The organism is Streptomyces sp. NPDC053560 (assembly GCF_044544605.1).
Classification (GTDB): Bacteria; Actinomycetota; Actinomycetes; order Streptomycetales; family Streptomycetaceae; genus Streptomyces.
In genome coordinates, this window is sequence record NZ_JBITXI010000015.1 from 1 (window position 1) to 53,578 (window position 53,578).

At 69.5% G+C, this 53,578-nt stretch carries 62 protein-coding genes and 3 pseudogenes (1 of these 65 cut by a window edge); 30 read left to right on the plus strand and 35 right to left on the minus strand.

From position 1 onward, the window contains the following. Positions 1-551: 551 nt before the first annotated feature. Positions 552-2,933 (plus strand): Helicase associated domain protein, encoded by a 2,382-nt coding sequence (locus ACIGQF_RS31215; protein ID WP_399717194.1) that lies wholly within the window; start codon positions 552-554, stop codon positions 2,931-2,933. A 593-nt stretch (positions 2,934-3,526) separates the two neighbouring features. Next, entirely contained in the window at positions 3,527-5,092 is a 1,566-nt protein-coding gene (locus ACIGQF_RS31220) for an RNA-guided endonuclease InsQ/TnpB family protein (RefSeq protein WP_399717197.1), read from the plus strand. Here ACIGQF_RS31220 and ACIGQF_RS31225 read toward each other — a convergent pair. Continuing rightward, a complete protein-coding gene (locus ACIGQF_RS31225; RefSeq protein WP_399717199.1) occupies positions 4,999-6,027 on the minus strand; it encodes a Shedu anti-phage system protein SduA domain-containing protein in 1,029 nt (342 codons plus the stop codon). The two genes, ACIGQF_RS31220 and ACIGQF_RS31225, sit on opposite strands and share 94 nt — an antisense overlap. A gap of 238 nt (positions 6,028-6,265) precedes the next feature. Here ACIGQF_RS31225 and ACIGQF_RS31230 point away from each other — a divergent pair, with 238 nt between their 5' ends. Then, a complete protein-coding gene (locus tag ACIGQF_RS31230; protein ID WP_399717202.1) occupies positions 6,266-6,964 on the plus strand; it encodes a hypothetical protein in 699 nt (232 codons plus the stop codon). Positions 6,965-7,195: 231 nt separating this feature from the next. Here ACIGQF_RS31230 and ACIGQF_RS31235 read toward each other — a convergent pair whose 3' ends face one another. From ACIGQF_RS31235 to ACIGQF_RS31280, 10 genes are all read right to left on the minus strand, one after another. Continuing rightward, on the minus strand, positions 7,196-7,426 hold the full coding sequence (locus ACIGQF_RS31235) for a hypothetical protein (protein WP_399717205.1): 231 nt from the start codon (positions 7,424-7,426) through the stop codon (positions 7,196-7,198). 101 nt (positions 7,427-7,527) lie between these two features. Further along, complete coding sequence (locus ACIGQF_RS31240) at positions 7,528-7,776, minus strand: hypothetical protein (protein ID WP_399717207.1); 249 nt, start codon at positions 7,774-7,776, stop codon at positions 7,528-7,530. A 250-nt stretch (positions 7,777-8,026) separates the two neighbouring features. Next, positions 8,027-8,680: a DUF4232 domain-containing protein gene (locus tag ACIGQF_RS31245; RefSeq protein ID WP_399717210.1), complete on the minus strand. Its 654-nt coding sequence runs from the start codon at positions 8,678-8,680 to the stop codon at positions 8,027-8,029. Between the two features lie 172 nt (positions 8,681-8,852). Further along, positions 8,853-9,791 (minus strand): ATP-dependent DNA ligase, encoded by a 939-nt coding sequence (locus ACIGQF_RS31250; protein WP_399717212.1) that lies wholly within the window; start codon positions 9,789-9,791, stop codon positions 8,853-8,855. A gap of 6 nt (positions 9,792-9,797) precedes the next feature. After that, the gene (locus tag ACIGQF_RS31255) at positions 9,798-10,673 is read right to left on the minus strand and encodes a LysR substrate-binding domain-containing protein (RefSeq protein ID WP_399717215.1); all 876 of its coding nucleotides are present in this window, start codon (positions 10,671-10,673) and stop codon (positions 9,798-9,800) included. A gap of 4 nt (positions 10,674-10,677) precedes the next feature. After that, the gene (locus ACIGQF_RS31260) at positions 10,678-10,878 is read right to left on the minus strand and encodes a hypothetical protein (protein ID WP_399717217.1); all 201 of its coding nucleotides are present in this window, start codon (positions 10,876-10,878) and stop codon (positions 10,678-10,680) included. Between the two features lie 97 nt (positions 10,879-10,975). Beyond that, positions 10,976-11,725 (minus strand): SDR family oxidoreductase, encoded by a 750-nt coding sequence (locus tag ACIGQF_RS31265; protein WP_399717220.1) that lies wholly within the window; start codon positions 11,723-11,725, stop codon positions 10,976-10,978. A gap of 399 nt (positions 11,726-12,124) precedes the next feature. Next, positions 12,125-12,811 (minus strand): hypothetical protein, encoded by a 687-nt coding sequence (locus tag ACIGQF_RS31270; RefSeq protein WP_399717223.1) that lies wholly within the window; start codon positions 12,809-12,811, stop codon positions 12,125-12,127. Positions 12,812-12,943: 132 nt separating this feature from the next. Beyond that, positions 12,944-13,534 carry a DUF6233 domain-containing protein gene (locus ACIGQF_RS31275; protein ID WP_399717226.1) on the minus strand — a complete coding sequence of 197 codons (591 nt, stop codon included), beginning with the start codon at positions 13,532-13,534 and terminating at the stop codon, positions 12,944-12,946. Positions 13,535-13,538: 4 nt separating this feature from the next. Beyond that, positions 13,539-13,889 (minus strand): hypothetical protein, encoded by a 351-nt coding sequence (locus ACIGQF_RS31280; RefSeq protein WP_399717229.1) that lies wholly within the window; start codon positions 13,887-13,889, stop codon positions 13,539-13,541. Positions 13,890-14,457: 568 nt separating this feature from the next. Here ACIGQF_RS31280 and ACIGQF_RS31285 point away from each other — a divergent pair. The 3 genes from ACIGQF_RS31285 to ACIGQF_RS31295 all read left to right on the plus strand — a co-directional run bounded on the left by ACIGQF_RS31285 (position 14,458) and on the right by ACIGQF_RS31295 (position 16,849). Beyond that, entirely contained in the window at positions 14,458-14,793 is a 336-nt protein-coding gene (locus ACIGQF_RS31285) for a hypothetical protein (protein ID WP_399717232.1), read from the plus strand. 465 nt (positions 14,794-15,258) lie between these two features. Next, positions 15,259-15,513, plus strand: a complete 255-nt coding sequence (locus ACIGQF_RS31290; protein ID WP_399717235.1) for a hypothetical protein — start codon at positions 15,259-15,261, stop codon at positions 15,511-15,513. Between the two features lie 475 nt (positions 15,514-15,988). Further along, complete coding sequence (locus ACIGQF_RS31295; RefSeq protein ID WP_399717237.1) at positions 15,989-16,849, plus strand: hypothetical protein; 861 nt, start codon at positions 15,989-15,991, stop codon at positions 16,847-16,849. Positions 16,850-16,920: 71 nt separating this feature from the next. Here the strand turns inward: ACIGQF_RS31295 and ACIGQF_RS31300 are convergent, their stop codons facing one another. Next, the gene (locus ACIGQF_RS31300; RefSeq protein ID WP_399717238.1) at positions 16,921-17,124 is read right to left on the minus strand and encodes a hypothetical protein; all 204 of its coding nucleotides are present in this window, start codon (positions 17,122-17,124) and stop codon (positions 16,921-16,923) included. A gap of 627 nt (positions 17,125-17,751) precedes the next feature. Between ACIGQF_RS31300 and ACIGQF_RS31305 the strand changes: the two genes are divergently transcribed. From ACIGQF_RS31305 to ACIGQF_RS31320, 4 genes are all read left to right on the plus strand, one after another. Continuing rightward, positions 17,752-18,015 carry a hypothetical protein gene (locus ACIGQF_RS31305; protein WP_399717241.1) on the plus strand — a complete coding sequence of 88 codons (264 nt, stop codon included), beginning with the start codon at positions 17,752-17,754 and terminating at the stop codon, positions 18,013-18,015. A 50-nt stretch (positions 18,016-18,065) separates the two neighbouring features. Beyond that, positions 18,066-18,695, plus strand: coding sequence for a conjugal transfer protein (locus ACIGQF_RS31310; protein ID WP_399717244.1), 630 nt, complete (start codon positions 18,066-18,068; stop codon positions 18,693-18,695). Between the two features lie 77 nt (positions 18,696-18,772). Further along, positions 18,773-19,018, plus strand: coding sequence for a hypothetical protein (locus ACIGQF_RS31315; protein WP_399717246.1), 246 nt, complete (start codon positions 18,773-18,775; stop codon positions 19,016-19,018). Continuing rightward, positions 19,015-19,326, plus strand: a complete 312-nt coding sequence (locus tag ACIGQF_RS31320) for a hypothetical protein (RefSeq protein ID WP_399717249.1) — start codon at positions 19,015-19,017, stop codon at positions 19,324-19,326. Before ACIGQF_RS31315 ends, ACIGQF_RS31320 begins: the two co-directional genes overlap by 4 nt. Positions 19,327-19,363: 37 nt before the next feature. On the opposite strand, the gene ACIGQF_RS31325 is transcribed toward ACIGQF_RS31320, so the two are convergent. Next, positions 19,364-19,570 (minus strand): hypothetical protein, encoded by a 207-nt coding sequence (locus ACIGQF_RS31325; RefSeq protein WP_399717251.1) that lies wholly within the window; start codon positions 19,568-19,570, stop codon positions 19,364-19,366. A gap of 88 nt (positions 19,571-19,658) precedes the next feature. After that, complete coding sequence (locus tag ACIGQF_RS31330) at positions 19,659-20,390, minus strand: hypothetical protein (RefSeq protein WP_399717253.1); 732 nt, start codon at positions 20,388-20,390, stop codon at positions 19,659-19,661. Between the two features lie 114 nt (positions 20,391-20,504). Between ACIGQF_RS31330 and ACIGQF_RS31335 the strand changes: the two genes are divergently transcribed. Both ACIGQF_RS31335 and ACIGQF_RS31340 read left to right on the plus strand, forming a co-directional pair. Then, on the plus strand, positions 20,505-20,930 hold the full coding sequence (locus ACIGQF_RS31335; RefSeq protein WP_399717255.1) for a hypothetical protein: 426 nt from the start codon (positions 20,505-20,507) through the stop codon (positions 20,928-20,930). 57 nt (positions 20,931-20,987) lie between these two features. Beyond that, a complete protein-coding gene (locus tag ACIGQF_RS31340; protein ID WP_399717257.1) occupies positions 20,988-21,638 on the plus strand; it encodes a hypothetical protein in 651 nt (216 codons plus the stop codon). A 12-nt stretch (positions 21,639-21,650) separates the two neighbouring features. Here ACIGQF_RS31340 and ACIGQF_RS31345 read toward each other — a convergent pair whose 3' ends face one another. The 3 genes from ACIGQF_RS31345 to ACIGQF_RS31355 form a co-directional block, all read right to left on the minus strand. Then, positions 21,651-22,127, minus strand: a complete 477-nt coding sequence (locus ACIGQF_RS31345; protein ID WP_399717261.1) for a hypothetical protein — start codon at positions 22,125-22,127, stop codon at positions 21,651-21,653. Between the two features lie 129 nt (positions 22,128-22,256). After that, positions 22,257-22,805, minus strand: coding sequence for an N-acetyltransferase (locus ACIGQF_RS31350; protein ID WP_399717264.1), 549 nt, complete (start codon positions 22,803-22,805; stop codon positions 22,257-22,259). A 7-nt stretch (positions 22,806-22,812) separates the two neighbouring features. Next, positions 22,813-23,169: a hypothetical protein gene (locus ACIGQF_RS31355; RefSeq protein WP_399717266.1), complete on the minus strand. Its 357-nt coding sequence runs from the start codon at positions 23,167-23,169 to the stop codon at positions 22,813-22,815. Between the two features lie 1,102 nt (positions 23,170-24,271). On the opposite strand from ACIGQF_RS31355, the gene ACIGQF_RS31360 reads away from it, so the two are divergent. Then, a complete protein-coding gene (locus ACIGQF_RS31360; protein ID WP_399717267.1) occupies positions 24,272-24,634 on the plus strand; it encodes a DUF6415 family natural product biosynthesis protein in 363 nt (120 codons plus the stop codon). A gap of 87 nt (positions 24,635-24,721) precedes the next feature. Beyond that, the gene (locus tag ACIGQF_RS31365; protein ID WP_399717269.1) at positions 24,722-25,180 is read left to right on the plus strand and encodes an ATP-binding protein; all 459 of its coding nucleotides are present in this window, start codon (positions 24,722-24,724) and stop codon (positions 25,178-25,180) included. A gap of 172 nt (positions 25,181-25,352) precedes the next feature. Here the strand turns inward: ACIGQF_RS31365 and ACIGQF_RS31370 are convergent, their stop codons facing one another. Then, positions 25,353-25,646, minus strand: a complete 294-nt coding sequence (locus tag ACIGQF_RS31370) for a hypothetical protein (RefSeq protein ID WP_399717272.1) — start codon at positions 25,644-25,646, stop codon at positions 25,353-25,355. Here ACIGQF_RS31370 and ACIGQF_RS31375 point away from each other — a divergent pair. The 3 genes from ACIGQF_RS31375 (at position 25,605) to ACIGQF_RS31385 (ending at position 27,632) form a co-directional block, all read left to right on the plus strand. Next, a complete protein-coding gene (locus ACIGQF_RS31375; protein WP_399717275.1) occupies positions 25,605-26,276 on the plus strand; it encodes a hypothetical protein in 672 nt (223 codons plus the stop codon). The two genes, ACIGQF_RS31370 and ACIGQF_RS31375, sit on opposite strands and share 42 nt — an antisense overlap. Beyond that, positions 26,276-27,226, plus strand: a complete 951-nt coding sequence (locus ACIGQF_RS31380; protein WP_399717278.1) for an NlpC/P60 family protein — start codon at positions 26,276-26,278, stop codon at positions 27,224-27,226. The genes ACIGQF_RS31375 and ACIGQF_RS31380 overlap by 1 nt, the downstream gene beginning before the upstream one ends. A gap of 145 nt (positions 27,227-27,371) precedes the next feature. Next, positions 27,372-27,632: a hypothetical protein gene (locus tag ACIGQF_RS31385; RefSeq protein WP_399717280.1), complete on the plus strand. Its 261-nt coding sequence runs from the start codon at positions 27,372-27,374 to the stop codon at positions 27,630-27,632. 220 nt (positions 27,633-27,852) lie between these two features. Here ACIGQF_RS31385 and ACIGQF_RS31390 read toward each other — a convergent pair whose 3' ends face one another. Continuing rightward, positions 27,853-28,287, minus strand: a complete 435-nt coding sequence (locus ACIGQF_RS31390) for a MarR family winged helix-turn-helix transcriptional regulator (RefSeq protein WP_399717284.1) — start codon at positions 28,285-28,287, stop codon at positions 27,853-27,855. A 120-nt stretch (positions 28,288-28,407) separates the two neighbouring features. On the opposite strand from ACIGQF_RS31390, the gene ACIGQF_RS31395 reads away from it, so the two are divergent. Next, positions 28,408-28,929 (plus strand): phenolic acid decarboxylase, encoded by a 522-nt coding sequence (locus tag ACIGQF_RS31395; protein WP_399717286.1) that lies wholly within the window; start codon positions 28,408-28,410, stop codon positions 28,927-28,929. Positions 28,930-29,027: 98 nt separating this feature from the next. Here the strand turns inward: ACIGQF_RS31395 and ACIGQF_RS31400 are convergent, their stop codons facing one another. The 4 genes from ACIGQF_RS31400 to ACIGQF_RS31415 form a co-directional block, all read right to left on the minus strand. After that, a complete protein-coding gene (locus ACIGQF_RS31400) occupies positions 29,028-29,348 on the minus strand; it encodes a hypothetical protein (RefSeq protein ID WP_399717290.1) in 321 nt (106 codons plus the stop codon). 204 nt (positions 29,349-29,552) lie between these two features. Continuing rightward, the gene (locus ACIGQF_RS31405) at positions 29,553-29,681 is read right to left on the minus strand and encodes a hypothetical protein (protein ID WP_399717293.1); all 129 of its coding nucleotides are present in this window, start codon (positions 29,679-29,681) and stop codon (positions 29,553-29,555) included. Positions 29,682-29,759: 78 nt separating this feature from the next. After that, positions 29,760-30,140: a DUF6415 family natural product biosynthesis protein gene (locus tag ACIGQF_RS31410; protein WP_399717296.1), complete on the minus strand. Its 381-nt coding sequence runs from the start codon at positions 30,138-30,140 to the stop codon at positions 29,760-29,762. Beyond that, positions 30,137-30,511: a hypothetical protein gene (locus ACIGQF_RS31415; protein ID WP_399717298.1), complete on the minus strand. Its 375-nt coding sequence runs from the start codon at positions 30,509-30,511 to the stop codon at positions 30,137-30,139. The genes ACIGQF_RS31410 and ACIGQF_RS31415 overlap by 4 nt, the downstream gene beginning before the upstream one ends. A 222-nt stretch (positions 30,512-30,733) precedes the next feature. Here ACIGQF_RS31415 and ACIGQF_RS31420 point away from each other — a divergent pair. Further along, positions 30,734-31,920 (plus strand): annotated as a pseudogene (locus tag ACIGQF_RS31420) (transcriptional regulator). Here the strand turns inward: ACIGQF_RS31420 and ACIGQF_RS31425 are convergent. Further along, positions 31,901-32,563, minus strand: coding sequence for an HAD family hydrolase (locus ACIGQF_RS31425; RefSeq protein ID WP_399717301.1), 663 nt, complete (start codon positions 32,561-32,563; stop codon positions 31,901-31,903). The pseudogene ACIGQF_RS31420 and the gene ACIGQF_RS31425 sit on opposite strands and share 20 nt — an antisense overlap. Before the next feature lie 246 nt (positions 32,564-32,809). Here ACIGQF_RS31425 and ACIGQF_RS31430 point away from each other — a divergent pair, with 246 nt between their 5' ends. The 4 genes from ACIGQF_RS31430 to ACIGQF_RS31445 all read left to right on the plus strand — a co-directional run bounded on the left by ACIGQF_RS31430 (position 32,810) and on the right by ACIGQF_RS31445 (position 35,312). Beyond that, complete coding sequence (locus ACIGQF_RS31430) at positions 32,810-33,172, plus strand: hypothetical protein (protein ID WP_399717304.1); 363 nt, start codon at positions 32,810-32,812, stop codon at positions 33,170-33,172. Continuing rightward, positions 33,141-33,968, plus strand: a complete 828-nt coding sequence (locus tag ACIGQF_RS31435) for a hypothetical protein (RefSeq protein ID WP_399717307.1) — start codon at positions 33,141-33,143, stop codon at positions 33,966-33,968. Before ACIGQF_RS31430 ends, ACIGQF_RS31435 begins: the two co-directional genes overlap by 32 nt. A gap of 214 nt (positions 33,969-34,182) precedes the next feature. Further along, positions 34,183-34,821: a hypothetical protein gene (locus tag ACIGQF_RS31440; RefSeq protein ID WP_399717310.1), complete on the plus strand. Its 639-nt coding sequence runs from the start codon at positions 34,183-34,185 to the stop codon at positions 34,819-34,821. 5 nt (positions 34,822-34,826) lie between these two features. Next, positions 34,827-35,312, plus strand: coding sequence for a hypothetical protein (locus ACIGQF_RS31445; protein ID WP_399717313.1), 486 nt, complete (start codon positions 34,827-34,829; stop codon positions 35,310-35,312). Between the two features lie 81 nt (positions 35,313-35,393). On the opposite strand, the gene ACIGQF_RS31450 is transcribed toward ACIGQF_RS31445, so the two are convergent. The 4 genes and pseudogenes from ACIGQF_RS31450 to ACIGQF_RS31465 form a co-directional block, all read right to left on the minus strand. Next, positions 35,394-35,861 carry a RidA family protein gene (locus ACIGQF_RS31450; RefSeq protein ID WP_399717315.1) on the minus strand — a complete coding sequence of 156 codons (468 nt, stop codon included), beginning with the start codon at positions 35,859-35,861 and terminating at the stop codon, positions 35,394-35,396. 145 nt (positions 35,862-36,006) lie between these two features. Further along, positions 36,007-37,692: an FAD-dependent oxidoreductase gene (locus ACIGQF_RS31455; protein ID WP_399717318.1), complete on the minus strand. Its 1,686-nt coding sequence runs from the start codon at positions 37,690-37,692 to the stop codon at positions 36,007-36,009. Next, complete coding sequence (locus ACIGQF_RS31460) at positions 37,689-39,257, minus strand: FAD-dependent monooxygenase (RefSeq protein WP_399717321.1); 1,569 nt, start codon at positions 39,255-39,257, stop codon at positions 37,689-37,691. The genes ACIGQF_RS31455 and ACIGQF_RS31460 overlap by 4 nt, the downstream gene beginning before the upstream one ends. A gap of 98 nt (positions 39,258-39,355) precedes the next feature. After that, positions 39,356-40,285, minus strand: a pseudogene (locus tag ACIGQF_RS31465) (NAD(P)-dependent oxidoreductase); the annotation flags it as partial. Positions 40,286-40,335: 50 nt separating this feature from the next. Between ACIGQF_RS31465 and ACIGQF_RS31470 the strand changes: the two are divergent. Next, entirely contained in the window at positions 40,336-40,668 is a 333-nt protein-coding gene (locus ACIGQF_RS31470) for an ArsR/SmtB family transcription factor (RefSeq protein WP_399717324.1), read from the plus strand. Positions 40,669-40,682: 14 nt separating this feature from the next. On the opposite strand, the gene ACIGQF_RS31475 is transcribed toward ACIGQF_RS31470, so the two are convergent. Beyond that, on the minus strand, positions 40,683-41,888 hold the full coding sequence (locus tag ACIGQF_RS31475) for a Cmx/CmrA family chloramphenicol efflux MFS transporter (protein WP_399717326.1): 1,206 nt from the start codon (positions 41,886-41,888) through the stop codon (positions 40,683-40,685). A 95-nt stretch (positions 41,889-41,983) separates the two neighbouring features. Further along, the gene (locus ACIGQF_RS31480) at positions 41,984-42,562 is read right to left on the minus strand and encodes a TetR/AcrR family transcriptional regulator (protein ID WP_399717329.1); all 579 of its coding nucleotides are present in this window, start codon (positions 42,560-42,562) and stop codon (positions 41,984-41,986) included. Between the two features lie 276 nt (positions 42,563-42,838). On the opposite strand from ACIGQF_RS31480, the gene ACIGQF_RS31485 reads away from it, so the two are divergent. Together ACIGQF_RS31485 and ACIGQF_RS31490 are read left to right on the plus strand one after the other, a co-directional pair. After that, complete coding sequence (locus ACIGQF_RS31485) at positions 42,839-44,959, plus strand: amino acid adenylation domain-containing protein (RefSeq protein ID WP_399717332.1); 2,121 nt, start codon at positions 42,839-42,841, stop codon at positions 44,957-44,959. Continuing rightward, entirely contained in the window at positions 44,859-45,932 is a 1,074-nt protein-coding gene (locus tag ACIGQF_RS31490; protein ID WP_399717335.1) for a phosphopantetheine-binding protein, read from the plus strand. The genes ACIGQF_RS31485 and ACIGQF_RS31490 overlap by 101 nt, the downstream gene beginning before the upstream one ends. A gap of 75 nt (positions 45,933-46,007) precedes the next feature. On the opposite strand, the gene ACIGQF_RS31495 is transcribed toward ACIGQF_RS31490, so the two are convergent. Together ACIGQF_RS31495 and ACIGQF_RS31500 are read right to left on the minus strand one after the other, a co-directional pair. Next, positions 46,008-46,190: a hypothetical protein gene (locus ACIGQF_RS31495; RefSeq protein WP_399717337.1), complete on the minus strand. Its 183-nt coding sequence runs from the start codon at positions 46,188-46,190 to the stop codon at positions 46,008-46,010. Positions 46,191-46,324: 134 nt separating this feature from the next. Continuing rightward, entirely contained in the window at positions 46,325-47,254 is a 930-nt protein-coding gene (locus ACIGQF_RS31500) for a LysR family transcriptional regulator (protein WP_399717340.1), read from the minus strand. A 112-nt stretch (positions 47,255-47,366) separates the two neighbouring features. Between ACIGQF_RS31500 and ACIGQF_RS31505 the strand changes: the two genes are divergently transcribed. Continuing rightward, positions 47,367-47,894, plus strand: a complete 528-nt coding sequence (locus ACIGQF_RS31505) for a sugar O-acetyltransferase (RefSeq protein WP_399717683.1) — start codon at positions 47,367-47,369, stop codon at positions 47,892-47,894. Between the two features lie 52 nt (positions 47,895-47,946). Continuing rightward, positions 47,947-48,854 (plus strand): annotated as a pseudogene (locus ACIGQF_RS31510) (IS5 family transposase). A 240-nt stretch (positions 48,855-49,094) separates the two neighbouring features. Here the strand turns inward: ACIGQF_RS31510 and ACIGQF_RS31515 are convergent. Continuing rightward, entirely contained in the window at positions 49,095-49,661 is a 567-nt protein-coding gene (locus ACIGQF_RS31515) for a TetR/AcrR family transcriptional regulator (RefSeq protein ID WP_052868646.1), read from the minus strand. A gap of 144 nt (positions 49,662-49,805) precedes the next feature. On the opposite strand from ACIGQF_RS31515, the gene ACIGQF_RS31520 reads away from it, so the two are divergent. Both ACIGQF_RS31520 and ACIGQF_RS31525 read left to right on the plus strand, forming a co-directional pair. Then, on the plus strand, positions 49,806-50,753 hold the full coding sequence (locus tag ACIGQF_RS31520) for a TIGR03564 family F420-dependent LLM class oxidoreductase (protein ID WP_399717343.1): 948 nt from the start codon (positions 49,806-49,808) through the stop codon (positions 50,751-50,753). Between the two features lie 268 nt (positions 50,754-51,021). Beyond that, positions 51,022-51,612, plus strand: coding sequence for a hypothetical protein (locus tag ACIGQF_RS31525; RefSeq protein WP_399717345.1), 591 nt, complete (start codon positions 51,022-51,024; stop codon positions 51,610-51,612). Positions 51,613-52,054: 442 nt separating this feature from the next. Here ACIGQF_RS31525 and ACIGQF_RS31530 read toward each other — a convergent pair whose 3' ends face one another. Both ACIGQF_RS31530 and ACIGQF_RS31535 read right to left on the minus strand, forming a co-directional pair. After that, positions 52,055-53,434 carry a cytochrome P450 gene (locus ACIGQF_RS31530; RefSeq protein WP_399717348.1) on the minus strand — a complete coding sequence of 460 codons (1,380 nt, stop codon included), beginning with the start codon at positions 53,432-53,434 and terminating at the stop codon, positions 52,055-52,057. Between the two features lie 106 nt (positions 53,435-53,540). Next, positions 53,541-53,578, minus strand: the end of a protein-coding gene (locus tag ACIGQF_RS31535; RefSeq protein WP_399717350.1) for a hypothetical protein. It continues 958 nt past the right edge of the window; only the last 38 of its 996 coding nucleotides appear in the window; the start codon falls outside the window, past its right edge — the gene reads right to left on this strand; it ends in the stop codon at positions 53,541-53,543.

The window sequence follows — 53,578 nt, forward strand, 5'->3', positions numbered from 1 at the left end:
CCCGCGGAGCGGGTACCCCAGCGCTGGCGCGCTGGGCAGCGAAACGACTCCGCTGACGCTCCGTCAAATTCCCGCGCAAGCGCGGGAATTGAATTCCGCAAGCGGAATTCTAAAGCGGTACCATTCCCGCTTCGCGGGAATGGGGAAGTCCCCGCAAGCGGGGACTTCAAGGCTGGCTACGAGGGAGGGTGCATCACATCTGTACCCGTGTAAAACCTGGAACCCCGGGCCACTCCCCCACCGGGCACTCGGAGCCCGGACCGATGCCGGCACCTTCGAAGAGAACGGGCTCCGCTGCGCTCCGCCCGAACTACCACCTCGTCGAACCCAAGCCCAGCGACGTTCCACAGAGTACACCCAACTCCCCGCCATCACGCCCAAACTGGCTACCCATCACATCCGCGACGCCAACATGTCCAACACGAATGCATCACTCTGATGCATTGTGTAGAGTCTGGGACTGCACCTCACCACCTACCCGGGCCCGCATCGCGCCCGGACATTCCAAGTTCCACTACGTGCCGTATTCCGCGAGAAGGAGAGCACGGGAAATGCCTTTCAAGCTGCGTGACCATCAAATCGAGGCCGTTGACGCCATCGTGCGCGGCCTCGACATCCCGCCCGGAGGCATTCCGGCGAACGGTCTGCGTGGTCAGGTCCACGCCGCCTGCGGGACCGGGAAGACCATCATGGCCGCCGCAGCTGCGCGCCGGCTCGTGCCGCACGGGCGCGTGCTGGTCCTGGTCCCGACGCTGGACCTGCTCACGCAGACGGTGAAGGCGTGGCATGCCGCCGGGCACACCGGGCCGGCCGTGGCCGTGTGTTCCCTTGAGGACGATCCGGAGCTGTGGAATCTGCGGGTGCGGTGCACCACGAACCCGATCCAGCTGGCGCTGTGGCACGGGACGGGGCCGGTGACCATCTACGCCACCTACGCGTCGTTGGGCGTGCTGGCGGAGGCCTTCGAAGGCGTCTACGGGCAGCAGCTGGCACCGCTGGACCTGGCGGTGCTCGACGAGGCGCACCGCACTAGTGGATCTTTGGGGAAGGCGTGGGTGGACATCCACGACCAGGCCATCATTCCGGCGGCGCGCCGGTTGTACATGACGGCGACGCCGCGGATCTGGCAGGAGCGGCCGGCCTCGTGGGAGGGGCGGGAGGGGCTGCGGGACCGGTTGCCGGCGGAGCTGGCGGCTTCGATGGACGATGAGCGGCTGTTCGGGCCGGTGCTGTATAAGCTCTCCCTCGCCTCGGCGGTGTCCCGCGGGCTGCTGGCGCGGTACCAGATCATCGTGGTGGAGCTGCGGGATGAGGAGGTCACCCCCGAGCGGCTGTACGGCCCGCAGCGGCGCGAGGAGGAGGTGCGCGGGCAGCGGCTCGGCGCCTTGCACGCGGCGCTGCTGCGCACCATGGCCGAGCATGATCTGCAGACCACCATCACGTTCCACCACCGCACGATGGAGGCGCAGGCGTTTGCGGAGGGGCTTTCGCGGGTGGCGGCGAAGCTGCACGCCGATCAGCCCGAGAAGTATCCGGCGCAGGTGTGGGCGGACTGGCTGTGCGGGGAGCACGCTCCCGAGCGCCGGCAGGAGGTGCTGGCAGGCTTTGCGACGACGGCCCGACGCGCGGTCCTTTCGAATTGTCGCGTTTTGGGGGAAGGCGTCGACATCAGAAGCGTGGACAGTGTTGCCCTGCTCGACCCCAAGGGCGCGCCGCACGACATCGTGCAGGCGATCGGGCGGGCGCTGCGGCAGAAGCCCGGCGAGGGGAAGCTCGCCTCGCTGATCGTGCCCGTCTTCCTCAAGCCCGGTGAGCGGCCGGAGGAGATGTTCACCTCCAGCTCGTATCGCCCGCTCGTAAAGATCTTGACCGGTCTTCGGGCGCATGATGAAGAAGCTGTGGAATTGCTGGCCGTTCCGCAGGAGCCGCAGAAGAATGTCGTGGAACCGTCGCAGAATATCGGAACCGAGCCCGAGGAGGGCCAGGAAGAATCGCGACTGCTGCTGCGGTTCGCCGCTCCCCGGGACCCGGTGATGGTCGCCGAGTGGGTCAGCTTCAATGTGATCGACACCGAGCGGCAGGACTGGGCTCGTGGGTACGCCGCGCTGCGGCGGTTCGTGGAGCGGGAGGGGCACGCCCGGGTGCCGTACGACCACCGCGAGGGTGCCTATCCGCTGGGGCAGTGGGTCGCTGAGCAGCGGCGCGCCTACGGGGCCGGGACCATGTCGGGCGCGCGGGCGGAGCGGCTGGAGAAGCTCGGCATGGTCTGGGACGCCACCGACGCCGCCTTCGAGGAGAACCTCGCCGCGGCACGGGTGTACTTCGAGCAGCACCGCACCCTCGCCGCACCGCGGCCAGCCACCGCGCTGGACCGGCCGGTGGGGCAATGGCTGTCCAACCTGCGCCGCCCGGGGGCGCTGGACGGGCATCCGGAGCGGGCCGCGGCCTTGGCCGCGATCGATCCGGACTGGAACCCGGCCTGGCCCATCGACTGGCAACGCCACTACGCCGCCGTGCGGGAGTGCCTGACCGGCGGAGCCGCGGTCGCCGACCTGCTGCCCGGCGTCACCGTCAACGGCGCCGACATCGGACGCTGGCTGGCCCGACAACGCGAACACACCACCTGGACCAAGCTCTCGGCCGGACAGCGCGAACGCCTGGAACAGCTCGGCATCGAGCCCCTCCCCGCGCCCAAGGCGGCCTCGAAGGGTCGTAAGGGCGGCTCTGGGGCGTTCGAGCGAGGCGTGGCGGCCCTGGCTCAGTACAAGGCCCGCACCGGCTCTGTGACCGTTCCCAGGGGCCAGGTAGAGACGCTGGAAGACGGTACAGAGGTGAAGCTCGGCATCTGGCTGTCCAACACCAAGAGCCGGCGCGCCAAACTCACCGGCGACAAGCTCGCCCGACTCGCCGACCTCGGACTCCACTGGGCATGAAGCGCGCCGCAGGAAGAGCAGCAGCGGCATCATGCCGTCATCCGGCCGTGCGCCGCAGGGACCGTCCCCGCGCATACGGGCTGCGGATCGTCATGCTGACTGCTGACGCTGAGACACCGCTCGGGGCCGTCCCCGCGCGTACGGGCTGCGGGGCTTCCACCCCGGCCCGGGAGATCTTCGCCAGGGACCGTCCCGCGCGTACGGGCTGCGGGCTCGTTGACCTGCAACGGAGTTCTCAACGCATCGCGTTTTCCCACACTTCCATCGATCCCGGCATAGAGCCCATACAGCACATAGCGTGTACAGCACGCGTGGTGGGGACGGGTGGCTCGGTTGCCCGGCCACGCTGCCCGGCCCCATGAGGCCGGAGCTTCTCGCTTCCTCCCCACCTCGGTGGGGTGTTGCCTGCCCTTGCCATAAAGGCTGGTGCAGTCCACGAGCGTTCTACTCCCCCGTCCGGGGGCCGAGCCCGCCCCCTTTCCAGGGGAGCGGCCTGCACCCAACATACGCACGAAGCGGCAGTAGGCGTGGAGTGACACGTTTTGTCACCTTTATGGCGGTTCGTTGTCGGTGGCGGGTGCAAGGCTCCGCGCATGACCGACACCGAGACCACCACCGTCGTGGTGCGCGAGCTCCTGGATCCCACCCCCGACCAGCTCGTCGTCCTGCAGCGCTATGCCACCGCTTCCCGCTGCTGCTTCAACTTCGCCTTCGGCCTCAAGCACGCCGCCCAGCAGCGCTGGGCCCGCGGCCGCGACCGCCTGATCGCTCAGGGCATGGAGCCTGCCGGGGCGGCCAAGGCGGCGCCGAAGGCGGCCATGCCCAGCCAGTTCGACCTCCAGCGGATCTTCCTCGCGGTCCGCGACCGGCCGCTGATCGGCCCCCGCCTGGAAGGTCAGGGCCCGCAGTACCGGTATACGTGGTGGAAGGGCGTCAACGCCACCGTGTGCCAGCAGGCCTTCCGCGACGCCGACACTGCCTGGGCGAACTGGCTCTCCGCCCGGCGCCGCGGCACCACGGTCGGCTACCCGCGGCCCAAACGGGCGGGACGGTGCCGGGATTCCTTCCGGATGACCAGTGTGCGGCTGGTGTCGTCGGATCTGCGGCATGTGCGGATCGGCGGGGAGAAGGACCCGCAGGGGCAGCGGGCGTTCACGGTGCGACTGCACCGGCCCGCCTACCGGCTGGCCCGGCTGCTGGCCCGCGGCGGTCAGGCGAAGATGGTGACGATCGCGCGGGACGGGCACCGGTGGTTTGCCGCCTTCAGCGTCCGCATCCCCGCACCCGCGTCGGCGCGGCCCAGCCGGCGGCAGGTCCAGAACGGGACTGTGGGGGTGGACCTGGGCGTGGAGGTGTTCGCGGCGACCTCCAGCCCGCTGGTCCTCGGGGAGGACAAGACCCAGTTGATCGCCAACCCGCGACACCTGGACAACGCGCGGCGGGCCCTGACCAAGTGGCAGCGGCGCATGGCCCGACGCCACGTCAAAGGCCGGCCCGCACACGCGCAGTCCCAGGGCTGGCAGGAGGCGCGCGAGAAAGTCGCCCGGCTGCACGGACTGGTCGCAGCCCACCGGGCCTCCACCCAGCACCTGCTGACCAAACGCCTGGTCACCCAGTACGCCCACATCGCCATTGAGGACCTGCACGTGAAGAACATGACCAAGTCCGCCCGCGGCACCACGGAGACACCAGGGAAGAACGTCGCGGCCAAGGCCGGGCTGAACCGCGCGATGCTCGATGTCGGGTTCGGGGAAATCCGCCGGCAGATCGAGTACAAAGCCCGCCTGTACGGAGCCCGCGTCACCGCTGTCGATCCCGCCTACACCTCCCAGACCTGCCACCAATGCGGCCAAGTCGACCGCAAAAGCCGCCGCACCCGCTCCCTCTTCCACTGCACCGATGCGGGCACGCCACCCACGCCGACATCGGCGCCGCCTTCAACATCAAAAACCGCGCCACGAACACACCCTGCTGAAGGCTCCTGCCGTTGGCCGCCCGGTATCAGTGGGCCTGTTCGTCGACTCAACACAGTCGGCGAGCAGGCCCAATCGATCGCTCGTCGGCATCACGCCGACAGGCCCTCTGTTGTCTCCTGTGCTGCCTCGTCGGAGGAGATCTGGTCCAGTAGAGCCGTGCACTGGGCCAGAAGCTGGTCATAGGTCATGACCGTGATGCCGTGCATCCGACTGTTGAGACCATGCAGCGCGTGCAGCTTGGACTTTTCCCACTCATGTGAGCGGCCAATGACTACCACCGCTCGCGGGTGGTAGGCCGTAATTTCGGGACGATCGGGCAAGCCGTGCTGCGCTGCTCGGTGCAGGGTGTCGAGGTATCTGTGGCACTGGCCGATGGCCTGCGCCGTATGAGTGGACCAGTACCAGTTCTTGTGTGTGTCGTCGTAGAGGATGACGGCCTTGTCGGGGCGTTTGAGTTCGTAGATGTCTCGCAGGCCGCTCGCTGTCGACTCCATGAGCAAGTCGACATGATCGCCTATGCCGATGAATCTTTGGTCATCGCGAGCTACGTAGGCATTGCCAAAGGCCCAGGAGTGGCGCTCGCACCAGCTCTGGTAGATGTCCTCCCTGGCTCGGCCTTCCCTGAGGTTTTCCTGCAGCTCCGTTACTGCCGAACGGAGCTCGCCGATTCTCACGGTCGCGGAGAATGCGTTGGCGAGGGTCACGGGGTCGACGTGCCGAGCGACTCTGCTGGCGAATCTGCGGCTGTCGAGAGCTCCGCCGATGGCGCGTACGGCGTCGTCGGACGCGCTCGTCTGGGTGTCGAGCTGGTCAGCTCGGAAAACGAGGTACTGGCCGTCGTCTTCCTGCTCGGAGACAGCGAGTGCTTGGGCTATGTGCCGCTTGAACACCTTCAGGTCATTGGCGTTCAGCGTCATCTCACACGGTTCCCCGTCGACCTTGTCCGTCCGGATGAGCTTCATGGACAGTTCGGCCGCTGAGTTCTTGTGAGGGATGAAGTAGGGGATTGCTTCGATCCGCACGCGAGTGGTGTCTCTGATGATCATCCGCTCGCCGTACGAGACGGCGCCTGAAGACGCAGGGCGGCGATCGAAGAAGACTGGTTCGTCCTGATCCATGAGCGCACGTTGAGGCAACCTGCGACGGTATGTAGGCAAGTTGTCGAAATGGGAACTTTAGTTTGGTCGACCCGCTGCGGGCTCCTTCGTGCAGTTCATCCTCGCCCGTCGGGAGTACGGCCTCAGCGTGCGCTGGACGGGTGAACGCCTGGTCGGCTGCGACCCGGGCGGTCTCGCTGTCGGTTGAGGGTTCCGCGGACCGTCCGGCCCGTGCACGGGCCGACTCTGCGGGGTGCTCATGGGGCGTCACAAGCCGAACAAGCCGCGTCAACCGCACAGCGGGAGGGAGCAGTCGAGCCGCGAGTGGTTCGGCACCGCCTTCCACTCCGTCCACGGCATGTATCACCTGGACGTGCGGCAGTCCGGCAACGGCATCCTGCTCACCGCCTCCCCCGCCGAGGCCGACGATGCTCCGGCCGCGTGGCCGCTGCGTCTGCGCAACGACGACGGCGGCCAGGGACTGCGCGACCTGGGCACGGCCCTCGCCACCGGCCAGGCCCACGGCATCAGCATGGAAGAGGAGCCCGGGTACAAGACCGCGCTGATGTTCATCCCCAACCACCCGGAGGAAGGCATCGGCATGCTCGCCCGGGTCCGCACCATCGACGGCCAGGACGACGTCATCTTCGAACGGCGCGTGGAGCGGCCGATGGGCCTGTGGGCCGAGGCCGGAGAGAGCCTCTGCCGCATCGCCTTGTTGCTCGGCCCGGACGCGCCGCCGGCAGAGGAGACCGAGGACTGTCTGCTATGGCCTGGCTGCTACCGGCCCGTCGACGACAGCTCCTCCCCACACAACCTCATCGGCCCCAACCTCATTCTCGGGCTGTGCCGGCTGTGCGCGGAAGGCACCACGCTTCGCTCGCTACGCCAGGCCGACGTCCCCATCAGCGCGCAGCAACGTGCCGTCCTGGAGACCGTGGCCGCCGCCATGGGGTAGCTGGGGGTGCCGGCCGCTCTCGGAAGCGGTGTGTCAGGCGCGCCCAGGGCGCCCGCCAGGGCGCGCGGGCGACGGCTCCCCTGCCCTGGCCGGGGCGGGGAGCCGTCGCCCGTCGGTTTCGGCGCCGGTTTCGGGTGAGGGCCCGTGGCCTGCCCTGTCAGGTGCGCACTCAGCAAAGGGACGGGAAGGGGGAACGGTGGCCTCACCACGGGGCGCCGGAGGTGGTGATGGTCAGGCGTAGTGCCAGTAGATCGTGATGGTGGGGGTGGAGCCAGCGGGCAGGTCCTGCTGCTCGCAGAAGTCGATGACGACGTTGTCGCCCTGACCCAACGAGGCCTTGTTGCAGTCCGTCGCGATCTTGCCGGGCACCTCCGTCTGGTGCTGCGTGGCCGCCTGGGAGACGCCGATGGCGGCCCCTCCGGTACCCGTGCAGCGGGTGGAGGAGCCGCCTTCGTCCGTCACGTCGACGGAACTCGGTGCGGGTGCGGCGTCCGGTTCTCCGACGGGCGCGGTCAAGGAGACCGGGCCTGGGTGGAGAGGGCCGGAGGTGACCCGCCTCGGGCTCAGGCCTGGTAGAAGACCAGCATGCTGGTGTTGCCCGGGTCTTGGGGCATGCGCTCGCAGTGGGTGACCTTGACGTGGTGGCCCGCGGCCTCGTCCGCAGCTTTCTGGGTCTCCTTGGTGATGCAGTCCGTCGAGGCGTTGCCCTGCGTCTCAAACGAGTGTTCGGCGGCCTGGGCGGCTCCGATGCCGAAGCCGGAGAAGGCCAGGACACTGGCGCCGAGAACGGCTGCCCGCTTGAACTTGCGCATACTTTTCTCCCTTTGCTGTACGTACACGGTGGGCACGCCAGGAGGCGTACCGCACCGTTCCCATGGGGCGGCGTGACCGGTCCGGTGTGGCTGCGCTGCGCGCTTCGGACACCGCACCGGCCGGAACGCCGAAGGTCGGCGGAGCGCCGACCGGCCCCGGGCGGCCGAACCCTTCGACCGCGTGGGCTCAACTCCCGCCCGGCACTTCCCGGGCAGGCTTCAGTGGTCAGATCAGTGGCCGGCGGGACGTTCAGAAGTCGTACGGCTTGGCGGTGCTCCAGTTCAGCACGTCGGCCTCGTTCCAACTGAACTGCTGCTTGGCGCCCTTGAGGGCGACCGAGAAGGAGGGGCCCACCTGGCCGTCCGCGCCGCGCAGCGCGAGGGAGAAGGACTGCTCCGTGTGGTGCCCCGAGCCGTAGTCGAAGAGGTTGACCGCGCTGTAGAGCTTGCCCCCGGGCTGGAGGGTGAGGTGCTTACCTCCGCTGCCCGGCTTGTCCTTCTTCGAATGCGGCAGCGCGGCCACGTCGACGTCGCCGCCGAGCTTCACCGACGGGTAAGAGGTCACCCAGCACGGCTTGGCGCCCTCGTTGGAGGCGGTGACCAGAAGGTGGTCGCCCTGCTGCCCGGCGAACCGGTGCACCGCGGTCAGCCGCAACTCATCCCCACGGCACTGCTGCGCGCCGGCCTCCTGGGTACCGCCCGGGGCGGCCTCCGAGCGCACGTCCTCCGTCCCGGCCTTGCTCTCCCCGCCCGTGGCGGACTGGCTCTGCGCGGTATCGGCGGTGCTGTCGCCGCCGGCCGCCTTCGAGCTGCCGTTGTCGGCGCCGCCGCAGGCCGTCAGACCCAGCGCCAGCGCAGCGGTGACACCGGCCAGAGTGACGGCACGAATCCGGGAAGTACGCATGATCGGGGTCCCCTGCTTTCCGTGCGGGAGCCTTCTGCGTCGTTCCCGCGGTGTGACCACCACCCTTCCCCCAGCCACTGACGTCCCGGAAACGCCTCACTCACGCCTCACAAACACACCACGCGCCAACCGGTGAGGCCCCGCCGCGGACAATCTGCAGCACTTCACCGCTTCAGCCGGTTGCCGGTTCATTGCCCTGCCCGAACCGCGGGACGTCGACCGGGAGGAGATCGCTGCGAGGGCGGAGCATGCGCAGGAGGTTCCGCCATCGGCCGGCCCCGTCCAGCGCGACATCGGCGCTGATCTCGGCAACCAGCTCGGGGACGACGAGGGTGACGTCGAGAGTGCCGTTCGTACCCCAGCCCGTGCTGAACCTACGGCCGGCCCAGGGGTGCCCGGGTCCGGCCGGGGTCAGCTGTGCGGCGATATCGCGGGCGAGGGCGGCATCGAGCTGGGTGGTGCGGCCGACGTAGCGCAGGCGGCTGGCCGCATCGAGGCGGCCGAGCAGCAGCGTGCCGGGACGGTGCAGGGAGCCGGTGACGGCGCCGACGATGGCCTCGGTGGACTCCCGAACGCGGTACTTCCGCCACCCGCCCGCACGCTTGCCCGGGATATACGGCTGCTGCTGCCGCTTGAAGACGCAGCCCTCGATGCCGGCAGCCGACCAGGACAGCCACTCCCGCGCGGTCGCTTCGTCGGTGGTCATGGGGCACAGCGTCCACGGCGCGCCGAGCCGGTGGTCAGCGAAGAGGGTTTCCAGAGCGGCGCGGCGCAGAGCGTAGGGGTGGGACGTGAGGTCGACACCGTAGTGAAGGAGGTCGAAGGCGACGAAGTGGGCCGGGTGCTGCTCGGCCAGGCGCGCGGCAGTGGCCGGACGGCGGTTCAGGCGTCGCGTCAGATGCTCGAAGGCCAGGCGGCCGTCGGCCCAGATGACCAGCTCGCCGTCCAGGACGACGTCGTACGGCAGCTGCGCGGACGCGGCGGCCAGTTCGGGGAAGCCGGGGGTGAGGTCGGTGCCGTGGCGGGAGCGCAGCAGCGTCTGCTCCTGGTCGTGGGCCAGCAGGGCGCGGAAGCCGTCGTTCTCCAGACTGCGGGGTGTCTCACGAGACACGTGTGGTCACAGCGCGGCGGTGGCGAGGAATGCGTCTCGGGCGGGGCTGGTGGTCCGTGGGGAGTACAGGGCGTGCAAGGGGGCGTAGAGGGGTGGGTCCAGGGCGAGGATGCGGGCGGCGCCGCCGACGGCGGAGCCTGGGGCTGTGGTGACGAAGGCGAGGCGGTCGGTGCCGATGACGGCGGTGGCGGGCGGGGTGCCTTGGAGGGCGGTGCGTTCGGTGTGGGGTTCGAAGCCGGCTGCGTGGCAGTGGCTGATGAGCAGGTCGGTGTAGCCGGAGTGGCCGGGTTGGCCCCAGACGATGAAGTGCTGGTCAGCGAGTTCTGACAGGGCCACGGAAGTGCGTGTGGCAAGGGGGTGGTCGGCGGCGACCGCAATGTTGAGGGGGTGCTGTCCCAGGGTGGTGCGGGCCAGTCCGTGTGGCGGGGCGAGGGCCCGGCAGAGCCCGATGTCGAGGTCTCCGGCCAGCAGGGCTTCGGTCAGTTCGTTCGGGTAGCGCTGGTTGACGTCGGTGGCCAGGTGAGGGTGGGCGGTACCCACCTGCCGCAGCAGCGCGATGATCTCTTCCCCGGTGACGGCCGGGGTGTGCCCCAGGCGCAGCACTTCCTTCTCGCCGCGGCCGATGCGGCGGGCGCGCTGGAGGGCGGAGCGTGCCGTACCCCGCAGGATGCGGGCGTCCTGGACCAGGGCAGCGCCGGCGGGCAGCAGCCCCACACCGGTGGCGGTGCGCTCCAGCAGGGGGACGCCCACTTCGCGTTCCAGGACGCGGATGGAGGTGGACAGTGCCTGCTGGGACAGGTGCAGGCGGGTGGCGGCGCGGGTGATGCTGTGCTCTTCGGCCACCGCGATCAGGTGCTCCAGCTTGTGCAGGTCCAGGACCACGAGGTCAGGTCACTCCCTTGCGACGCTGACGCAGGGAACCGCCCCGCCTCTCGCTCCCCGCCCACGCCCGCAGGTCCACGCCCGTGGCGGCGTCGTCGGACATCGCTGCGCCGTCGGTGAGCGCGGCGAAGCACGCCTCCCCGTCGCTCGCGTCGACCGCGGTGACGAACGCGGCCACCGCGGGATCGGTCAGCTCGGCAGCCACTCTTGACTCTCCTGTGCAGGTGCCGGAATCGGATACAGCTTGCTCCCGCCCCGGGCCCGGCCGCGTCGACGAGCGCGGCCGGGCCCGATGTGCGGGCTCATCGGGTGGTGTAGCCGCCGTTGGCGAACAGGGTCTGCCCGGTGATCCACCAGCCCTCGGTGGCCAGAAACCTGACCAGCGGGACGATGTCCTCGATGTGCGTGAGCTGGTTGCCCATGGCCTGCGACTTGTGGAATTCCACCCGCTCCGGCGTCTCCTGCGGGTAGAAGAACGGCGTGTCCATCGGCCCCGGCGCCACCATGTTCACCGAGATCGACCGGTCCGCGAACTCCTTGGCCGCCGCCCGGGTGAAGTGCTCCAGCGGCGCCTTGCCGCCCGCGTAGGTGGAGTATCCGTCGGTGAAGGCGGCCAGCAGGGACGTGCCCAGACTGATGATCTTGCCGTGATCGGTCAGGCGGCGCCCCGCCTCCTGGATGAAGAAGTACGCCGCCTTGGCATTGATGCCGAACATACGGTCGTACTCTTCCTCGGTGGTCTCCAGGATCGGCTTGCGCAGCACCATCCCGGTCGTGTTCACCGCGACGTCGACGCCGCCGTAGGTGTCCACCGCGGTATCGAACAGCCGCCGCACACTCGCCACGTCCGTCAGGTCTCCCTGCACGGACACCGCCTGCCCGCCGGCGTCCTGAATGGCCCGGACGGTCTCCTCCGCCTCCTTCTCCGCCGTGTGGTAGTGCACCACGACCCTGGCTCCGGCCTCGGCGAACGACCTGCTGAGCAGTCCGCCCAGATTCTTCTCGCCCCCGCCGATGACCGCGACCTTGTCCTTCAGCGCGTGCTTGGCCATGTCCAGCACCTCCTCATATCACTGTCAGTGACCGGACTGATCACTTCCACTCACGAGGCTAGGCAGACATAACGGACGCAGACCAACACAACCTGCGCGTCGTCCCACAAACGTTTTCGATAACCGCTGGTCACACTGCGCGTACCGGCTGCGGGTGTCTGCGCACTGATTCAGGCAGCCACTCGGATGAGACATCTCCGAGTGTCTGGAGAACCGTCCCACTCCGGCTCCGCCGCCCACCCGGCCGGCAGGGCGAAGGTGTCGACGGGCTGGGCAAGCATCGGCTCGGCGGGCATGAGCAGCATGACCAACCTCTTCCACGGGCCTGGCCCGGCCTCGCCCGGCGGTCGGGTGGCCTGAGGCCTGTTCCGGTCGCCTCGGCAGCCGACACCTACAAGGTCAGGCTTTCGTTGCTGTGTCCGGGCTACCGCCCTGGGCGAGCGGCGGGCCTATCACGCGCTCGGGGTACGCGTAGAAGTCAGCCAGCCGTTCCAACGAGTTTCGCAGTTCCGGGTCATGCTCGACGGCATGGAGAAACGCTGCGTACTCCTCACGTTGCTCCTGCTCCAACTCCTGCTCCACCGCCTGAACCGCCTCTAGGGCGCGCGCCTCGATGGCCTGCGGGGGTATGCCGCCCACCAAAGCTGATCCGCCTAGGGAGAGGTCGAGGGCTCTGCCTGGCAGCTTCCTGATGGCACGGCCGATGTACTCCTTGCCCTTCACCGGAACCGGCGACACGGCCTGGTCCCCGGTGAAGTCGACCTCGTCCAAGTGCTCCAGAGCGTCTCGTATATCCTTCAGGAAGGGATCTTCCTTGCGGGGCTCCTGCCCCCGTTCACGGCGCAGGCGGGCGTCCCATCGTTCGAGCTGGTGTGCGGCCCACACCAGCTGGTGCTCTTCGGCCCACTGGGCCCGGAAGTTCCGCTCAAGCACCTCCATCGAAGGGCTCCAGTCCTCCATCCGCTCGTAATTGCGGTCGTCTTGGCGCGCTTGGTGCCGTATTGCCTGCGCTCGCTCCGCTTGGCGGAGTACCGCCTCGGCCCAGGTGCGGACGAAGAATCGAGCCTGCTCCTCGTTTTCGCTCATGACTAGATGTTAGAAACTGTTGCTGTTTCAGATGCGATAAGCGCATTTCTGTGGGGTAGCCATGCAATTGCCCCGCCATGCGACAGGAACGACGCGTCGCTTCCCGGTAAGGGTTCTGGCTGCCGCGAGCGGTCAGGTGCGCAGTTCCTGGAGCCGGGCGGCCGCACCGCATACCTTGCAGGCATCCGCGGCCGGGCCCTCGAGCGCGGCTTGGGCCTGGGCGGTGGTGAGATCCGCGCGCGCCTTGCACAGCGGACAGCCTGCGCGGTGCACCCGCACCGGGGCGGGGCTTGTTGGAGTCGTAGGCGACGCGGAAACGCTCCAGCGCCCACCACTCCCCCACCCCCGCGTCCGGTCCCGAACTGGGAGCGGGGGCCGGGGCGGGCGGAGTGGGTGGCCGGCGGCCGGTGCGCGCCCGCAGCAGCGCCTGGCGGTCCCGCTCGATGGGCACCCCGGCATAGGAGACTCCGTCGACGGGCCGCACATGGGAGGCCGGGGCACTGAAGACGATGTCGGCCGGCTCGGCCAGGTCCCGGCCGCCGACCTGCGCGTCGGCCACAAGGTCACGGAGACCTCGTAGAACCAGGCGGTGGTGTTTCCCTGCCAGCGGCGCAGCAGCCGGCCGACCAGCTCCTGGCCGTCGTGCAGGACGATGCGGATCGGCGGCGTGGGCGGCTCGGACGGTAGCTCCCCGTCCGCGAGCGGCCCTGGGTCCTCGTCCATGGCGCTATGCCGCGTCCGCGTCGTCGGCGGGGGTGTCGTGGACGTGTTTCAGGGCGCTGCGGGCGGCAACGACGGCGGGACCCGAGAGGGTGTCCCAGTACGGGTGTGTGCCGATCTGGATGGACAGCTCCAGCATGCGGCCGCGCAGCCGGGCCTCCTCCGCGGCTTGCTCCTCGGTGTAGCCAGGGGACTCCTCCCGCCGGAAGGGGTACCAGTGCCCCTCCGGGCGCTCGTATCCCGGCTGCGGCACTGCCAACCACGGTAGCGTCTCGCACAGCGCTCGGTACTCGGCGCGGGTCTGGTGCATCTCCAGCTGGGCGGCAGTGAGGTCCTCGGGGAAGTCGTACTCGGCCACGCCAGAATGATACGCCCGTTCGATTCTCTGAGGCGGGCGGCACGCCGCCGTCTCCTCCTCATGGCTCCCCGTCGCCGTTGCTCCCAGGGGTGCCGTTGCCAGTGAGCGCTCCCGTCTGAGAGCGGCTGAAGTGCACCCAGCCCTGCCACGCCGTGTGGAGATCGACCGGGCTCCTGTGATCGCGCATCCCCATGCTCGACCGGCGGCCTGCGCGTGACCATCGACGAGACGCTTCTCGATCGCCTACGGAACCAGAAGGCTCGCCGGGTTCTGAGCCGGGCCGGCCTAGAGACGGCGGGGACGGCCGTGGACGATACGCGTCCATGCAGTGGTGCGGTCGGCATCAGCCTCTGAGGCCCGGGCGAATCCGCAGCAGCTGACCGTCACCCGCCTGCCCGACACCTCGTGCGTGCCGGACAGGCAGCCGCTGAGCTGAGACGGCGGAGAACCTCGCCTGCCCGTGGACGCGCAGCGGGCGAGCTCCCCCCGCCGGCCCTGCCCGCCTGCAGACAGCCCCGAGGTCGCAGTCGGGCGGGGCCGCAGACTGTCTCCCTCTACCCTGCTGTTCATGACGATCGACTGGAGTGAACGCACCTGGCCCGAGCCGGATGCTCACGCGGAACTCGCGAAGCTCCAGGCTGACATGGATGCCGGCACTTGGGTGCCGTCGGCGGCTGTACTCAAGGCTGCACTGGTCGTCGTCTACTGGAGCGAGGCGCCGGTCGAGCAGACCTACCAGCGGGCCCTCCAGGCACTCGGCATCCCACGTCGCGGCGGGGACGCGCGCTTCGCTCGCCTGCTGGCCTTCCTGGCATACACGCCCGACGAGTATCCGGACTTGCCCCCGGAAATGCGCGGCTTCATTCGCGCCGTCATCGCTCTTGAGGCAGCACCGGCCGGCTAAGAATCCCCTCCTCCTGAGCGCCGGGTGGCGGTCCTGGGCGAGGCTGCGGGATCAGTGCAGCCTGGCCCAGACCCCGCCCCATCCGAGGACCAGGTCGACAGCTGAGCACATCCGCGCCTCGTTACACGACCGGGCCTGCGGGCCTTACCAGCGCTGCCGGACCGATTCAAGCGATGGCGAAATCGGGATTTCTCGCGGATCGCTACGCCTCTTCAGGGCCGGAGCCAAGACGCAGCCACCATCGATTGAATGAGGTTGGCGAACGCGATTGCTTAGACGTGCCGCCGCGCTCGCCGACAAATTCGCGAGAACTCGAATCGGCCTACGCGGCGGCGGAGTCTGCTCCGTGTCCGGGGGCGCCACCGGACACCAGCACACGGACTTGCGCGGCTAACCACTGGCCCAGCCACAGTCCGTGACACCTACTCACCGCGTGCTCGCACGCACGACAAGCAAGGGTTTGCCATGTCCACTACAGACCACGGTCCGGACGTCCCGCAGCCGACGGAGGCGCAGTCGGCCCAGACCCCGGAATCACCGCGCGAGTCCCCCGCCAGCCGTTCGCGCAGCGACCGTGCCCTTCCCTGGGCCCAGCTGGGCGTCGGCCTGCTGTGCGCCGGCACCGGCACCATCGTCGGGCTCTCGGGCCACCCCGAACTGGGTGCCGCCATCGCCGGCGGCGTCGGCATCAACGTGACCGTCAACATCGACCGGCAGTAAGACGCGGGTGTCCCGCCGGACTGAGCCGGCGGGACACCCCTGCTGAAGGGGCAGGGAAGTACAGCACGGCAGAGCCCCGGCCACGCTGCGCACCGCCCTCCCCGGCAGAGGAAGAGGACCTCTTCCTTGTGTACAGGAAGAGGTGTCGACTGCTGCGTACGGATGCCCACGAGCACTGACCTGCGGTGATGCGCACGGTTGCCCAGAGGGGGTGGTACCTACCGCGGTACCGATTGCGGTACCACCGCCGTTGCCGACCCCGGATCGCTCCCCCAGTCCAGGGATCCGACCCCACGTGGCCGCTTCACGACGAGGGCCCCGTGCGCGGTGCCTCGGGCCCCTCTTCGTGCGGATGCCCACGGGAGGCAGTCGAGGGAAGCGGCGGTTGACCTGCAGAAACGGCGTGGCTGGGCAAGCAGTCGGGCAAGGGGTGGTGCGGATATTTCACGGCACGTGATCCGAGAGGAGCAGTGCCGTGAACGACCGCCAGGGCGCCTTTTCGCGTCTGACCACCGAGTGGGCGTGGGTGTGCGCCAAGCAGGACAACACCGACGTGATCTTCGGGTGGCTCGCCGACGCCGGCGTCCTCACCGCGACGGATGTTGCTGGTCTGGCGGGCCTGGAGGAACTCCTGCCGGTGATGCAGGAGCGGGACCGTGCGCAGGGGCGGGCGCAAGGTGACCTGTGGCTGGGTGCTCTGCTGCGCCAGGCCACGGCGGAGGGCGCTGCGGCGCGGGTGGTGGTGCAGACGATGCTGCCGTCGGCGCGGCGTACCGCCACGCGGCTGCTGCGCTCGTACGGGCGGCGGTACGACGAAGTGGCGCAGGCCGTGATCGCCTCCTTGTTTCAGGTGGTGCGCAGCTACCCGCTGGCGCGGCGGCCGCAGAAGGTCGCCGCGAACCTGGCAATGGAGACGCTGCATCTGGCCTCGCGGGAGCTGCAGCGGGAGTGCGACGCGGTCGGTGAGGAGTTGCATGAGGAGGTTGCCGTCGCCGAACAGCTCGAGGCCGACGCGGCTGCCGATCCGGTGGCATGTGCGGAGGTGGCGCTCCTGGCCGAAGCGGCCGCTGCCTGCGGGCTGGTGACCACCGGGGACGCGGGGCTGGCTGGGGCGCGCGGCGAGATGATCGAGCTGCTGGTGTGGGCGCTGGGCGAGAAGGTTTTGGCCGAGGACGGAGTCCGGGCCATCGCAGATCATTATCGGGTCGGGGCTCTGCCGGACCGGGAGGCGGCGCGGGCGGCCGGTGTCGCGCCGGCTGCGTGGCGTCGGCGGCGGAGCCGGGCGGTGGAGCGGCTGCGTGATGCCGCGCCGGAGTGGTTGGCGCAGGCGGCCTGAAGGGCTCCTGGCTATCGCGTCGTGTGAGCAGTTTTCCGTGCCTCTCGGCCGCTGTGTGGCCGAGAGGCACTTCACTGTTTGTCGTCACTCCATGTGTTGATGTCGCCGCCGCGCCATTGGGTGCGTTCGGGATCCTCGACAGCGAGCTGGGCTGGTTCCAGGCCGGCTCGGCGCAGGCATGCCGCAAGATCGTCCGTGCTGTAGGCGATGCCGAGGATCGTGCCGTCGATCGATACACGTCGACCGTCGGTCGGGCTGACGGGATGCACGATCACGGGAGGACGCTTCTTCACAGTCCCCACGGTGGGCCGAGCGCAGCCGCCGCGCACATCGATCACCGCCAGTCGGTTCGAAGGCCTCCGTCGAGTCTGGGGGAGGCTCGACCGAGTGCCGCAGAATGACCGCGCAAGTGGCCGGTCATCCCCATCTGAAGGCGTCTGGTGGCGGCGGATGCCCAGGGGCAGGCCGGTTGACCACATGCTTGCCCAGCGCGGATTCCCGCAGGTCAGGCCACTGCTGCGACCGGTCACCCGTGGACGCCCGGTGATGACCGGTCAGCGTGCGCACCGCGGTCGGCGGGCGCCGGCGGTCGTGACCGACCGGCGGCGTAGCGGTCATGACCGGTGACCGATGCAGGGCGATCGGTCACCGGTCACCGCACCGGTCATGGGGCCGGCATCGGTCACGGAGGGGCGGTGACCGGTCGGGGCCGTGACCGGTCTGGCTGACCGGTCATGGGGCTGCGCGGTCCTACCGCCGAGCCACGCAGCGGCCCCCGGGGCTCGGCGGACCCGCGTCGGAATTTCTCTCGTCTCGCTGTCACATCTGGGCGCTCGCGGGTCCTTGTTCAGGGTGCGCGGCGCAGTGGGCGCCGGGCGGTGCCTGGAGAAGGGGTGGTTGCGGTGCGTAATCGGGATGCCGGGCTCGGAGAGCTGGGCGGGAATGAGCAGGTGCTGGTGGAGGCGCGGCGGCGGGCGCTGCGGTTGGCGGTCGCGCTGGTGAAGGAGCCGTTCACCGCGGGCACGCTCGCCGCCTTGCGGACGTACCTGTCGCAGTACGCCGAAGGGGCGCACGCCGCGTTCGTGGCGCTGCAGCGGCAGCCCGAGGCGGCGCTGTTGCAGCGCATCGATGAGCTGAGCGGTGGCACCGCCGGGAGCCGGTCGTGAGGTGGCGCCGTACGACAGCGGAGGCACCGGCCGCTCCAGAGGTGGATCTCGTGGAGTCGGCGGAGACGGGCTGGGCGACCGCGTCGACAGGCGCGATGGCGAACTGGACGGCGCTCATCCGGTGGGGTGCGTGGGCGCTTCTTCTGGGCGGGCCGCTGCTGGGCGGGTGGGCGATGGCGTCGGCCGGCGCGACCACCGTGACGCCGGCACGCGTACAGCCGGCGCGGCTGGTCAGTGAGGACGCGGTGGGGTCGGCCGGTTTCGCCGAGCAGGTCGTCGCCGCCTACGTACAGGCCGGCCAGGAATCGGGCAAGGAGCTGGCCGCTTTCTACCCGCCGGCCGCGGACCTGACGTGGTCCCAGGAGGGCGGGGCGCAGCGGGTGGAGTCGACGTCGCCGGTGCGGGTGCGGAAGGTCGCGAGCGGCTATTGGTCGGTGACGGTCGCCGCGCGCGTGACCGACGAGGACGGGGCGAAGAAGAAGGCGGCTGCCGGCGGGCTGCGGTTCTTCCAGGTGCCGGTCCGCGCCGAGGGGGTGCGGTGGGTGGCGGCCACGCTGCCGGCGGAAGTCGCCGCTCCCACCGGCGGGAGGGTGCCGGAGCTGGGCTACGGGGTGGAGAGCGCGGCTGTGCCCTCCGACCCGGCGGTGCAGACCCTGCAGGCGTTTTCAACGCCTACCTGACGGGCCGTGGCGAGCTGGACCGCTATCTCTCCCCCGGCACCGCGCTGCGCCCGGTCTCCCCCGCGCCGTACGCCTCGGTGGGCCTCACGTCCGTCGCCGAGCACGACGGCAGCCCGGCCGAGTCGGGCCGGCGACCGGGTGAGGGCGAGCGGCGCCGGCTCTTGGTGGAGGTCGAAGCCGGTGACCGGCGGGGCGCTGTGCGGCCGATGACGTACGCGCTCCAGCTGCGCGGGCGGGATGGCCGGTGGGAGGTCGCCGCCCTGGAGGCCGCCCCCGCGCTGAAGACACCGAGCAACACGCAGAAGGAAGGAGCAGGCCGGTGACCGAGCTTGTGCAGCTGGCAGGGATCTTCGATGACGCCACCGCCCTGGGCCAGCAGGCCATCACTTTTCTGAAGGTGATCGTGCTGGGCGGCATGTATCTGGTGTCGATCGCCTGGGTGTGGGGGCAGACCAAGTCGATCGTGAAGGCCGCGGTCGCGGCGCTGGGCGGCGCGGCGGTGCTGGCGCTGGTGTGGAACATGACCGCGGTGCGGGACAAGATCGGCGAGGACCTGAAGAACCCCGGGGCCGCTCCGACCGCCGTCGTCCGCGTGGTCGACCTCGACGCCGAGGCCGGGGGGAAGCGGTGAGCGCCGCGGGCGAGGACGAGGTGCTGATCGGCCGCTGCTACACCCGGGCCCGCCGGCATCCGCTCGTGATCGGCAACTGGCCGGGCGGGGGCCGGATCTGGGGCGGTCCGTACACGGTGCCGCAGGTCGTGGTCATGGCGGTGACGTTCACGCTGCTGCTGCTCACTCGCTCGCTGTGGGCGCACTTCGGGCTGCTGGATGTGCTGCCGCTGTTGGGGGTGCCGTACGGGCTGGCGTTGGCCATGCGGCGGGTGCACGTCGATGGGCGCAATCCGTTCGCGGTGGCTTCCAGCGCGTCCGGGCTGGCGCTGGCGGGGCCGGCCGGGCGCGGGTCAGTGAGCGGCTTGGCGGACCTTCTCCACCGCCTGCGCGGTCAGGTCCTCCACCAGCTGCCGGTCATCGCCGGTGTCGTTGAACAGGGTGACGTTGACGACGTTGGGGCCGATCCGGATGAGGTACTCGTCGATGCGCGTGCCGTTGATCTTCATACGGACACCCACCGTTTCATCCCCCCGCTCGGGCGCGCTGAGCACGCCATAGGAGGTGTCGTACGTCCCGTCCTCGGTGTGGTCCTTCACGCCCGCCTCCGCGGTGCAGTACCGCCGCAGCTGGCGCGCCGTCTCCAGGTCCTGGCGGGCGCCCCGCTCGCTGCCGTAGATGCTCAGCCCGGTCATGAACGCGCTGCCGGTTGCGCTGTTGTCCAGCTTGCGGGAGCCCCCGCCCGTCGTCCGCGCGTTGTGGTGGGACTGGGCGACGGCCCGCTCGCAGTTCGGGTCATCGGCCCGCAGGTCGTCCTTGATTCCGGCCGGCTCCTCCGACCATGTCAGGTCCTCCTCCGTCGTCGACCAGCCCTGGGGCAGGTCGCCGGGGGAGAGCAGCGCCGCGCCGACGTCCTTTTGCGTCAGCGGACGCAGCCCGGCGGGAGCGGCTGTTGCCCGCGCGGACTCGATCCCGGCCTCGGCGGACGCCCGCCCGGCGGGTCCCCCGCATCCGCTGGCGGAGAGTGCCAGCACCGACACCGCTCCCACCGCTATGACCGCCCGGCTCCATCTGCGCCACAACATGCTGTCTGTCTCCTCCCGTTGGTGGCGCTGAGGCTACCGGCATTGATCGCCCTGGGTGTCGATCGGCCTGTGCTCCCGCTCGGCGGTCCCGGCGGACGACGTAGGCTCGCCCGGATGAACGTGGACATCGAAGAGTGGGCCCGCGGGGCGCGCCCGGCCCTTCGGGCGCTGATTGAGGAGCTGGGCGGCGACGTTGCTGCCTTCGACGCCGATCCGCGGACGGCCGAACCCGTGTTGGACCGGTTCCTCGCGCGTCTGCCCTGGCAGGAATTCGAGGCGGAGGACTGGGGCTGGCTCGCCTCCCAGCTGGTCGCCTACCTCGCCGAGGTCCTGCGCCATGAACGCGGGGGCACCTGGCAGGCCGTGCAGGATGCGGCAGCGCCCGACGGCTGGCGCCCGGTCGTGGCGGTGGGCGAGGGGGCCGCCCGGCACGTCGACCTCTCCGCCCTGGTGTACCAGGAGCTGCATCCCGTACCGCAGCGCCTGCCGCGCATGGTCGCCCGCGCCCTGGCGCTGGCCGACGAGCCTGCGCCCCGCTGAAGCGCTGTCCTCCCCGCCGCCCGCGGCGCTGTCAGTGCTCGTTGTGATCATGTCTGCATGAGTCACAACATCAGCTTCAGCACCGCCGACAAGCACGACGTGGCCGCCTTCATCGGCAACCGCGATCTGACCTCCGAGCAGCAGCGCCTCCTCCGCCTCATGCAGGAACGGGCGTGGGCGCAGCAGGACGACCTGGATCGTCAGGGGGTGGACTGGGGCCTGCCGATCCCCGTGGCCCTCGATCACCTCATCGCGGGCCGGGCCGACGCGGAGGGCCGGTGTGCCGGGAACGCCTACCGCACCGCTCTGCAGCTCGTGATCGACCACAATGCCTCGGACCCGGACCACCTGGGCACCTTCTCCAAGCCCGCCACCTTCTTCTCGCTGCTGGACGAGGAGCTGCAGCGGCTCGGCGTCCCGGCGGAGCTGCTGCCGTACGGCTTCCTGTACGCCGGGCCGCCGCCGGAGATTCCGCTGTCCCTCCCGTGCTCCCTGGACGGCTACCCGGAGATCGGCTATCTGCCGCTGGAGAAGGCGGGGCCGGCCGCCGACGCCTACACCGCCGTCCTGGACCGCCTGGACCCGGACTTTGCCTACGACCTCAAGGTCCTCATCGAGAAGCTGCGCTTCGAGGACGAGAACTGGCGCGAGGCGAGCGCCCGGCTGGACTGGTACACCCAGGACACCATCTTCTTCTCTCTGACCTGAGTGGTGCCGCTGTCAGTCCCGCGAGGCGCCGAGGGGCCACACCACATCCACCGGTACGCCCATGCGCCGGGCGTACGCCACGACGTCCGCCGTGCCGCCGTACCCGCGGGCCGGCTTGCCGTCCCAGACGGCCACCAGCCGGTCCGCCAGGCCGACGAGGATCTCGCTGCCGGCCATGTGCGCCTGCGACGTCGACTCCTGCATGCCGGTGGAGTGCACCTCGACGGCCTGGGCGAGCAGCTTGTCGTAGGTGGCGTGGTGGGACTCCGGCAGCCCGGACCGGTACTGCTCAGCGGGGACCACCACTTCGATCCGGCCGCCGTGGTCGAGGACGGCCTCGGCGAACCAGGCGTCGGGGCCGTCCGCGATGCACGACAGCCCGGTTAGGACCGCCGCGTCGTACTGCTGCACCTGCGCGGCCAGTTCGCCGCGGATCAGTCGCTCAACCCGGGCCGGCAGCCCGCGATGCCCCGTGATTCCCAGTCGCATCGCTGCTCTCCTCTCCCGCTATGGGGGTAGGCAGTCATCGAACTCTCGCACTACGCGCGGCGGAGTGGCGGATACGTGCTTGTGTCGCTTGCCTGGAGCCTTGTGCTGTGCATTCGGCCGCTCGTGCCGTCAGGCGGCCGTGTTCGGTAGGTCGCGGAGCAGCATGAGGTAGGTCGGAGCGTCGGCGAACGGCTGCTGCTCACCGACGGCTCGGTAGCCCCATTCCTCGTAGCGGCGGCGGACGCCTTTGTGGGTGGCGTCAACGAGCAGGGTGGCTCGTTGTTCCGTCCGTGCTCCCAGGAGCTCCTCGTGGATGCGGTATGCCTCGCCGGTGCCCCGCCAGGGAGGTCGGACCATCAGTTCGAAGACCGCGAAGGTGCGGTGGCCGTTCTCGGCGGTGAAGTCCTGCGGCAGGGGGTTGGTGGCGCTGTCCCACCACCGGGACCCGGCGGGCAGGGGGGCGCCGAGTGCGTAGCCGGTGACGTCGCCGTCGGTCGTACGGCCGAGGGCGGCTTCCCATCCGTCGAGCTCGGCGTACATGTCGATGCGCTCAGCGAACCGGACGACGGCGTGGAACTCCTGCTTCTCGTCCGCGTAGACCTCGCGGTAGACCTCGAGCAGCAGTGTTCGTATGTGGGGGTACTGGGGGCGCTGGACGTGTTCAAGGCGAGGGGACACGGTCCTCCTATGGGGCGTCGGGCGCGGTGCGCTGAAGCCAGTCGCGGGCAGCCGGCTCCTGCGGGGCCACGGCCGTGAGCCGGGTGCGGAAATCGCCGAACAGGCCGCGGATGCGGGCAGAGGCGGGGGTCGGCCCGGCCAGGGCGGCTGCCTGGTCCGCCGTCGTGCACGCGCGGGCCACGTCGCGTTGCTGTACCTGGGCCAGGGCCAAGGTGAGTGTGTAGTAGATGCGGTTGCGCAGCAGTTCCGGGCGGAGCAGGGCCAGGGCGTGATGCGCGCGGTACTCGGCGACCTCGGGCTGGCCCAGGCGTCCGTAGAAGATGGCGGCCAGGCCGTGCACCTCGGCGGCGTCGTAGAACCGCATCCAGGCCGGCCGGGGCCGGTCATCTGCACGCGACAGGGCCTGCTCGGCGTAGCCGAGTGAGCGCAGGACTGCTTGTCGGTCGGGGGTGCGGGCGTGGCAGGAGGCGGTGCGGGCGTGGGCGAGGGAGGCGTAGAGCGGGTCGGTACGCGCGGCGCGGGAAGAGCGGGCGGCGCCGCCGCGGCGAGGGCGTCGGCGGCTCGTCCGGTCTGGGTGGCGAGCATGCTGATGTTGTGCCAGGCCCGCAGTTCGGTGTCGGGGTCGCGGGACATGCCGGCCAGTGCCAGTGCGGTGTGGAGGTAGCCGGTGGCCCGCTCGGTGCCGTGGCTGTCGATCGCGGCCCAGGCCGCGGTGGTGTTCGCATCCGCGGCCAGTGCGTACAGCGCGCCGCGGCCCCGGGCGGAGGCAATCCGGCGCTGCAGCAGATCGTGGGCTTGTGCAGCCCGCTGTAGCGCCTTCTCCTCCAGGGAGCGGCTGCCACCGTGGGTGTCATCCCACTGGGCCAGCTCATCGATCCGGGCGCGCAGGCGGGCCACGTCGCTCATGCCGACCGCGGCAGGGGGCGTTAGGGCTGCTGCGCCGGCAGCAGCGAGAAAGGAACGGCGACGCACATCGTCCTCCTCCGGGGCGGCACCTCCTCGGGGCACGAACCCTAAGTCGCCGATGGCCTGGCCGGTGACGAGTTCGATGGCCAGACGTACCCGGGTCTGCGGCCACCGGGTCTACCCCGATAGCCACCGGTAGGTGGTGCGGTCCGTGGCGCTGCCGCGCCGCCCCGTGATCTGCTCCAGAGCGGTGTTGACCCGCTCAGCCAGCTCAGTTCGCGTGACACCGTGCTCGCGCATCCAGGCGTCCAGAGCTTCATTCCTCGCCCGCTCCATGGCCTCACGGTAGGACGAACCGGGACAGGGCACAGGCAAACGAACAGTCAATTCGTCAGGGTCTACGCGGTCTGCAGCCACCCCTTTCGTCATGACCGGGAGCGCCTTGGTGACGGTTAACTGGCTGTACGACGTCGACTCGTCCCCAATTTGGGCGTCCGTCCCGTTGTGGCGTGCGCGGAGACGGTCGACGCGAGCCGCCGGGTGCCACGGGAGAGAAACCGATGACCGACATCGCCGACAACCTCAGCTCGACGAGCCCAGCGCCCGCTCCATACCCGGCACACCCAATGGCGATCAAGATTCCGGACGAAGAACGAGAGCCAACTGATGCTGATGCCCTTGCCAAGCTCGGAGGGAAGCTCCGGGCACGCATTACGGCCTTGCTGCCCGAAGTCCGAGCTCAGTTCAGCGATCTGCTGACCGGGACGTTGGAGTGGGATCGCACATTCAGCGTCCTGGACCGCATCGCCGACCGGGCCAAGCAGCCGCCGGCCGCCACAAGACAGGGACAAATTGTGCAGTTGGACCAGCTAAGGCGGGATTACAGCTGGCTTCTCGACCAGCTGCCGGGAGCGGAGCGGTGAGCCCGGACGTGCAGCGGCAGATCACATACCTCACCTGTGTTGCCGCCCTGTTCTTCCTGCTCGCTGTCGGCATCCTCGGGGGCGGACGTGGTTGAGCCCTACGTCGCTGATGCCCTGTACGCGCCCGTTCCGCTGTCAGCGGGACAGGCTCGGGCATGGGTCGCTGACAAGCTGCACCAGCTCGCGCCCCTGCGCTGCGCTCCCGCCGGCCTTGCCGAGTGCGTCTCCGAACTGGTGACGAACGCAGTACAGCACGGACCCGCTGGGTACGACTTTCGCGTTCGCTTAGAGGTCAGCGAAGTCGACGTGCGGTTCGGAGTACATGACTTCGGCCGCCGCCTACCGCGTATCTGCCGCCTCTGCGAGAAGAACCACGAGGCCGAGCACGGACGCGGCCTGATCATCGTCCGGGAGTACGCCGATGCATGGGGCGTTGAGTCGGACCCCCGGGGCGGGAAAACGGTGTGGTGCCTGTTCAAGACCGGTATCTACGCCGCCGGTGTGGCGCGGTTGGATGCCGCGTACCGGCGCGCGCCACTGGCGTAACGGCAACAGCAAGTCCTGTCATGTGCGGCCTGCCACGGTCCCGGCCCGGGCGAGTCCTTGCCCTTGGTGTTACTGGGCTATGAGCATCACTCCCCAATTGGGGAGTCGACTTTCCAGGTCCGTTTCTGCTGCACCCCGTAGCGGCCCGTGCCGATGCCCTGGAAGCCCGGCCCTAGCCCCCGCCGCTTCGGCCGGCGCCCCGCATCACGCGGTGCGGGGCCGCCGCGTCGTCCTCCGGCGCGTGGCCTTCCACGATGATGCCCAGGCGCCGACGGGCGTCGGTGGTGGCGGCCGCGACCGCGGCGAGGGCCTGCGCGAGTTCCGGCCCGGCGCCGCCCAGGGCCTCGGTGAGAGTGTCGATCGCGTCGAGAACGTCCTCGGCGGCCGCCGTGCTCCAGGCGTTCGGGCTTACGAGGTCCGCGAGGTGACACGCGCTCTCGATGCTCTGCTCAGCGGCCTGCTCCACTCCGGGCCCGGCCTGCGCGCGGCCCGGATGCTCGGCGGCGGTATCGCGCGCACCGGGCGGGCGGTGGGCTGGGCCACCGGCGGCAGTGTCCGCGCCGGCGCCGCGCTGGGCAGGGTGGGGCTGAAGTCCACCCTCGGGCTGCCGGTGTACGGGCCGCGCGCCGCCCGCCGGGTCAGTGCCGCCGCCCAGGCGCTGCCGGAGAAGGCCACCAGCGCCGCCAGCGAGCTGCGCGAACGCCTCACCGCAGCGCGGGAGATGTACGAGCCGCAGGTGCGCAGCTTCGGCGAGGAGTACTGGCGCGGCATCGGCGGCAACTGGATCGCCGCCCGCGTACGCCGCGGAAGCGCCGCCACCCCGCCCTCCCCACCGCGGCGGCCTGCGCCGGTCCGGCCGGGCAACCCGCGACCCACCCCTACTGCTTCGGCACCTCGCGGCCGCGCGCAGCTGGTGCCCCGCCGCCCGGCCACCCCGCCGGCTTCCTCCCGGCAGGCTGACCTGCAGCAGCGGCTGCACCGGATCAGGACCCGGAACGCGGCCGCACGCCCGCCAGCACCACCGACGCCGCCCACGCCGCCGGCGCCGAGGCCCCGTACGACCGCCCCGCGGCCCCGGCCCGGGCGGAGGCCTTGATGAGCGGCACGATGAAGGCCGGCCTGTTCCTCGGAGGCGTACCGCTGGCGCTGCTGGGCGTGCTTATCTGCTTCATCGGCGCGGTGGCCGGCGGCGCCGCCGGCCACCAGGCCTCCGCCCAGAGCGCCTACGCCGGGGCCCGGCCCGCCAGCCAGGCCGCGAAGGACGACATCCCGCCGCAGATGCTGTCCCTGTACCGGCGGGCCGCGCCGACCTGCCCCGGGCTGGACTGGACGGTGCTGGCCGCCATCGGGAAGGTCGAGACCGACCACGGCCGGCATCCCGCCATGCGCGGCTCGGCCGGCGCCGTCGGCCCGATGCAGTTCCTGCCGTCCACGTTCAAGGGGTATGCCCACCCGGTGCCGCCGGGCGGTGCGAACCCGCCCACGCCGTGGGACCCGGTCGACGCGGTCTACGCCGCGGCCCGCATGCTGTGCGCCCACGGCGCCCGCGACAGCAAGAACGTCTACAAGGCCGTCTTCGCCTACAACCACGCCGACTGGTACGTCCGCAAGGTCCTCGCCCAAGCCGCCCAGTACGCCGCCACCGGCCAACAGCAGCCTGTCCCAGACGACGGCTCCGCGCACGGCACCAAGGGCGAGAGGGCCCTCGCCTTCGCCCGCGCTCAACTGGGCAAGCCCTACGTCTGGGGTGCCACCGGCCCCGACACCTATGACTGCTCGGGGCTGGCCCAAGCCGCCTGGAAGGCAGCCGGCGTCTCCATCCCTCGCACCTCCCAGGTCCAGCGCACCGCCGGCCGCGCCGTGCCGCAGTACCAGATGCGACCGGGCGACCTCATCGTGATCAACAACGACGGCGGCTGGGGGCACGTCGGTCTCTACGCCGGAGGCAACCGCATGATCAACGCCCCCAAGCCCGGCAAGACGGTGGAGGAGACCGATCTTGGGTACTGGCGGCAGTTCCCGTGGTCGGTGCGGCGGGTGGCGTAGCCGTGTCGTACAGACCGGGTGGGCATCCGGCTGCCCCCCGGTCATCCGTACTGGTCAGAGGTGGGCAAGCATGCGGTCAAGCCCCGCTGAGGAGAGTGGCGAAGGCGGTGATCACCGCACCGTGCCGCATCTTCCGGGAGGACCCATGCTCTTCATCTACCTGCTGTTCGGCGCCCTGGTCCTGCTCTCCTACAGCAGCCCCACCGACCGGCTCACCGGGGAGACGCCGGCCACCGGCGGCGACATCCTGATCGCCATCATCGCCTGGTTCGTCGTCCTGCCCATCTGGCCGCTCGCCGCCGGCTGGCGCGCCTGCACCACCGTGCGCGACTGGTACACCGTCGCGAAGCGGCCCGAGGCGAACGCCGCCCGCGGCGGCGGGCACCGCCGTCAGGTGATCGTGTAGCGCGCGGGCCAGCGGCACAAAGTCCTCCACCACCCGAGCGAATCCTCCTTCGCGGCGACCCCGGCGTACAGCCGTAGTCGTCGCGAACTCGCTTTTGCCCTTGTTCTGGCTAAGAGAGCGGCGCGTTAGTTTCCCGCCCGATTCCCTCTACGGAGCGGCCTTTGGCAGCCGACACCGGGCCTGCCCGGTGCTGGTGCGCCACGTGATGGGTGGCCGTGGACTACTTCTCCAGGACCGTGATGAGCCGGGCCAGTGCCGGCAGGGCGGCGGTAAGTGCCTGACGGTCGGCGTCCGGAAGTTCGTCGATGGCCAGGGCGAGGGCTTCCGCGCTGGTGCGGTCGTAGCGGTCGAGCAGTTCAAGGGCGGTCTCTGTGGGCGTGAGGACCACTGTCCGCAGGTCGGACGGGTCAGGTGCGCGATTGACCAGTCCGGCTGCCGTCATGGCCTTCACCAGGTTACTGACCGTCGAGGGAGCAATGCGCAGCCGGGCGGCGGCATCGCGCGTACCGAGGGGGCCTTCGGCGGCCAGCGACCGCAGCAGTTCGATCTGCGCCTCGGGCAGGTCGGGCAGCCCCTCCGTTTTGCGGGTCGTGCGGAGCACCGCGCGGCGCAGCGGCCCGAGGAGTCGGCTGAGTTCGAAGGCGGTGTCAGGCATGGCGTCATTGTGCCGAAGGTTTCGTTTTGACACAAAGTTATTTTGAGGCAAAATGAAATGACGGAGACCGTTGAGACCAAGAGTGGCCGCCGAGCACGGAAACGGAAGAGGAGCACCACCATGACCACCACAATCGAGAACCCCGTTCCTGAACAGGACCTCTCCGGCGCCGTGGGGCACCGCTTCCTCTACACCTACGCCAACGGCTGGCAGTACGAGATGTACGTCAAGAACGCCACCACCATCGACTACCGCATCCACACCGGCATGGTCGGCGGCCGCTGGGTCAGGGATCAGAAGGTCGACCTGATCATGCTCACGCGCGGGGTCTACAAGGTCTCCTGGAACGAGCCCACCGGCACCTCGGTGAGCGTCACCCTCGTCCCGGCCGAGCGCGTCCTGCACGGCGTGATCTTCTTCCCGCACTGGGTCGAGGAGTACCCGCAGCGCACGGTCCTCTTCCAGAACGACCACCTCGACAAGATGCACGCCTTCCGCGACGCCGGACCGACGTACCCGATCTTCACCGTTCCCGAGTTCGCGAAGATCACGTGGGATGAGTACGTAGGCGAGGACAACGAGGAAGCGGTGGCCACCGCCCCGGACCAGCTCCCCGCAGGCTGGGCCGACCGCACCAACTGACCGCCCTCGCTGCCCCTGAGGACCCCGTCGCTGCACCTGGTGAAGCCGTCAGATCGGTTCGTCTGCAAGGAGGTCCATGAGCAGTGCGTCCCGGCCGGTCACAGGCTCGCCACGTCAATCCCCGCCTGCTCCTCGCCGCTGCCTTCCGCCTGCCACAGGTCGTAGTCGATGTGGTGGCCGCAGCCGGCGATGCGGTTCGCGGTGTAGGTCAGCAGCCGCTGGGGCGGGACAGTCTGCAGCGGACTGTGGTGGATGAACCCGCCGCCCATCCGCGAGCAGAGGTCCGCGTAGACCTCGGTGTGCAGGACGAGCGCCTGCCACCCCTGCTCGACAGGCCGGGACGGTACGAGGTGTGCCTTCGGGTCCTCGACACGGGTGGCCAGCAGTGCCAGCGCATTGGTCAAGACTCGATCGGCCATGGACTCCCCCGTACGCATGCTGCGGCGCAGCGTCTCTCGTACGTCAAGGAGATCGGACGCAGCGAGCAGGTGGCGGGCCAGGGCAGGCATAAGCAGCTCCAATCGGTGCAGAGGAAGGGGTGCAGGGGCCGACCGCCGGAAGGACGGCCGCCCCCTCCCGCGCCGCCTCGGCGGGGGCGGGCAGCGGCGCGGGGACTTGGGGCTTCAGCGGGTGAGCAGCGCCAGGTAGACGACGGCCGCGATGCCGAAGCTGAGGGTGAGGGCGTAGAGGGGGCCGGCAGCGCACGCGAGGAGTCGCCAGACGTGTCGTAGGAAGCGCACGAGGTCAGCCACGGCCGATCGCCCACCCCAGAGTCACGATGAGGGCCACGAGGGCGAGGGTGTATGCGGCCTCGGCTCGCTGCTCGGGGCTCACCGCTGGGCCTCCTCGTGCTCGGTCAGGAGCCACTCGCAGTCGTGTGCGAGGGTGCGGACTTGGATCTGGTCGGCCAGAGGGCCGCGCCCCAGGCCGTGCCGAAGCTGATGCTCGATCAAGTCGAGGCGGGTCGCTCTGCCGTTCCAGTCGGTGCTCCCTCGCCAGAGGCGGTCAACAGCTTCACGGACGTCGAGGAGCAGTAGCCCGATGTGCCCGCGCAGCATCTGTTCAAGCTCGGCAAGGGTCAGCGCGTCCGCGCGCTGCAGTCGGCTGTTCCTGACTCGCATCAGGGTGTGCCGGATCCTCTCCTTATCGATCGGCAGGCTGTCGACGTCCTGCTCGACTGCGGTTCGGCCCCGTGGCTCGCCGGTGGTCACGGCCGACTCACCAACCGTGCAGCGGCGTCTTCCACCGCGGCCCGCAACGCGTCAGCGGACGTGGTCCAGTCGCTGTCTCCTGGGCAGACGCGCCAGAACGCGCCCGGCCCGGCCGACCAACGCAGCGGCGGCACAGCCACCGTGCCGTCCGAGAGCACCTGCCCGCCGGCCACCGGCCACCCGGCCGCCGCCCCTGGGGCGACCAACCAGTACAGGCACTGCGCATCGTCGATGACGGCGCCGCACCGTGGCCCGAGTATGACGACGGCTGCCAGTCCCACCGCCCGGTCCACGCCGACAACGTCCCAGGTGACGCCTACCTCGTAGGAGAAGCCATCAGGGACGGCGTACGGACCAGGTGTCGGGTGCATGGGGCGCTCCTCACGCTGCGGTGTGGCCCTACTTTCGCTGCACGGAAGAGCGGTAGCGAGGACTTCTAGAGGGCATTTCAGCGCCGCAGAGGGGACTTTTACAGTGCCAGTCGGGTGACTGCTGGCCACCATTAGGACTTCGGGTGACACTGCTGCTGTCCCAACAACAGAGGAGGACGCGTGCCGCGGCCCGCAGGCAACAATCGTCTCAAGGCAGCCCGCATGGCAGCGGGTTACCACTCGCAGCAGGCCCTCGCCGACGCCCTGAACGTCGGCGTTCGTCAGGTACGCCGCTGGGAGTCGGAGAATCCTCCCTGGCCGCATCCCGAGGTGCAGCAGCGCCTGACCAGCCTGCTCGGCCAGGACATGGAAGCGCTCGGTTTCACGATCCCTGCCGGCCGGGATCACCCGGCCCTGCTTCGGTCCGGTGTGGGCGCGCCCGCGGCCGGCGCGGGCTTGGCCACTGTTCCCGCGCAGTCCGTGGGCGCGCTGCAGCCGGCGTCGGTGGCCACGCACTACGAGGCCATCACACGCGCCCACCGGCACTTGTACTGGTCCGTGGCGCCCGCCGCCTTGCACCCCACCGTCCTCGCGCACACCGCCCTCGGGTGCGCTCTGCTCGCCGAGACCGCGGGGCAGACCCGCCGGATCGTGGGCGCTGCGCTCGCCGAGTCCTATCTGCTCGCCGGGCGGATCGAGTTTTCGACCTACGGGACCCCGACGCCGCAGGCGCCACCTTCCTGCACGCGCTGCAGGCCGCGGGCGAGGCCGACGACTCGCTGCTCGGGGCCGCGATCCTCGCGCACACCGCGTTCATCCCCGGGTGGGCGGAGCAGCGGGACGCCGCGGCGGAGCGGATGGTCGCGGCCCGTACGTACGCGCGCCGCGGTCATGCCTCCGCCGAGTTGTGGGCCTGGCTGGACGCCGTCGAGGCGGAGTGCGAGACCCGGTGTGGCAACATCCGCACCGCGCTGCATCTGATCTCTCATGCGGAGGACGTCCTCGCCGACGGCAGCGAGCATGCGACGCCTGCGTGGCTGGACTGGTTCAGCGCCGTGCGGTTGGCAGCTTTCAAGAGGAACACTCAGCTCAAGGCCGGGCACCTTCCTCAGGCGCGGACGACGCTTCTGGGTGCCCTGGACGGGCTCAGCGCCACGGAGGACAAGCAGCGCACAGTGGTCCTCGGCGACCTGGCCGCCGTCGAGGCCTCCTCCGGTCAGCCGGAGGAGGCGTGCCGGTACGCGTGCCTCGCGCTCGACCAGTTGGAGAGGACCTGGTATGCCACGGGCATGGACCGCATACGGGAGGTGCGGCGGTCCCTGGCCCCGCACCAGCACGAGCAGTGCGTGCGGGACCTCGATGAGCGGCTGTACGGGTGGGCGACGACGGTCAGCGCGCTGAGTCGTTGAATGTGGCGATCAGGTCGGGCAGTTCGAGGAGGCTCTCCACCCGGAACGTCGGGAGCGTCTGGGCTTCCTCGGTCCGCCACTGGATCGTTGCCCACGGCCCGCGGTGGACCAGCGCGGTGTGCATGCCGGCTGCGGCCCCCGGCCGGAGGTCGTTGTCGACGCGGTCCCCGACGTAGAGGATCTCGTCCGGGGCGAACGGGGTGACCTCGGCGACGCGCTCGAAGAACGCGATGTCGGGCTTGCTGGCTCCCCAGTCGTCGGAGGTGCCGATCAGGTCGACGTCCTTGGTGAACAGCTCGCGGAGGATGCCGCCCGCGCGGACGGTCTGGTTGCCGGCGATGCCGAGCCACAGGCCCGCTTCCCGCAGGGCAGCGAGCGCGGGTCGGACGTCCGCGTACAGGTCCTCTTCGCCGAAGTGTTCCGGCTGGCCGGCGACCGCGCGCTTCTCGCGTTCGGCGTACAGGTCGAAGCCGGGGCGGAACTCCTGGAAGACCTCACGGTAGTCGCGCCCTTGCGCGATCACGGCCCCGAACATGGCGTGGAAGGTGTGGCGGGGCACGCCGAGCCAGTCGGCCCAGGTGCCGTACTCGCGGGTCTCGTCCACGAGGCACTCGCCGACGTCGAACATCGCAGCGCGAATCATGCCGCCACCCTACTGACCAGCACCGGTGCCAGGGTGGCCGCGGCACCGTCAGCATGATCGCCCCGTGAGTGCTGCTGACGGGGTGCCAGCAGAGGTCGGCACGTTCCTCACCGGCAGGCCGCCGGGCAGCTGCGCACGTATGGCGTCGCCACCTGGTCCGGCTTCACCGAGGGCCTCTTCTCCGTCCCGCAGCTGGACCGGCTGGCGGCCGAGGCCGCCGGCAGCCGGGCGCACCATCTGCGGGCCGTGCAACTGCCCGTCAGCCTCGTCCAGGCCGACGCCCTGGGGCAGGCGCTCGAGGGACGCGGGCCGGTCGCGGCGGCGGCCGCGCGGGGCTGGGAGGTGTTCGCCGCAGCCCCGCTGCACGGCGGGGAACTGGTGCAGGCCGCGACCGACGAACTCGCCGCGCTGCTGCGGCCGGGGCTGTCCGTGGCGCAGGCGTGTCTGCTGGCGGCCGCCTCGTGCCCAGGGGTCTCGCGCGTGCTGGTGTCGGCCTCGACTGCGGCACACTGGGAGGCCGCCCGGGCCGCGCTGGAGCAGCCGGCCATTCCTCCTCCGATCCTGCGGAAGGTCTGCGATGTACTCGCCCCCCACCACGAAGGCCGATGAACAGCGCGCACTGGCCGCACAAGCCGAGGCCGCCGCGACTCTCGGTGTCACGGTCGACGGTCCACGGTTGTGGGGGTATCAGGGCCGCACTCTCGGTCAGCAGGCTCAGCATTCAGAGTTCGGGGCGTGCTGGCTGCGGCTGATCTCCGCGCCCGCCGAGCAGGCGGGCGGGAAGCTGTGGGAGGGCACCGCCCAGGCCGCCGAAGCCTTTCCCACCGTGCACAAACCCGCCCTCCGCGGGATGTACGACGGGGCGGTGCGGGACGGGCTCGCCTACCGAGCCGAACTCACCAGCTACATCGACGAACCCGTCTGCGTGCCGGAGCCGGTGCTGGAGCGGGGGCTGGAGCTGCCGGAGGGGTGGTGGAAGTCGCTGCGCACCGACCTGGAGACCATCTCCGCGACACCGACCGAGCGGGTCGCGGTGCGCCGGCAGTGGATCGAGCGGGCCCTCCCCCAGTACGCCGGCGTCCCCGCACCCGACGAGATCACCTGGGCGACCGCGCACGGCGACTGCCACTTCGCCAACCTCACCATGATCGGACCGGTCCTGCTGGACTTCGAAGGGTTCGGCCTGGCCCCGGTCGGCTACGACCCGGCGCTGCTGTACGCCTACTCCCTCCTCGCCCCACAGACGGCGGCCCGCATCCGGGAAGAATTCCCCATCCTCAATACTCCTGCCGGCCACACAGCGCTGCTCGTCGTCGCCGCCGACCTCCTCCAATCCGCCACCCGCGGCGACCACCCCCAACTGGTGGAACCCTTGCGCGCCCTCGTGGCAGCAGCGACAGGCTGAGCGGGGCAGGAACGCGGCAAGAAGCATCGGTTTACCCACCCGTTTACCAGAAGACACGAGGCTCCCCGGGTCTGTACGATCTTGTATCGAAGATCAACATTCCCGCCCCTGACCAAGGCGGAGAGCACACACGGCCGGGGGACGGCGCGGGGTGCGACGGCGGCTGCCGGCGCATCGGAGTTTTCTGCTCCCCCGGGAGTACGAGGGGAAAACAATGCGCAAGATAGGCACGATCGCGGTTGCACTGGTGGCGACTACCGGCGCCCTCGGGGGAACGGCCCAGGCCGCCGGCCACGAGGACACCACTCGCCGCCCTGTCGTAGACGTCACCCAGCAGACGGACGGCCTGACCGCCCGGCTCCAGATCGCGCTGGACCGCCAGGCCGACGGCTCCCCGCCCAGCCTGACCGAAGCCCAGCGCCGCGAACTCGCAACCATCGGCGCCGAGAACGAAGGCGGTGTCGGCCTCGCCGCCGCCAAGGCCAAGGGCCCCGCGACCCTGCGCTGCGACAAGAACCCGCACTGGAGCGACGCCAAGGGCCGCCTGGACATGCGCTTCAACTGCCACCACAACACCATCAACTGGGGCTACCGGATCTCCGCCAAGCTGCGGTCCGTCATCACCGGAGCGGTCGCCGAACGGGGCGCGTCGTGGTGGAAGAACGGCAAGCACATGCCGAAGAATGCGCCGCACACGGTGGGCAAGAGCTACCACTTCCACGGCACCTTCAAGCCGGTCAAGCACGGCAACCACGTCCAGTCTCAGGACCATATGAAGTTCCGTGTCAACGTCGGCGGCCAGACCGGCACCGGCACCCTGACCTGGACCAGCAACGTCAAGACGAAGAAGTAGCAACCATGTCTCTCTCACACAATCTGGTTCACAGCTGGGCCGAGACGATCCTTGCCCAGCTCGGGGCGCCGGCCGAACACACCCTCACCGTCACCGGCCCAGGATTCGCCGCCGACGCCGGGACAGGGACGTCCCTGGGCGCAGCAGACGCCGCCTCGGAGGAGGGGTTCAACTCCTCGCTGTCCATCGCCTTGGACGGTGGCCAGGACCGCAGCGGCTTCGGTGACGATGTCGCCGGGTTGCTGGTCACACTCGCCTTCGCCGACGGCTCCGCCGTTTCCGTGCACTTCGAGGAGCCGATGGCTGAGGCCGACGCCGTGACCCTACTGGCCGACCAGTTGCAGGACGCGGTACTGGAGGAGACCGGCGGCGCACCCAATCCGCCCTGCCCCGGCCACGGCCACCCGGCGGTGGCCCGCACCGTGGACGGCGTTGCCAGCTGGACCTGCCCCTCCGGCGGCCCGTCCTGGGCCATTCTCCCCGCCTCCTGACCACACTGCACCCGTGTCCCCAGCCCAGGGCTGGGGACACGGCCCCGCCAGAAGCCGATCACCTCGTCTATCGGCCGCAGATCACGCCTCGGAGATTGCCGCGACCAGTTCGACCTCGACGGCAGCGCCGAGGGGAAGGGCCGCGACGCCGATCGCGCTGCGGGCGTGCACGCCGGCGTCGCCGAACACCGCACCGAGCAGCTCGCTGGCGCCGTTGCCCACCTTGCCCTGCTCCTCGTATCCCGGGGCGGAGGCGACAAAGATGACGACCTTGAGGATTTGCGCTACTTGCGAGAGGTTGTCAACGTTTTCCCTCACCGCGGCAATGGCGTTCAAGGCTGCCTGCCGGGCGGCTTCCGTAGCCTGTTCTGTGGTGACGTCGGTGCCGACGACGCCTCGTGCGACGAGCTTTCCGTCGCGGACGGGGAGCTGTCCCGAGACCCAGATCTGGGAGCCGTGCCGCACTGCTGGTGCGTACGCGGCGAAGGGCGCAACCATCTCCGGGATCTTCAGGCCCTGCTCGGCCAGACGCTGTTCTGGTGTCGTCATCACTTCCCCTTGTTGGCTGTTTCGGTGTTATCGGCGCCGCGGGATCGCGTGCCGCCGGGCGATCGGAGTTCCGCTGGTGCCCTTCCGGACCGGCCTGCCGTAACTGTTCCAGCACCGCCTGTGCGGTCGGCAAAGCCCGTTCGGGTCAATGACGTGCAGGTGAGACGGACATGGAGTGATGGAATACGTTGGCTGGGTCCCACTTGCCCTTGATGCTCTGTAGCCGCTTGTAGTTGTCGCGGTAGTAGATCTGCTGCCAGGGCGTGCCGGAGCGGTTGCGCTGCGGGTCGGTCAGGTCCTTGTCGGGATAGTTGATGTAGCAGCCTTCATAGTGATCACCGGGCACGGGGGCCCCGCCGGTGTCCTTGAAGAAGGTCTCGTAGAAGTCACGTGCCCACTGCAGTCCGGCGCGGTCACCGGTCTCCTCAGCCCAGAAGCCCTGGAAGAGCATTTTGAATATGGAGGAGCGTTGGGAGTTGGCGGTGGCGTCCGAGGAGGCGTGGTTGACCTGGCCGCCGAAGGAGAACAGTACGACCATGCTGTCGGCGTTCCAGTAGTCCTTGCTGGTCAGGTAGCGGTACAAGGCGGCGGCATGGTGGTCGATGAATGCCTTCTTCATGTACGCGGACTTGTGGGCTCCCCGCAGGTTCGGGTGGGTGATAGTGGGGTTGTTGGTACCGATCAGCTTGGTGGCGGTGAGCCATGGCATGCGCTGCGCCGAGGACAAGTGCGGCATTGCTGCCAGGTCACCGGACGGCTTGGTCATGGCCTTCGGGCTCAGCCCTGTGCCGGCGGTGATGGCTTGCAGGTACTGGGTGAGGAGTTTTTCTGCGTCAGGGACCGAGGCGTCCACCTGGGTGAAGAGGTCCAGGGATCCGTGTGCCTTGTGACAGACATTGAACACGGAACTCAAGGCGGTGTATGGGGAGTTCGATGAGCTGTTGGCCTCGTGCCAGGAGCTGTAGTTCTTCATCAGCCGGGTGAATTCCCGCTCGCTGAGGTCCGCCCAGGGGAAGGAGAGGGCGCTGACCAGCATCTGGGAGGGCGGCTGCACCAGTTGCTCGGAGGGCTCGGTTCCGTGGGCCTGGGGGGAACGGAACCAGTAGCGCGTCACCAGGCCGAAGTTTCCCCCGCCGCCACCGGTGTGCGCCCACCACAGGTCGTGGTGGGGGTCGTGCGGGTCTCTGGTAGCGATGACCGTCTTGACCTGGTGGTGTTCGTCGGCGACCACCACCTCCACGGCGTAGAGGTGGTCCACGACCAGGCCGTGGGCCCGGGAGAGCAGGCCGTATCCGCCTCCGAGTACGTGACCGCCGGCGCCGACGCTGTAGCACATGCCGCCGGGGATGGTGACTCCCCATCCCTTGTAGAGGGTCTCGTAGACATTCAGCAGCCGGGCGCCGGGTTCCACGGCGAAGGCCTTACGGCCTTCGTCGTAGGTCACGCCGGTCATCTCCGAGAAGTCGAGCACCACCTCGACGTCGGGGTTGCACACCAGGTCGGCGAAGCAGTGCCCGCCGCTGCGGACGGATATGCGCTTGCCTTCCTTGAGCGCGTCGCGAAGGGCCTGCTCGGCGTCGACGCTGGATCGGATCATCTTGAAGTAGTCCGGCCGGGCGACGAAGCGTTGGTTGTTGCCGGTGGTCAGCAGGGTGTACCGGGGATCGTCCGGGCCGATCTTGGCACCGGCGGTGTGCTGTGCCGGCGGTGCGGTGCCCCCCTGGCGTCTGGGGGCGGCGACCGCCGGCTGGCCTATGAGGCCGGCTCCTGCGGTTCCTGCGGCGACCGCTGTGGTGCGAGCGATCATCGTCCGGCGGTTCACGGCGCTCATCGTGTTACCTCGTGCTCGATGTGTGGGGTCTGAGTGCCGTCCTCGGGCGGGCCGGTGGGCGGGTTCGGCCGGGATGCCGGGCCCAGCCAGTCGGTGAGGGCGCGCCGGAGCGAGGCTGTGTGCACCTGATCTTGGGCGGCCCAGGCGAGGTAGCCGTCCGGTCGGCACAGGGCCGCTGTCCATCCCAGGGGGTCGGGGCAGCCGACGCGCACGGTCCGCAGTCGACTCCCCCAGTCCCGCGCGATGTCCTCGACGGCGGCGTCGGTGTCCTGCGCGAGCAGCAGCAGGGGGACGGCGTCCTGCAGAAGGTCGGCGGTGGTCCGTGGGCCGCGGCTGGTGTCGAAGCGGTGGTTGGCCAGGAAGCTGCCGGTCAGGGCGGTGGTGTCCGGCTGGGGATAGGCGATGACCTGGCCGCTGATTTCCTCGGCGACGCTCCGGTTGACTTCCGGGAGGTGGAACAGTTCGGTGACGTAGGAGCGCAGTGCGGCGTGTGCTGGGCCGGGATGCATGAGGTTGGCTTGTGCTCTGGTGTTGTTGATGACGGTCTGGGCGACCGGTCGGCGTTCGTGGGTGTAGGTGTCCAGGAGCCGCGGGTCGGCTTCACCGCGGGCCACGAGGGCGAGTTTCCAGCCCAGGTTGAAGGCGTCCTGCAGGCCTGTGTTGAGGCCCTGCCCACCGAGCGGGGCGTGCACGTGGGCCGCGTCGCCGGCCAGCAGCACGCGGCGCGATCGGTAGGTGTCAGCCAGGCGGGTGAAGTCACTGAAACGTGAGAGGTATGTTGCCTGGTCCATCGGCAGGACCCGGTCCAGGACGCGCTCTGCGGTCTGCTGCAGTTCCTGGAGCGTGACCGGCTGTTGCCGGAGGGGAAAGGGGCGGGTGAAGTCGTGCGTGAGCACTCTGCTGGGGCCGTGGGGGTGGACGTTGATCAACGTCCACCCTTCGGGTCCCTGCGTCCAACCACCGGGGGCCGCGGCGGGGTCGAGCAGGCGCACGCGGCCGATGAGCCCGCTGAAGGTGGGCTCGGTCGTCGTCGCGCCGATGCCGGCCTGCTCGCGGACGGTGCTGCGGGCTCCGTCGCATCCCACGACGTAGTCGGCTTCCAGCGTGCGGGCCTCGCCGCCCTCCCCCTCGACCTGCGCCTCCACCCGGTCGCGGCGCTGGACCAGGCCGGCCAGGCGGGTGCGCCGCCGCACCTGGGCGCCCAACTTCCGCGCCCTGGCCTCGAAGGTCTCTTCCAGCGCCTGTTGGGACTGGCCCAAGATGGGCGGCCCTTCCGCGGTGGGGGTTGCGATCTCAAGGATCGGCAGGCCGCCGAAATGGAAACCGCTGCGCTGCCAGACGTCCAGGCGTCCGGGCTGGGGCATGCGGAGGTAGCCACGGCGCAGCAGTGACTGCACGCTGCGGGCGTGCAGGGTGCCCGCGCGCGGGGTGTCCAGCACGTGAGCGTGCTGTTCGATGACGATGGTCTCCACGTTCTGCAGCGCCAGTTCGCAGGCCAGCAGCATTCCCACCGGGCCGCCACCGACGACGAGCACGGTCGTGCGCTCGTTGCGCCCTATGGGCATGGGTCCTCCCTGATGGCTATGGCGCCGGGCGACGCCCGGGCCGCCCCGACGGTGGTGAAGGGGCGGCCCGGGACACGCCCGCGGTGCCTGGCGGTCTTTTAGGCGTCGAAGCTGGCGAAGTAGCCGGCGGCCATGTCCTTGTCGCCGTGGCCCTGGGCCGAGGCGCGCTGGAAGCGCTGGTGGCCGGCTTCGACGGTGTCCATGCGGACGCCGGTGCGCTGTGCTGCCTCCAGGACCAGTCGGGCGTCCTTCTCGGCGTTGTCCACGGAGAAGCTCGTGGTGTAGTCGCCGGAGAGGATGGCGGCGGACTTGCCCTGGAAGTAGCCGTTGTCCATCGGCCCGCCGGTGACGACGTCGACGAAGTGCTGCGGGTCCACCCCCAGCTGCTTGGCCAGCGCCAGGGCCTCGCCCACGCCGTGGGTCAGCGCGACCACCCAGGTGTTGAGGACGAGCTTGAGGCGGCTGGCCGCGCCGGTGGTGCCGTCCTCGCCGACCCACAGGGTGCGCGAGCCGATGGCGTCGAAGATCGGCTGCACGGTGGGGCGTACCTGCTGCGGGCCGGCGGCCATGATGACGAGCTTGGCCAGCTCGGCCGGCTGGCGGGTGCCCTGCACGGGGGCGTCGACGAAGACCAGGCCGGTCTTGGCGGCGTAGGCGGCGAGCTCATCGACGGCCTCGCCGACGGTGCTGACCTGGACCCAGATGGTGCCCTCGGCCAGGTTCGGCGCGGCAGCCTGGAGGGCTTCCAGGACCCGGGGGCCGTCGTTGAGGACGGTCAGCACCACATCGGCGCCCTTGACGGCCTCGGCGGGAGTGGCGGCGGCGTGGACGCCGTCGGCGGTCAGTGCCTCGGCCTTGCCGGCGGTGCGGTTCCACGCCCGAACGGTGAAGCCGTTCTTGCTGAGGTTGCGGGCCACGGGCGCTCCGATGATGCCGGTGCCCAGCACCGCGATGGTCGGCTGCGTGGTGGTCATGGGTCCACTCCTTGTGGTTCGAAAATTTTCGTACCGCGTCAGCCTATGCATCTCGCGGCTATGCTGACAACGGTTCTAAACGATCTCTTTACGAAAGGCCTGGCATGCCCATCCAGCTGTCGCACCCCGAGTTGGACGCGGTCGAACTGGACGCGGTGTACGCGGCGTTGGCCGACCGGCACCGGCGCCGCGTGGTGGTCCAGCTGGCCGCCGAGCCCGAGCGGGAGATGGCCTGTTCCTCCCTGGAAGTGCCGGGGGCGAAGTCGACGCGCTCCTACCACTGGAAGGTGTTGCGGGAGGCGGGTCTGATCATCCAGCGCAGCACCGGAACCGGCATGCTCCTACAGCTGCGGGGGGAATTCGAGGAGCGCTTCCCCGGCCTGCTGGACAACCTGCTGCAGCTCGAGCGGGAGCGGCCGCGCTCCGGGACGAGCTGAAGGTTTTCGCTGCTTCAGGAGGCCCGGGAGGACGCAAGGACATTTGCGCCGCCCGAGGTCTGTGACGCACGCGTCGCCTGGCGGTGCAACATCCCGGAGACAGCCGCCGTCAGCAGTCCTGCCACGGCCAGCAGGGCGCCGGCCCAGGCGGGAGCGGTGTAGCCCAGGCCGGCACTGATGACGCTGCCGCCGAGCCACGGGCCGATGGTGTTTCCGACGTTGAAGGCCGAGGTGTTGGTGGTGGTGGTGGCCAGCGTCGGGGCATCCCCGGCCTCGCGCATCACCTGCGCCTGCAGGGCGGGATTGATGGAGAACGCCGCCACACCGAAGACCGCGATCGTCACCACGGTGGCGGTCCGGCTGTGCGCAGTGAGGGTCAGCAGGGCCAGGACGAGCGCCATGGCGCCGATGCCGACGTAGAGGTTGGGCAGCAGATAGCGGTCGGCGAACTTGCCGCCCACGATGCTGCCGGCGAAGCAGCCGATGCCGAAGAGGACCAGCAGCAGCGGCACGGCCCCCTCGGGGAAACCGCTGACGTCGGTGAACAGGGGCGAGAGGTAGCTGAAGCAGCAGAAGATCGCCGCCTGGGTCAGCATGGAGGTGGCCAGTGCCACCCAGACCCGCGGGTTGCGGAACGCGGCGAACTCCGCCCGGACTCCGACGTAGGGCCCGTTGGGGCGGCGCGGCACGAGGAAGGTGACGCCGAGCAGGGCCAGGACGGCCAGGGCGTCCACCACCCAGAAGCTCGCCCGCCATCCCGCGTGCTGGCTGAGGAAGGTCCCGGCGGGGACGCCGAAGACGTTGGCCACGGTCAGGCCGGCGAACATGATGGCCAGGGCCTGTCCCCGCCGCTGCGGGCCAGCAAGGTCCACGGCTACCACCGAGCCGATGCCGAAGAAGGCCCCCTGCGCCAGAGCGGCGATCACCCGGCCCGTCATCAGCACTCCGTAGCCCGACGCCAGCGCCCCCATGGTCTGCCCCAGGACGAACAACAGCAGCAGACCGACCAGGGAGGTCTTGCGGTTGATGCGCAGGGTGGCAACCGTCAGCACCGGGCCGCCGACGACCACGCCCAACGCGTAGCCGGAGATCAGCAGACCCACGGTCGGAATGGACACCGACAGGTCCCGGGCCAGGTCCGGCAGCAGCCCGGAGATCATGAACTCGGTCGTCCCGATGCAGAACACGGTCAGACCGAGGATGTACACGGCGATGGGCATCGCTGCTCCTTGCCTCGCATTTGAATGAACGTTACAGAATCAGGTCAAACGGAAACGACCGACGGGGTCGTCGGTCGTCCACCGCGACGGGGCACTCAGAGAGACTGCAGGATCTTCTCGACAATGCCGGTCAGAGCCTGACGGTCGGCCACTTTGCCCAGCACGCGCAAGCCGTACATGGAGCTGAGCAGGTACTGCGCCAGCTGCCGGGCGTCCTGCGCCTTGTCGATCTCCCCGCCGCGTTGCGCCCGCTGGATGGCCTCATGCAGCGCCTCCTCCATCCGCGCGAAGATGTACTGCACGAGGCCGGTGACTTCCTCATCCCGCCCGGCCAGCTCCATCGCGGAGTTCACCGCTAGGCAGCCGCGATGTTCGGGCAGGGGAGCCGACTCCTCCTCCACCACAGTCATCAAGACCGTCCGGATGCGGTCCCGGATTGGCTCGTCCCCCTCCAGTACTTCCACCTGGCGCGAGGTCCACACGGTGTCATACCGGCGCAGGACGGCTTCGAACAGGCCGTGCTTGCTCTGGAAGGTGTTGTACAGGCTGCCACGCCCCAGCCCCGTACCGTCCACCAGGTCCTGGGCCGAGGTGGCGGTGTACCCCTTCTCCCAAAAGACGGTCATGGCCGCGTCGAGCGCGTGATGAAGGTCGAAACCTCTTGGGCGAGACATGATCGGAGCATAGCAGTTCTGGAATCAACATTAAAAAATTCGTCAGGAAGGGTTCCCTTCAAGATCGTCGTTGTGCTTGTCTCTTCCGTGGTCGATGCGACGCCGACACCCCGGGACGCCAACCCGGATGTCAGTGCACCGCTCTGAGCCGGAGGTTCCTACGCCTCCCGGCGCCGGCGCCGCCCCTCCCGAGCCCCCCGACAGATGTCCGGCGCGGGCAACGGGAGAGAGGTCTGACATCGCAGACCTCCTATTCGATTACTTATGGGGGATACCTTGGCAACCACACAGTCCGCCGCGCCTATACATGCACACGGCACGCTTCGCGAGAGGGATGTCTGCCTCCCCGGCCTGCTCGAACAGCAGGTACGTGTGCAGCCCGACGCCGTGGCGGTCACCTGTGAGGACCAGCACCTCACCTACCGAGAGCTCGCAGAGGCCAGTCGACAACTGGCCGGCTACTTGCGGCAGCTGGGCGTGGGCATCGACGACTGCGTCGGCCTGTACGTCGAGCCGTCCTTGGAACTGATGGTCGGCGCCTGGGGCGTCCTGAGCGCCGGGGCCGCCTATCTGCCGCTGTCTCCGGAGTACCCCGAGGACCGGCTGCGCTACATGATCGAGGACAGCCGTACGCGCGTCCTCATCACCCAGGACCACCTGCGGGGCCGGCTGGCCGACCTCGCACCGCGCGGCGTGCGCATCCTCACTCCGGCCGACATCCAGGGGTTCACCGGCGCCGGTCCGATCGGCCCCCGGCCGGAGTCCCTGGCGTATGTCATCTACACCTCTGGCAGCACCGGCAAGCCCAAGGGCGTGATGGTCGAGCACCGCAGCATCACCTCCCAGATGCGCTGGATGCAGGCCTTCGGCCATCTGGGGACGCATGTGACGGTGCTGCAGAAGACGCCGATGAGCTTCGATGCGGCGCAATGGGAGATCCTGGCCCCCGCCACCGGCGCCCGGGTCGTCATCGGAGCACCAGGCGTCTACCGCGACCCCGAAGCCCTGATCGCCACCATCAACAGGCACCAGGTGACCACGCTGCAGGGCGTACCCACCTTGCTCCAGGCCCTGCTGGACACCGAGACATTCCACAGCTGCACCACGCTCAAGCGCGTCTTCTCCGGTGGCGAAGCACTCTCGCAGCGGCTCGCACGGGCACTGCTGGACGAGCTCCCAGGGGCCTCCCTGGTCAACCTGTACGGGCCCACGGAGTGCACCATCAACGCCACCGCCAACCTGGTCGACCCGGACCAGCTCACCGAAGGTGCCGGTACGGTGCCCATCGGCGTCCCGGTGGACAACACCCAGTGCTTCGTCCTGGATGAGACGCTGGCGCCGGTGGACATCGGGGAGACCGGTGAGCTCTACATCGGCGGTGTGCAGCTGGCCCGCGGCTACCTGCAGCGGCCGGAACTGACGCAGGACCGTTTCATCACCTCGCCGTTCGTCCCGACCGAGCGACTCTACAAGACCGGGGATTTGGCGTACTGGAATCCCGACGGCACCCTCACCTGCGTCGGCCGGGCGGACAACCAGGTCAAACTGCGCGGCTACCGCGTGGAGCTGGACGAAATCGCCCTGGCCATCGAGGAGCACACCTGGGTGCGGCGCGCGGCGGCGGTGGTCACCGACGACGCGCGGACGGGCTTCCAGAGCCTGGTGGCCTGCATCGAGCTGGACCCCAAGGAAGCCGCCTTGATGGACCAGGGCAACCATGGCGGCCACCATCAGTCCAAGGCGAGCAAGCTGCAGGTGAAGGCGCAGCTGTCCAATCCCGGCCTGCGAAGCGCCAAGGAGGTGCACGGCCGGCCGGTGGTGGGGCTGCCAGGCGGACGGGCGACCGAACGGCAGCGCCGGGAGACCTTCGCCCGCAAGACCTACCGCTTCTATGAGGGCGGCACGGTGAGCCGGGAGGACGTGCGGGCGCTGCTGGCCCCACGGCCGGCCGAGGCGCGCTCCCGTGGTCTTGAGGAACTGACGTTCGCGGAACTGGGCGAGGTGCTGCGGTGGTTCGGGCAGTTCCACAGTGACGAGCGACTCCTGCCGAAGTACGCCTACGCCTCCCCCCGGTGCGCTCTACGCCACACAGATGTACTTGGAGACCAGCGGGCTGAACGGTCTCCCCGCGGGCGTGTACTACTACCACCCTCTCGATCACAGCCTGGTGCGGATCGCCGAGCCGGCGGAACCTTCCCATGCTTCGCTGCGCGTGCACTTCGTCGGCAAGCGACAGGCCATCGAGCCGGTCTACACGAACAACATCCAAGAAGTCCTGGAGTTCGAGGCCGGACACATGGTGGGCGTGTTCGAAGAGGTGCTGCCCGAGTACGGCCTCACGATCCGGCCCGAGGCGTATCGCCCCTCCGTCAAGGACCGTCTCGATGTCGCCGCTGAGGACTACTACCTGGGCACATTCACCATCGACCGCCATGACGGTCTTCCCCGGCAGGACTGCACCGAGGTCTATGTGCAGGCACATCCCGGGCGGGTGGACGGCCTACCGGCCGGGCAGTACCGCTACGCGGACGGACAGCTGGAGCGCATCTCGGAGGCGCTGGTACAGCGCAAGCACGTGATCGCCATCAACCAGCACGTGTATGACCGGGCGGCTTTCGGTGTCACCGTGGTCAGCCGGTCAAAGCAGCCGTGGCTGGAGTACATCAGCATGGGCACCAAGCTGCATCACCTGCAGCGCAATGGCCTTGCGCTTGGTTTCATGTCCGCCGGCTACAGCTCCAAGACCGGCAACCCGCTGCCGGCTGCGCGGCGCATCGATGACATTTTGACCTCGTGCGGGACAGAGCCGGGCCCCTCCTACTTCTTCCTCGGCGGGAAGGTGAGTGCGGAGCAGGTCCGCAGCGAGGGGATGCACGAGGATGCCGTCCACATGAAGGGGCCGGCGGAGATCGTCAAGGACGAACTGGCGCACTCTCTGCCGGACTACATGATCCCCAACCGAGTTCTGGTCCTTGACCGCCTGCCACTGACCGCGAACGGCAAGGTCGATGTAAAGGCTCTTGCCGCCTCGCAGGAGGTGCGCGTCGCCGGCAGCGGCACGGTGTACGTGGCGCCCGGCACCCGGCATGAGCGGTGGCTCGCCGAGACCTGGGGCAGGCTGCTGAAGTACGACGAGGTCTCGGTGGAGGACGACTTCTTCGCCGCCGGCGGGAACTCGCTGACCGCCGTCGCCCTCATCAACAAGATCAATAAGGAGTTCGGCACGCGGCTGCCGCTGCAGATCGTCTTCGAGCGCCCCAAGCTGGCCGATCTGGCAGCCCGGCTGGAGAGCGACTCCACCGAACCGGTCTCACGTCTGGCGCTTCCGACACCAACCCGGCGCAATGCGTGCAGGGCGGAGGGCAAGTGACGTGGTACTCGCACCCAGCCAAGCCATTGTTCAAAATCCCGTATTGCGCTGGCGGCGAATACGACGGCCAGATCGTCAGGGGACGGTGAGCGTCTTCTCGCGGTGACGGTTGTCGGCGACGGGCGCAATAGAGCCGTTGCCGACAACCGTCTCTCCAGCACCATGACGGAAGAGTTCGACCTCTCCCGAAGCCGGGGTGGCCCGGCCCCAGTAGATGTCCCACCCGGGAATGAACCTCCACCAGCGCAGCAGGTCCATGCCGTACGAACGAATGGTCGCTCCCGTCCTGCCGCTGGCCTGACGTTCCGCGAAGAACGCTCCTACAGGCCCGACCACCAAGCCATGCTGGTCGAGGAGCTGACTAGGCCGTGTCTGCTAATTCGGTTGTCTGGTCAGCGGTCTGCCCAGCCCGGTGCCCACCCGTCGTGCGGGGCTCGCGGGCCTGCGGTGCGCAGATGCTCGCGTAGCGCGGTCAGCACGGGGTGCTGGTCTCCGCTGCGGAACAGCAGCACGTGCGGGTAGACCGGGGTCGGGTGGTGCAACGGGATACGCCGTAGGTCGTGGGTCTGGGTCCACAGGTACCGATCTCCGCTGCCGACGAGGGTGGCCAGCGAGGCCGAGTCGGCCAGCGCATCCATCAGGGCCTCGTCACCGAAGTTGGGGCCGAGCGCGTCGACGCTCAGGTCGAAGGCCTCGGAAAGCGCCTGATAGAACGCCGCCCACTCCGTGCCCGGCCTGATCCCGGGGATCCAGATGCGGTGGCTGGCCAGGTCCGCGGGACTGACCCAGGGCGCGCCGGCCAGCGGGTGGCCGGGACCGACCAGGAGCTCCAGGGGTGCGTCCAGGAGTCGTTCGGCGCTGATCCCGTCCGGGACCTGATCTGCCGGCAGGGCACGGAAGGACGCGTCGACGGTCCCTTCGAGCACCGCTTGGGCGGCCTGGGCGGCGTTCTCCGTGCTCAGCGTGACCGCGTCGAGGTCCACCTCGGGGTGCAAGCGGTAAAACCGGTAGACGGCCTGGGCCGGGGAGATTCGCCGATTGAGGACATCGACGCGCAAGGGCCGGCTGCCGGGGCGCACGGCCTGCTCAGCTAGCGCGATGGCCGCCAGGACCTTCTTGGCGTGCGGCAGGAAGACCTGCCCGTCCAGGCTCAGCCGAGAGCCTCGGGAGGTCCGCACCAGCAGCGTGGCCTCGATGCGCCGCTCCAGGGCTGCGATCCGCTTGGAGACCGCCTGCTGGCTGACTCCCAACTCGTCGGCCGCAGCCTGGAACTGGCCGCCCTCAGCGACGGCCACGAACGTCCGCAACGCCTCAACATCCACTCTTCACCTTACTTCGACAACCTTCGGTTGTGTCTGGTCTGGTCAGGGTTGTTTGATCGACTGTTCTGCGCGGTGGTGAGATCAGCGCATGTCTACCCGCACAGAGCAGGTCATGCATGTGGATACGTCTGAGTTCACGCGTCACGCGGAGCGGATCGTGGAAGTGACCGATGCGACGTCTCGACTGAACGTGCTTCCGTTCAGCGACAGCAAAGGCCGCGCGGAACTACTTTCAGTTGTGTTCGGTGGCCCGCTGCCGGAGTCGGTGACGATCTACCCGCCGTTCTTTACCGAGCACGGGCTGAACACGACGTTCGGGGAGAACGTCTTCGTCAACCAGGGATGCACCTTCATGGACAAGGGAGGCATCCGTATCGGGAACGGCGTCATGATCGCCCCGAAGGTCAGCCTCATCACCGGAGGCCATCCACTGCCCTTGGCCGAACGCCGCGAGTACCTCTCCTTCGCCCCGATCGTCATCGAGGACGACGTCTGGATCGGGACGGCTGCCGTGATCACGCAGGGAGTGACCATCGGTGCCGGTGCGGTGGTCGCTGCCGGTGCGGTGGTCACTCGTGATATCCCTGCCGACACCGTGGTCGCGGGAGTGCCCGCCCGGGTGATCAAGACGATCGACTGAGTCCGGCCGGGCTGCTGGCCCGGGTGCGCAGCACCTTTGCGGTCTGATGCTGATGCCTCGTCACGCCCGGCTTACCGACCGGCAGTGGGACCGCATCCAACCTCTGCTGCCCTCCAGTACCGGTCGTCGTGGCAGGCCGTGGGCCGATCACCGCCGCATTGTGGAGGCGATCGTCTACCGGTACCGCACCGGTATTCCTTGGCGAGACCTCCCAGCCAGGTTCGGCTCCTGGAAGACCGTGTGGGCCCGCCACCGCCGCTGGGCCGCTGACGGGACTTGGGATCGCGTGCTCGGCGTCCTGCTCGCCCGCGCGGACGACGGCGGGCTGATCGACTGGCGGGTGGCGGGTGGCGGGTGGCGGTGGACTCCACCATCACCCGGGCCCACCAGCACGCCACCAACACCCGCCGCCCCGAGAAGTGCCGGGCCGCAGCCCGAGGGCAGGGGTTCGACGCCCACCGAGAGCCCGCCGGGCACGCGATCGGCCGTTCCCGCGGCGGGCTGACCACGAAGATCCACCACGCCGTGGACGGTCAGGGCCGACCGCTGGCCGTCGTCGTGACGCCCGGGCAGGCGCACGACGGCCAGTCCCTGCCGTTGTTGCTGGGCGACCTGCGAGTCCCCAGGACCGGAGCAGGCCGCCCGCGCACGACCCCGACCATGCTGCTCGGGGACAAGGCCTACTCCTCCCGCGCGATCCGAGCGGTTCTCAAGGCCCGCGGGATCACTGCGGTCATTCCTGAACGGCGTGACCAGCAGGAGCACCGTCGCCGCCGCGGTTCAGCAGGCGGCCGTCCGTCGAAGTTCGACCCGGTGGCTTACAAGAACCGCAATATGGTCGAGCGGTCCTTCGCCCTGCTCAAGCAGTGGCGGGGCCTGGCTACGAGGTTCGACAAGCTCGCGATCGTCTACCGCTCGGCCGCAGTCCTCGCCGCAGTGCTGGTCTGGATTCGCATTTAACGGACACGCCTTAGGGCGTTTCTTTCGGATCGCCTCGGCGGCCGGATGAAGACGGGGGCGAGCCGGAGTCTGCCGAGGTGGATGGTGGACGCGGGGCATTCCTGTCAGGCCCCGCGCGCCCCCGCGGCTGGCGCCGGTGATGAACAGGGTCTTGCCGGTGAGCAGGCCGATGGGTGCGCTGTCCGCCGCGGCCGGCCACCGCAGAAACCGCCGCTGGCCCGGGGAGATCCGCGGCCGGTGCTACCAGGTGCGTGCGGTGCGGCGCAGGTCCTCAAAGCTCGCGCGCAGGTGGTGCTCGAGCGTGCGGTGCTCCGGGTCGGTCAGCCACCGGGCTGTGCCGAGTCGGTGCGCGGCGGCACAGACGGAGGCGGTCAGCGTTGCCGCCGGATCGGGCAGACCCCGCGCGCGCAGTGCGTCGGCGATCGCCTCGCCCAGGGCTGCTACTTTCGCGCGTTCGCGTTCCCGCAGGTCGGCATGTGCATCGAGGAGTTTCCTGCGGCGCTGTGCCGCCTCCCGGTGCCGGTCGAACCAGTCACTGCCGGCGGTGAAGGCCGCGAGGACCGCGTCGAGCGGGGACTGCTCCGGGGGTGCGGCGGCCACCGTTTCGCGGACCTCGGCGACGAACACGTCCTGACCGGGGAAGAGCACCTCGCGTTTGTCGGCGAAGTGGTTGTAGAAGGTGCGCTCGGTCAATCCGGCCCGCGTCGCGATCTCGGCGACTGTCGTGCGTTCGTAGCCGCGCTCGGTGAACAACTCGATCGCGGCTTCCTGGAGCCGTTCCTGCGTGCCGCCCGGCCATCGTCCCATGGCACGCAGCGTAGTGATTACAGAAACTGTAATCAACGTGTACGGTTATTTCAGAACCTGCAATCACTCTGGTGCTGCGGGACAGTACTCCGTCCCGGGTGGACGACGCGCCTCGCGGACCGGAATCGGACGGAGGAGTTCGTGATGGATGCTGCCGGACAACGGGTGGGAGTGTTCCTGGGAGGCCCGTTCGCGCAGGCACCCGGAATGACCAACCTCGTGGACCGGGCGGTGGGCCTCGCGCACGAGGTCGCCGGCGCGGGCGTGCACACCCTGTGGTTCGGGCAGGGGTCGGACTACGACGCGCCCCAACTCGCGGCGCTGGTGGGCCGGACGGAGACCCGGGTGCACGTCGGCACGTCGGTCGTGCCGATGCACCCTCGCCACCCGCTGCTGCTCGCGGCGGCGGCGAAGACGGCTCAGGCAGCCACCGCGGGGCGTTTCCGGCTCGGTGTCGGGCTCGGGGCACGCACCGTGCTCGAGCCGATGTTCGGCCTGGCGTACCCGCCGCAGATCCGGCACCTGCGCGAGTACCTCACCGCACTGCGCCCGTTGCTGGACGGCGACGACACCGTCTTCGAAGGGGAGACGCTGGCGTCCCGTCCGGTCGGCTCGACGGCTGTGGCCGGGGCCTCCCCGGCGATCCCCGTTCTGGTGGCGGCGATGGGGCCGCGGGCCCTCGCGGCTGCCGGCGAGTTGGCCGACGGAACGATTCCGTTCCTCGCCGGGCCGCGCACGCTCGCCGAACGGATCGTGCCGACCATCACCGAGGCCGCCGCCGCGGCCGGGCGGCCGGCCCCGCAGATCGTGGCCGGGGTGCCCGCGGTGGTCACCGACGATGCCGCAGCGGCCCGCGACCGGGTGTCGGCCGCCCTCAGTTTCTACGACAGCATCCCGTCCTACCGGAAGGTCATCGCCGCCGAGGGGTTGTCGCGCGCGGCGGACCTGCTGATCGCCGGCGACGAGGACACCGTCGTCGCCGGGTTGCGTCGCTATCTCGACGCCGGGGCCACCGAGGTCATGCTCACCCACACCGACCTCTTCGAGAGGGAAGAGCGCGTACGGACCTGGAGCGTCGCCCAGCGCCTGTGAGCCAGGGCCGGACCGGCTGCGGCTTCCTCTGCCATGACCGCGCCGGGCCTCGACGACCCGCTGCCGGACCGGTCACCATCAGCACGTCGCGGGGCCTGTCCCATGGGCGGTGCGGCCTTGCCGCTCTACGACAGGACCGCCACCGTCCACCTCGCTGCCCTCTCTCATCCGGTCGGCGAGGTGAACCGAAAGAACCCCCTAGTCCGCGCAGGTGAGCGACGGGCCGCGACTGCGGTGTCCGGGGCCGCGCTCCCTCTAGCGTGCGGGCATGGACTCCACCCCGATGCCGGAGCCGCTGCGCCACGCGGTTCACCAGCTCGTCTCCGAAGCGGTCTCCAACTGTCAGGAGGTGCTGCGGTACACCGAGCCCGACCAGGCGCACTCCTGGAAGCGGATGACGATGTACCGGGCCACGGACGCGGCCGACACCATGGACATGGCCGCGTTGCCGATCGCCGCGTACTGCCAGCGCATGGGCATGCCGGATGTGGCGCACCGATATCTGCAGACCGGCCGGCAGCACAACCGGGCCGCTGGGCCGCAGAAGGCGGACCACGCCGAGGTCGCCGGCCTCCTGGGCGAGCCTGCCCCCACCACCGACGACGCCGGGTCCCGACTGCAGTATGCACGGGGCCAGCACTACGCCGAGGACGCGCCGACCCCCGAGGACGCCCCGGAGCGGCTGCTGACCGAGGCGTGCCTGCACGGGCAGCGCGCCCGTCTGAGCGACGACGTCGACTCCCCGGACAGCTTCCTGCCACCCCGCATCGCGCAGACGGCCCGCAAGGTCGCCGACACTCTCGAAGTACCGCAGCCGGCCCCCGCAAAACACCACGGGCGCACCCTCGACGGCACCTGACGCGCTCCCCAGAAAGGGGCGCGGATCTGCGAGGCCCCGCACGACCGCGCCCACCTCCTGGGGACAGGTCTTCTGCATTCAGAGCGCGGCGTTCACGCGGCCTGCACGAACCTGCCAGGCCAGAGCGTCGCGGGTGGGGCTGAGTGACGACCGCGTGCGGCATAAGCGCAGTCCACCGTCCCGCCACAAGCCGCTGGGTGACGTCAAAAGAATCCGACATCGCAGTCTCGGTCAGAAGGTGACTCCCACAGTCACGTCGAAACGACTCCCACTCTCGGATGCAAAGTCAGCCGGCCCTGCGCCGTGCTCGTGGTTGTGGTGTCCGGGGACTCCCGCGCCATCGCCGACACACACGACTGGCGGAGGCGCGAAGACCACCCTCCCGAACCAAAGAAATACAGCCTGTGCGTCGAGTCAGCACCGCCGATGCCTTCGTCTTGCATCAGGGTGAACTGCTGGGTGACTTCCTGTCAGGTGTTCCGGCCGCAGTTCGCCGGATCGCGCGCATCGGCAGTGCGCGTGGTCTCAGAGCGAGGCCCAAGGCAGGGCGGGTGTTGTGATGGGGCAGTTGTTGCAGATGCCAGCGGGCGGTGATGGTTGCCAGGGCCAGAGTGGCCTCGGCCATGGCGAAGGTGTCGCCGATGCATTTGCGGGGGCCCGTGCTGAACGGGATCAGGTTCTGGCGGGGCGGTAGGAGGCGTGCGGGGTCCCAGCGGTCCGGGTCGAATGTTTCGGCGGCATCAAAGAGGTCAGCACGGTGATGAATGATGTAGGGGCTGTAGGCGACGGTGGTTCCAGCGGACAGAAGGTGTCCGCCCAGGTGGGTGTCGGCGCTCACCGCGCGGGTGAGGAGCCAGCCCGGTGGGCGCAGGCGGAGGGTTTCGGTGATGACGCGCCCGGTCAGCTTCAGCTGGTCCATGTCGGCGTAGCCGGAGGGAGCGCCGCCCGCGACCGCGTCGGCTTCCGCGTACAGCCGCTGCTGGATGTGGGGGTGGCGTCCCAGGAAGTCCAGTGCCCAGGCCAGGGTGCCGGCCGTGGTCTCGGTTCCGGCAAGGAAGAACGTGGTGACGGTGTCGATGACTTCCGCGTCGGTGAGGCCGCGCCCGCGATCCTCTTGGTCGTGGGAGGCCAGCAGAGCCGACAGGAGGTCGCCGTGGTCGGAGCCGTCGGCACGGCGCTCGGCGATGATCTCGATGAGGGTGTGCCGCAGGCGGGAGCGTGCACGACTCCATGCGCGGTTGCCCGGGGTGGGCAGCTTGTCCAGCGGCGGAAGTTTGAACATGCGCTGGTAGAAGCTGTCGAAGATGGTGGTGACATCGTCGACGATCTGACTGAGCCGCTCCGCGGGCAGCTCGCCGGAGAACAGGGTCGCGGCCGTCGCCCTGGCAGTGATCGTCCCCATTTCCCTGGGAACGTCGACGATCTGTCCGGATCGCCAGGAAGTGGTGACCTCGTCGATGCAGACGGCCATGGCCTGGGCATAGCCAGGGAGCCGGTCGGGGTGGAAGGCCGGTTGTGTCAGCCGTCGCAGTCGGCGATGCGCGCCATGCGAGCAGGTGCCGAGACCGTCCCCCATCACTTCCCGCACACGATCGAAGACCGGACCGCCCTTGTCGAAGGTACGGTCGTCGAGCAGAACCTGACGGGTCAGCTCCGGGTCACAGATGAGGACAATGGCGAGAGGGCCCACTCGGATGCGTACCAGCTCGCCCAGAGCCGGTAACGAGGTCAGGAAGGCGAGCGGGGCCCGCAGCAGCGGCAGGATATGGCCGATCAGCGGCAGTGCTCCGGGGGCGGTGGGGATCGCACTCGACGTTTTCACGATGACTCCACGAATCTGGGTATCTGGCCATCTGGCTATCTGGCCTCATGTGAGGCATGAGGCTGATGTCTTGTGCGGTGTCGTGGCGTGATCGCTTTCCTGCCCCTCAACAGCGCTGACCGGTCAGGTCTTCCAGATACGACA

What these genes read in the sequence shown, in the direction of transcription:
- ACIGQF_RS31220 (WP_399717197.1), top strand. Translation starts at nt 3,527, where the DNA reads ATGACCGACACCGAGACCACCACCGTCGTGGTGCGCGAGCTCCTGGAT.
- ACIGQF_RS31470 (WP_399717324.1), top strand. Translation starts at nt 40,336, where the DNA reads ATGCCCATCCAGCTGTCGCACCCCGAGTTGGACGCGGTCGAACTGGAC.
- ACIGQF_RS31475 (WP_399717326.1), bottom strand. Translation starts at nt 41,888, where the DNA reads ATGCCCATCGCCGTGTACATCCTCGGTCTGACCGTGTTCTGCATCGGG.
- ACIGQF_RS31495 (WP_399717337.1), bottom strand. Translation starts at nt 46,190, where the DNA reads ATGGACCTGCTGCGCTGGTGGAGGTTCATTCCCGGGTGGGACATCTAC.
- ACIGQF_RS31440 (WP_399717310.1), top strand. Translation starts at nt 34,183, where the DNA reads ATGCGCAAGATAGGCACGATCGCGGTTGCACTGGTGGCGACTACCGGC.
- ACIGQF_RS31455 (WP_399717318.1), bottom strand. Translation starts at nt 37,692, where the DNA reads ATGAGCGCCGTGAACCGCCGGACGATGATCGCTCGCACCACAGCGGTC.
- ACIGQF_RS31415 (WP_399717298.1), bottom strand. Translation starts at nt 30,511, where the DNA reads ATGCACCCGACACCTGGTCCGTACGCCGTCCCTGATGGCTTCTCCTAC.
- ACIGQF_RS31335 (WP_399717255.1), top strand. Translation starts at nt 20,505, where the DNA reads ATGAACGTGGACATCGAAGAGTGGGCCCGCGGGGCGCGCCCGGCCCTT.
- ACIGQF_RS31505 (WP_399717683.1), top strand. Translation starts at nt 47,367, where the DNA reads ATGCATGTGGATACGTCTGAGTTCACGCGTCACGCGGAGCGGATCGTG.
- ACIGQF_RS31520 (WP_399717343.1), top strand. Translation starts at nt 49,806, where the DNA reads ATGGATGCTGCCGGACAACGGGTGGGAGTGTTCCTGGGAGGCCCGTTC.
- ACIGQF_RS31225 (WP_399717199.1), bottom strand. Translation starts at nt 6,027, where the DNA reads ATGGATCAGGACGAACCAGTCTTCTTCGATCGCCGCCCTGCGTCTTCA.
- ACIGQF_RS31480 (WP_399717329.1), bottom strand. Translation starts at nt 42,562, where the DNA reads ATGTCTCGCCCAAGAGGTTTCGACCTTCATCACGCGCTCGACGCGGCC.
- ACIGQF_RS31425 (WP_399717301.1), bottom strand. Translation starts at nt 32,563, where the DNA reads ATGATTCGCGCTGCGATGTTCGACGTCGGCGAGTGCCTCGTGGACGAG.
- ACIGQF_RS31230 (WP_399717202.1), top strand. Translation starts at nt 6,266, where the DNA reads ATGGGGCGTCACAAGCCGAACAAGCCGCGTCAACCGCACAGCGGGAGG.
- ACIGQF_RS31360 (WP_399717267.1), top strand. Translation starts at nt 24,272, where the DNA reads ATGACCGACATCGCCGACAACCTCAGCTCGACGAGCCCAGCGCCCGCT.
- ACIGQF_RS31525 (WP_399717345.1), top strand. Translation starts at nt 51,022, where the DNA reads ATGGACTCCACCCCGATGCCGGAGCCGCTGCGCCACGCGGTTCACCAG.
- ACIGQF_RS31400 (WP_399717290.1), bottom strand. Translation starts at nt 29,348, where the DNA reads ATGGCCGATCGAGTCTTGACCAATGCGCTGGCACTGCTGGCCACCCGT.
- ACIGQF_RS31355 (WP_399717266.1), bottom strand. Translation starts at nt 23,169, where the DNA reads ATGCGGTTCTACGACGCCGCCGAGGTGCACGGCCTGGCCGCCATCTTC.
- ACIGQF_RS31330 (WP_399717253.1), bottom strand. Translation starts at nt 20,390, where the DNA reads ATGTTGTGGCGCAGATGGAGCCGGGCGGTCATAGCGGTGGGAGCGGTG.
- ACIGQF_RS31240 (WP_399717207.1), bottom strand. Translation starts at nt 7,776, where the DNA reads ATGCGCAAGTTCAAGCGGGCAGCCGTTCTCGGCGCCAGTGTCCTGGCC.
- ACIGQF_RS31270 (WP_399717223.1), bottom strand. Translation starts at nt 12,811, where the DNA reads ATGAGCGAAAACGAGGAGCAGGCTCGATTCTTCGTCCGCACCTGGGCC.
- ACIGQF_RS31245 (WP_399717210.1), bottom strand. Translation starts at nt 8,680, where the DNA reads ATGCGTACTTCCCGGATTCGTGCCGTCACTCTGGCCGGTGTCACCGCT.
- ACIGQF_RS31460 (WP_399717321.1), bottom strand. Translation starts at nt 39,257, where the DNA reads ATGCCCATAGGGCGCAACGAGCGCACGACCGTGCTCGTCGTCGGTGGC.
- ACIGQF_RS31285 (WP_399717232.1), top strand. Translation starts at nt 14,458, where the DNA reads ATGACGATCGACTGGAGTGAACGCACCTGGCCCGAGCCGGATGCTCAC.
- ACIGQF_RS31215 (WP_399717194.1), top strand. Translation starts at nt 552, where the DNA reads ATGCCTTTCAAGCTGCGTGACCATCAAATCGAGGCCGTTGACGCCATC.
- ACIGQF_RS31325 (WP_399717251.1), bottom strand. Translation starts at nt 19,570, where the DNA reads ATGGCCAACGCCAGCCCGTACGGCACCCCCAACAGCGGCAGCACATCC.
- ACIGQF_RS31290 (WP_399717235.1), top strand. Translation starts at nt 15,259, where the DNA reads ATGTCCACTACAGACCACGGTCCGGACGTCCCGCAGCCGACGGAGGCG.
- ACIGQF_RS31345 (WP_399717261.1), bottom strand. Translation starts at nt 22,127, where the DNA reads ATGCGACTGGGAATCACGGGGCATCGCGGGCTGCCGGCCCGGGTTGAG.
- ACIGQF_RS31265 (WP_399717220.1), bottom strand. Translation starts at nt 11,725, where the DNA reads ATGGCCAAGCACGCGCTGAAGGACAAGGTCGCGGTCATCGGCGGGGGC.
- ACIGQF_RS31515 (WP_052868646.1), bottom strand. Translation starts at nt 49,661, where the DNA reads ATGGGACGATGGCCGGGCGGCACGCAGGAACGGCTCCAGGAAGCCGCG.
- ACIGQF_RS31395 (WP_399717286.1), top strand. Translation starts at nt 28,408, where the DNA reads ATGACCACCACAATCGAGAACCCCGTTCCTGAACAGGACCTCTCCGGC.
- ACIGQF_RS31390 (WP_399717284.1), bottom strand. Translation starts at nt 28,287, where the DNA reads ATGCCTGACACCGCCTTCGAACTCAGCCGACTCCTCGGGCCGCTGCGC.
- ACIGQF_RS31380 (WP_399717278.1), top strand. Translation starts at nt 26,276, where the DNA reads ATGAGCGGCACGATGAAGGCCGGCCTGTTCCTCGGAGGCGTACCGCTG.
- ACIGQF_RS31450 (WP_399717315.1), bottom strand. Translation starts at nt 35,861, where the DNA reads ATGACGACACCAGAACAGCGTCTGGCCGAGCAGGGCCTGAAGATCCCG.
- ACIGQF_RS31275 (WP_399717226.1), bottom strand. Translation starts at nt 13,534, where the DNA reads ATGGACGAGGACCCAGGGCCGCTCGCGGACGGGGAGCTACCGTCCGAG.
- ACIGQF_RS31445 (WP_399717313.1), top strand. Translation starts at nt 34,827, where the DNA reads ATGTCTCTCTCACACAATCTGGTTCACAGCTGGGCCGAGACGATCCTT.
- ACIGQF_RS31435 (WP_399717307.1), top strand. Translation starts at nt 33,141, where the DNA reads ATGTACTCGCCCCCCACCACGAAGGCCGATGAACAGCGCGCACTGGCC.
- ACIGQF_RS31490 (WP_399717335.1), top strand. Translation starts at nt 44,859, where the DNA reads ATGGTGGGCGTGTTCGAAGAGGTGCTGCCCGAGTACGGCCTCACGATC.
- ACIGQF_RS31340 (WP_399717257.1), top strand. Translation starts at nt 20,988, where the DNA reads ATGAGTCACAACATCAGCTTCAGCACCGCCGACAAGCACGACGTGGCC.
- ACIGQF_RS31385 (WP_399717280.1), top strand. Translation starts at nt 27,372, where the DNA reads ATGCTCTTCATCTACCTGCTGTTCGGCGCCCTGGTCCTGCTCTCCTAC.